Source organism: Phenylobacterium sp. (genome assembly GCF_041691455.1).
GTDB lineage: Bacteria > Pseudomonadota > Alphaproteobacteria > Caulobacterales > Caulobacteraceae > Phenylobacterium.
The window spans coordinates 1-49749 of record NZ_JBEPUO010000025.1 but is presented as its reverse complement, the minus strand read 5'-3'; the positions used below and the strand labels follow the sequence as shown (position 1 = coordinate 49749).

The window sequence follows — 49749 nt, the reverse complement described above, 5'->3', positions numbered from 1 at the left end:
GTCGGGATCATGTGCGACGTGGCGCTCGACCCCTTCACCGACCACGGCCACGACGGCCTGATCGAGAACGGCAAGATCCTCAACGACGCCACCGTCGAGCGCCTGGTGGCCCAGGGGATCATGCAGGCCCAGGCCGGCTGCGACATCCTCGCGCCGTCGGACATGATGGACGGGCGCTGCGGCGCGCTGCGGACCGCGCTCGAGGCCGAGGGCCTGCAGGACGTGATGATCATGTCCTACGCCGCCAAGTACGCCTCGGCCTTCTACGGCCCCTACCGCGAAGCCATCGGCTCGGGAAAGCTCGGCACGGGCTCCGTCGAGAACCCCGGCGACAAGAAGACCTACCAGATGGATAGCGCCAATTCCGACGAGGCGCTGCGCGAGGTCGCCATGGACATCGCCGAGGGCGCCGACATGGTGATGGTCAAGCCGGGCATGCCCTACCTCGACATCGTCCGCCGGGTGGTCGAGGCCTTCGCCATGCCGACCTTCGCGTTCCAGGTGTCCGGCGAATACGCCATGCTGATGGCCGCCGCCCAGAACGGCTGGCTGGAGGAAGAGCGCGCGATCATGGAAAGCCTCGGGGCCTTCAAGCGCGCCGGCGCCGCGGGCGTCATCAGCTATTTCGCGCCCCGCGCCGCGCGGCTGCTCGGCGCATGATCGTCGAGGTCGTCGGCGCGATCCTGTTCGACCGCGCCGGGCGGCTTCTCACCGTGCGCAAGCGCGGCACGGATCGCTTCATGCTGCCGGGCGGCAAGCGCGAGCCCGGCGAAGACGACGTTCTGGCCCTTGCGCGGGAGCTGGCCGAGGAACTGGGCGTGGCGTTGGTTTCCGCTAGGCCGTTCGGGCGCTTCGAGGCGCCGGCGGCCAACGAACCCGGCGCCCTCGTGCGCTCCGAGGCCTACCTCGTGTCGGTCGAGGGCGAGGTCGTCCCCCGCGCGGAGATCGAGGAGATGCTGTGGATCGACCCCGCCGCACCGCCGAGCGCGGCCATCGCCCCGCTGCTGACCGGCCAGATCCTGCCCGCGCTCACCGCGCGGCGGAAAGCCACTCGGCCAGGATAGCGTTCACCGCCTCCGGCGCTTCCTGCTGCACCCAGTGGGAGACCTTTGGCAGGCGCCGGATCGTGAGGTCGCGGACGTAGGCGTCCGTCCCGTCGAGCAGCTCCAGGCCGAGGGCTGCGTCCTCCTCGCCCCAGATCACCAGGGTCGGCGTCTCGATCATCGGCCAGGGGCCGGCGAGCTTGCCGGGGCTTTGGGCCGCGGCGCGGTACCAGTTGACCATGCCGGTCATGGCGCCCGGTCGTTGGGCGTCGGCGGCGTAGCGGTCCAGCACCGCGTCGGGGAAGCGGCTCTTGTCGACCGCCATGTCGTGGAAGGCCCGGCGGATCAGCTTGGCCCCGTCGCGGGTGTTCAGCCACTCCGGCAGGCCGGGGATCTGGAAGAACAACATGTACCAGGACCGCGCCATCTGCCGGAACGAGCGGCGGAGGTGTTCGGCGAAGACGCCCGGATGCGGTACGTTCATGATCACCAGGCGCTTCAGCGGCCGGACACGGTTGGCCGCGAACGTCCAGGCGAGGCCCGCGCCCCAGTCGTGGCCGATCAGAGTGACCTCCCGCGCGCCGCTGGCGTCGATCAGGGCCGCGACGTCCTCCATCAGCCGCTCGATCCGGTAGCTCGCCACATCCTTGGGCTTGGGTTCGGTCTCGCCGTAGCCGCGCAAGTCGGGCGCCCAGGCGCGATAACCCATCTCGGCCAACAGCGGCAGCTGGAAGCGCCAGGAAAACCGGCTTTCCGGAAAGCCGTGCAGGCAGAGCGCCAGCCGGTCGCCCTCGCCGGCTTCGTCGACGGCGAAGTCGAAGCCGTTGGCGGAGATCCTGCGGGTCGCGATGGGCATTGCGGCGTCCTCAGGCGGTTTCGAAGTAGCTGCTCTCGCTGTCGGAGCCGGGCAGCACCCGCAGCCCCAGGAACTTCAGGCCGATCTTCTCCAGCACCGCGATGGAGCCGAGATTGGCGGGCTTGGTGATCGCCGAGATCACCGGCAGGTCCAGCATACGATGGCCGTGCGCCAGCACCGCCGCCGCCGCCTCGGTGGCGAAGCCCTGGCCCCAGAACCGCTGCAGGAGCGCGTAGCCGACGTCCGGCAGGTCCAGGCCGTCGCGCTTCACGAGCCCGCAGATGCCCACCGGCTCGCCGGTCGCCTTCAGGGTCGCGCGCCAAAGGCCGAAGCCGTGCTTGGCGTAGCTCAGCGCCACGCCCTCGATGTAGCCCCGCGCGCCGTCGAGATCGCGCACCCCGCGGTCGCCGATATTGTCCCGGAAGGCCGGGCTGTCGACGAGTTCCAGGATGAACGGCGCGTCGGCCGGGACCAGTTCGTCGAGCGCCAGGCGCCCGGTCTCAAGAATACGCACTCAGGGTTTCTCCAACCGGGCGACGAGGCTTGAGGTGTCCCAGCGCCGGCCGCCCATGGCCTGCACCTCGGCGTAGAAGCCGTCGACCATCGCCGTCATGTCGAGCGCGGCGCCGTTGCGGCCGGCCTCGTCGAGCACCAGGCCCAGGTCCTTGCGCATCCAGTCGACCGCGAAGCCAAAGTCGAACTTGCCCTCGCTCATGGTCTTCCAGCGGTTGTCCATCTGCCAGGACTGCGCCGCACCCTTGGAGATCGCCTCATAGACCGCCTGCGGGTCGAGCCCGGCGCGCGTGGCGAAATGCAGGCCCTCGGCGAGCCCCTGGACGACGCCGGCGATGCAGATCTGGTTGACCATCTTGGTGAGCTGGCCCGAGCCCGGGCCGCCCATCAGCCGCGTCGCCTTGGCATAGGCGCCGATCACCGGCTCGATCCTGGCGAACGCCGCGGCCTCGCCGCCGCACATGATGGTGAGCTGGCCGTTCTCGGCCCCGGCCTGGCCGCCCGACACCGGCGCATCGACGAAGGCGCGTCCGTCCTTGGCCGCGAGCGCCGCCATCTCGCGCGCCACTACCGCCGAGGTCGTCGTGTGGTCGACCACGACCCCGCCCGGCGCCATGGCCGGCAGGGCTTCGGCCACCACCCGCCGCACGTCGTCGTCATTGCCGACACAGAGCACGAAGACCTCGGCCCCCGCCGCGGCCTCCGCCGCCGTCGTCCCGGTCCGTCCGCCATGGGCCGCGACCCAGCGGGCGGCTTTTTCGGGCGAGCGGTTGAACACCGCCATCTCATGGCCCGCCGCGGCCAGGTGCCCGGCCATCGGGAAACCCATCACGCCGAGGCCGGCAAACGCCACCTTCATTTTTCAAAAACTCCTTAACCCTGCGCAACGGCATTTTAACGCCGGCCTGCGCACTTGGAATGCTCGTAACAGGCTTGAGCGGGGCGAACCAATGTCGATGAGCGGCGAGCGGCCGATCATCATCAAGCGTATCAAGAAGAGCGCCGGCGGTGGTCACCACGGCGGCGCCTGGAAGGTCGCCTATGCGGACTTCGTGACCGCGATGATGGCCTTCTTCCTTCTGATGTGGCTGATCAACACCACCTCGCCCGAGCAGAAGCGCGGCATCGCCGACTATTTCGCGCCGGCCAGCGTCTCCCCGACCACCTCGGGCGCCGGCGGCATCCTGGCCGGCACCGCGCTCGGCAACGAGGGCGCCAAGCAGAACGGCTCGCAGTCGATCGTCCAGGACGCCAGCCCCGATTCGCGCCACCCCAATGACGGCAAGTCCAAGGACGGCGCCAAATCCTCGTCCAGCGACCAGACCGCCTCCGACACCATGAAGGCGCAGCAGCAGAAGAGCGAGGCCGCGGCCTTCGCCTCGGCCGCCCAGTCGCTGCGCCAGGCGCTGCAGGACATGCCGGAGCTCGCCGAGCTCTCCAAGAACATCATCATCGACCAGACGCCCGAAGGCCTGCGCATCCAGCTCGTGGACCAGGAAGGCCGCTCGATGTTCAACCAGGGCACCGCGACGCCCAACGACCGGGCCAAGCTGCTGCTGCGGGCCGTCGCCAAGATCATCAACCAGCTGCCCAACCGGATCAGCATCTACGGCCACACCAGCGCCAACGCCGGCCAGGGCGGCAAGGCCGAGGGCGACTGGACCTTGTCTGCCGCCCGCGCCGATGCGTCGCGGCGCATCCTGCAGAGCGGCGGCGTCGACGCCGACCGGGTCTATCAGGTCTCCGGCAAAGCCACCTCCGAGCCGCTCTATCCCGACGACCCCACCCTTCCCGGAAACCGCCGCATCGCCATCGTGCTGCTGCGTGAGGCGCCCGTGCTGCCGCCCGACCAGGGCCTCTGAAGCAGAGGCTTGCGCCGGAACGCGGCATGACGCCTAATCGTCCGCGAGGCCCCGGTATGAAGGCGACCGCAAGTCCGTGACGCAGCATTTCCCGACCCGACAGCTCAGGTTCTTCCTGACCGCCCCGTCGCCCTGCCCCTACCTGCCCGAACGCTATGAGCGCAAGGTGTTCGCCCACCTGCCGCTGTCCGACGGCGCGACCGTCAACGACAGCCTGACCCAGGTCGGCTTCCGCCGGTCGCAGAACATCGCCTATCGCCCGGCCTGCGAGGCCTGCACGGCGTGCGTCTCCGCGCGCCTGCCGGCCGCGGACTACGTCTTCGCCCGCTCCGAGCGCAAGGCCATCGCCCGCAACGAGGATCTCGAGCGCCACCTCGTGGAGGCCGAGGCCACCATGGAGCAGTTCGACCTTCTCCGACGCTACCTCACCACCCGCCACGCCGACGGCGGCATGGCGGAGATGACCTGGCCGGACTACGTGGCCATGGTCGAGGACACCGCCGTCCGCACCCACATCATCGAGTACCGCACCCGCTCGAAGGACGGCGGCCCCGGCGATCTCGTGGCCTGCGCGCTGGTCGATGTGATGAGCGACGGCCTCTCGCTGGTCTACAGCTTCTACGACCCGACCCAGAGCCGCCGCAGCCTGGGGTCCTTCGTAATCCTCGACCACGTCGTCCAGGCCTGCCTGACCAGCCTGCCGTACGTCTATCTGGGCTACTGGGTCCGCGGTTCCGAGAAGATGGACTACAAGGTCCGCTTCTCGCCGATCGAGCTCCTGAAGCCCGAAGGCTGGACCCGGGTGGTCGGCGCCGCGGCCAAGGCCGCGACGGACACGCTCTAGGACCTAAGGCTCTACGAAAGGGGCGCATGGCTAGGCAGCTGCGGCTGAGCCTTCGCAGGCCCGCCGCCCACACCCGCGACGCCTTCATCCAGGGCGCGTCGAACGCGGAGGCCGTGGCCGCGCTCGACGCCTGGCCGCGCTGGCCCGGCGGGACCCTGGCGCTGGTCGGGGCCGAGGGCGTCGGCAAGACCCATCTGGCGCGCGCCTGGGCCGCGGAAACTAAGGCGGTGATGCTCGACCGCGAGAGCCCCGACATCGCCGCGGCCGCAGGGCGTCCGGCCCTGCTGGAAGACGTCGACCGGGGCATCGATCCCGAAGCCCTGTTCCATCTGATCAACCTGGCGGCCCAGGACGGCGCGAGCCTGTTGCTCACCGCCCGCGTCCAGCCGACGACCTGGCCGGCCGAGCTGCCGGACCTGCGATCGCGGCTCAACTCCCTGATGGTCGCCGAGATCGCCGCACCCGATGACGATGTCCTCCGGGGCGTCTTGAAGAATTTCTTCCGTGAACGGAACATCCGTCCGCACGACGATGTCTATCCTTACCTGCTGCGGCGCATGGAAAGGTCGATTCCGGGTGCGCGCGAGATCGTGCGGCGCCTCGACGAAACCGAAGACGGCATGGTGCGGCCGGTTTCACGTGTCCTGGCCCGCGAAATCCTTGAGGCCGATATCGAAAATCTTGACCTTTTCGAGGGATGACTTGAAGCCGTCACACGCGAGGCTCAAGATTTAGGGCCCGCAACCGTCCTGGAGCCCTGAATGAGCTATGCCGCGCCCATCGCCGCGAACGCCGCGAGCGACACCGCGCGCGCCCCGCTCGCCTGGGACGAGGAGCTGGCCGCCTCGCCGACGCGGTTCTTCAACCGAGAACTCTCGTGGCTAGCGTTCAACCGCCGGGTGTTGGCCGAAAGCATGAACCCGCGGCACCCGCTGCTCGAGCGGCTGCGGTTCCTGGCGATCAGCGCCAACAACCTCGACGAATTCTACATGGTCCGGGTCGCGGGCCTCCGCGCGCAGATCCGTGAAGGCGTGCGGGTCACCAGCCAGGACGGCCTGACGCCGGCCGAGCAGTTGGAACGCGTCAACGCCGAAGCCGCTGACCTGATGGGCGACCAGCAGACCCGCTGGCGCGAACTCTGCGACGAGCTGACCTCTGAAGGCCTGCACGTCGTCTCGTCGTCCGACGTCACCAACGCAGAGCTGGATGCGCTGGAGGAGCCCTTCGTCTCCCAGCTGTTCCCGGTGCTGACCCCGCTGGCGATCGACCCGGCGCACCCCTTCCCGTTCATTCCGAATCTGGCGTTTTCCCTAGTCCTGAAGCTGCGGCGCCTGGCCGACGGCCGGATGCTCTACGCCCTGGTGCCGATCCCAGCCCAGGTCGCGCGGTTCTGGGAACTCCCGGCCCAGCGCACCGGCCGCCGCAAGGCCGAGCGCCGCTTCGTCTCTCTGGAAGCCCTGGTCAGCCTGTTCCTCGACCACCTGTTCCCCGGCTGCGAGATCCAGGCGCAGGGTGTTTTCCGGCTGATCCGCGACAGCGACGTGGAAATCGAGGAAGAGGCCGAAGACCTGGTCCGTGAGTTCGAGCTGGCGCTGAAACAGCGCCGCCTGGGCTCCGTGGTCCGCGTCGAGATCGACGCCTCCATGCCCGAGGAGCTGCAAAGCTTCATCTGCTCGAGCCTGCATGCCGAGCCGCAGGACATCATCCAGATCGACGGCTTACTGGGCCTCGACGAGCTGAACCAGCTGATCCCGTCGGACCGGCCGGACCTGAAGTTCAAGCCCTTCGAGCCGCGCTTCCCGGAGCGCATCCGCGACCACGGCGGCGACTGTTTCGCCGCGATCCGCGAGAAGGACATCCTGGTCCACCACCCCTTCGAGAGCTTCGACGTGGTGGTCCAGTTCCTGCGGCAGGCCGCCCGCGACCCGAACGTGCTGGCGATCAAGCAGACGCTCTACCGCACCTCCCACGACAGCCCGATCGTGGCCGCCCTCATCGAGGCGGCCGAGGCCGGCAAGAACGTCACCGCGGTGGTGGAGATCAAGGCCCGCTTCGACGAGGCGGCGAACCTGAAGTGGGCGCGCGACCTGGAACGCGCCGGGGTCCACATCGTCTTCGGCTTCGTCGAGTACAAGACCCACGCCAAGCTCTCGACGGTGGTGCGCAAGGAGGGCGACACGCTGCGCTCCTACTGCCATTTCGGGACCGGCAACTACCATCCGATCACCGCGCGCTTCTATACCGACCTGTCGCTGTTCACGACCGATCCGGCGCTCGGCCGCGACTCCGCGCGGCTGTTCAACTTCGTGACCGGCTACGCCCAGCCGGAGGGCCTGGAGAAGCTGTCCTTTTCGCCCGTGACCATGAAGCGGGACCTGCTGACCCTGATCAGCCGCGAGGCGATCAATGCGCTGGAAGGCAAGCCCGCGGGCATCTGGGCCAAGATGAACTCGCTGGTCGATCCGGAGATCATCGACGCCCTTTACGCCGCCAGCCAGGCCGGCGTGGAGATCGACCTGGTGATCCGCGGCATCTGTTGCCTGCGGCCGGGCCTTCCCGGCCTCTCGCAGAACATCCGGGTGAAAAGCATCATCGGCCGCTTCCTGGAGCACGGACGCATCGTGGCCTTCGCCAACGGCGCGGCCCTGCCCTCCTCGGAGGCGCGGGTGTTCATCTCGTCGGCCGACTGGATGCCGCGCAACCTCGACCGCCGCGTCGAGTGCCTGACCCCGATCGAGAACCCCACTGTCCACCAGCAGGTTCTGCAACAGATCATGCTGGCCAACCTGAAGGACGAAGCCCAGAGCTGGACCCTGGACGAAAGCGGCCACTTCGACCGCGATCCCTCCTGGGACCATCCGAGCGCCTTCTCCGCGCACGAGTATTTCATGACCAACCCCAGCCTTTCGGGTAGAGGGCAGAAGGTGAAGGACATGCCGCGCGCGATCGATCATGTGGCCTCGCGGGGATAGCGGGCCGTCGACCCGGCAGGCCGCCGTAATCGACGTCGGGTCGAACTCCGTCCGCTTGGTCATCTACCGGCTGGACGGGCGCGCCATATGGACCGTCTACAACGAAAAGGCCCTGGCCGGGCTCGGGCGGGACCTGCCCACCACCGGGCGGCTGTCGCCGGAAGGCGTCGAGGTCGCGCTGACCGCCATCCGCCGCTTCCGCGCCCTGCTTGACGGCTGGCGCGCCGAGGACGTCACCGCCGCCGCCACGGCCGCGGTGCGTGAAGCCGCCGACGGCCCGGCCTTCCTGAAGCGCGTGCGCGAGGAGACCGGCCTCGTCGTGCGCGTGCTCACCGGCGAGGAAGAGGCCCGCTACGCCGCCCTCGGCGTGATAGCCGGCCAGCCGGACGCGCAAGGCGTGGTCGGCGACCTGGGCGGCTCCAGCCTGGAGCTGGTCCTGCTGAACGGCTCGGGCCCGGAAGAAGGCGCGACCCTGCCGCTCGGCCCCTTCGCCCTGGGCGCGCCGCGACCGCTCGACCTCGACCGCACCCGCCGGGTGATCGAGAGCGCGCTCGCGCCCCACGCCGACCGCTTCGCCACCCGCCATTTCCACGCCGTCGGCGGCGCCTGGCGCAACCTGGCGCTCTTCCATATGGAACTCGCCGACTACCCGCTGCACGTCGCCCACCAGTACGAGATGAGCCGCGCCGACGCCCTCAACGTCTCGCGCCTGGTCGCGCGCCAGTCGCGCGCCTCGCTGGAGCGCATGCAGGGCCTGTCGAAGAAGCGGATCGAGACCTTGCCCTATTCCGCGGTGGTCCTGGAGGCGCTGATCGAGCGCCTGGGGGTTGAGCGGGTCACCATCTCGGCCTTTGGCGTGCGCGAGGGCCTGCTGCTGGAAGCCATGGACCCCGAGGTCCGCAACCGCGACCCGCTGATCGAGGGCTGCGAGGCGCTGACCGCCACGCGCGGCATCTCCTCGGAACTGGGCGGGGCGCTGGAGGCCTGGCTGACGCCGGCGTTCGAGAAGCTGACGCCGGTGTTCGGCGCCCGCGATCCGGTGTTGCTGGCCGCCGCCTGCCGGTTGGCCGACCTCGGCGCGCGCCTGCACCCGGACCATCGCGCCGACCTCGCCTTCGAGCAGGTGCTGCGCGCGCCGATCGCCGGGATGAACCACCCCGAACGCGCCTTCCTGGCGAGCGTCGCCTTCGCCCGCCACACCTCCGCCCCCAATCCGCCGGAAGCCGCCGCGGTCGCACGCGTGATAAACGCCGAGCGCCGCCAGCGGGCCCGCGCCCTGGGCGCCGCCGTGCGGCTCGGCTGCGACCTCTCCGGCCGCAATCCGCGGCTCCTGGAATCCTCCAGCCTCACCCTGCAGGGCGAACGCCTGAAACTGACCGCCGCGGAGGGCTGGGAGGACATGCTATTGGGCGAACAGACGACCAAGCGCGCGCAGATGCTGGCGTCGGCCCTGAAACTGAAACTCGAGCTGGGTTGAAGCCATGCAGATCCTGATGACCAAGGCCGCCTCCGATCGCGTCCGCGGCCGGTTGGCGACCTTCGCGCCGGACGCCGAGATCGTCACCGCCGTCTCCGCCGACGCCTACGAGCGGGACGGCCAGCCGATCGCCGTCGAGGAGATCAATCCCGAAGTCGTCTGGCTCAGCCTCGACAGCTACGCCTCGGGCACGCTCGGCCAGCTGTTCGGCCGGCTGATGAAGACCGAGGCGCCGCGCTGGACCCAGATCATGGCGGCCGGCATCGACAACCCGATGTTCCGCTCGATCATGGAGAAGGGCGTGCGCATCTCGAAATCCAGCGCCCAGGCCACGCCGATCGCCGAATATGTGGTCGCCCACGCGCTCAGCCTGCAGGTCCCGATCCAGGCCCAGGCGGCGCTCCAGGCCAAGCACGAGTGGAAGAACACGCCCTATCGCGAGCTGGGCAAGACCCGCTGGGTCCTGGTGGGCTTCGGCAACATCGGCCACGAGATCGCCAAGCGCATCAAGCCGTTCGGGGTGGAGCTCACCGTCGTGCGGCGCAATCCCGCGCCCGACCCGCTGGCGGACCGGGTCATCGGCCAGGCGCAGCTCGCCGCCGCCCTGCCGGACGCCGACGTCATCGTGCTGGCGTGCGCGCTCAACGACGAGACCCGCGGCATGTGCGACGCGGCCTTCTTCAAGGCGCTGAAGCCCGGCGCGATCCTGATCAACATCGGCCGCGGCGGCCTCGTCGACGAAGAGGCGCTGAAAGCCGGGCTGGACCGCGACCAGCCGGCCTACGCGGTGCTCGATGTCTTCGCCACCGAGCCCCTGCCCGCCGACAGCTGGTTCTGGGACCATCCAAAGGTGCGGGTCAGCGCCCACACCTCAAATTCGGGCGACGGCAACCTCGGCCGCGGCGACGAGCTGTTCCTGGAGGACCTGCGCCGTTATTTGGCCAAGGAGCCGCTGCTCAATGAGGCCGACCCCAGCGAGGTTGGCCTGCGCCAGCCCGAGCCGGTCTAGCGGAAGAGCCGTCCCATGATGCTGCCCATCGTCCTGACGCTGGTGATCGTCGCCGCGATGATCGCCGGCGCGTCCTGGTCGCGAAAGCGCAAGTCCGACGACTAGGCGCGCATAGCAAGAGGGCGGCGCCTCGGTTTCCCGAAACACCGCCCTCTGAACCAGATCCGTTGGGGGATCTGAGCTTTCAAGGTCGAGGGGAACTTGGGCTCCGCTGAGTCACCCCAGCTCGACTTCAGATCTTCCTCGGTGTCCCCGGGATCGAAAGGTTCGGGTCGCCCTGAGCCGTCCTACCCCCGGGAGCCTCCTGTCCGCTTGCGATCCGGTCGCCCGGTCCGCCGCGCCGCAGTCCCTCTCGGCAAGTTCAGATTTGCGCCGATCCCGGCGGCGCGCAAGCGGCCCCCGGCGCGTCCCTGTGCGCGAACCCGGGCGCGGCAGGTGGACAGCCTGTGGAGAACCCCGGGACGCCCACGGAAACCCACGCGAAATCAATCGCCGGCGCTTATCCTCAGGAACCGGCAGGTCTCTCGGCTATGGGGCCCGATCAGCCTGCGGTGACGACCTTGGGGGCGCGGCGAACCTCGACCACGCGCACCCGGGCGCCGTCCAGCACCAGGGCCAACTCGCCGCGTTTCAGCTTCAGGGCGTCCTCGCCGAACGCCTCGCGCCGCCAACCCTTGAGGGCGGCGTTGTCCGTTTCGTCGTCGTTGGCGATCTGCTCGAGGTCCGAGACCGTCGCGATCAGCTTCGACGCGACGCCCGCCTCCTCGGCCCGCGCCTTCAGCAGCACCTTGAGAAGCTCGACCACCGCGCCGGCGGCTGGCGATGGCGGCGTCCGCGAGCGCTCGACGACCGGCGCATAGGCCTCCGGGTCCTTCAACGCCTCGCGGATCGCGATCAGCAAGTCCGGCCCGAAGCGCGAGCCGGAGAAGCCCTTGGGCACCGAACGCAGGCGGTCGAGCTGGTCGGCGTCGGTCGGCGCCTGGGTCGCGACTTCGTCGATCGCCTCGTCCTTGAGGATCCGGCCGCGCGGCTGGTCGCGCAGCTGCGCGGTGCGTTCGCGCCAGGCGGCGACGGACTTGTAGACCGCCATGTACTTCGCCGTGTGCTTGCGGGGCCGCAGGCGTTTCCAGGCGTTCTCCGGCTCCACGTCATAGACCGCCGGATCGGTGAGGTTGGCCATCTCGTCGGTGACCCAGCCCAACCGGCCTTCCTTCTCCAGCCGCTCGCGCAGCATGGGATAGAGGGCGGCCAGATGGGTCACGTCGGCCAGGGCATAGGTGAGCTGGTTATCGGACAGCGGACGGCGCGCCCAGTCGGTGAAGCGTGACGACTTGTCGAGTTCGATCCGCAGCATCTGGCGGACCAGGGCGTCATAGGCGATCTGCTCGCCGAACCCCGCCGCCATGCCGGCGACCTGGGTGTCGAACAGCGGCACGGGCATGGCCTGCAGGTTGTTGAAGATCTCCACGTCCTGCCGCGCGGCGTGGAACACCTTCAAGATGCTCGTGTCACGCATGATCGCCAGGAATGGCTCGAGGTCGATGCCCTCCGCCAGGGGATCGATGCAGGCCTCGGCGCTCCCGGCCGCGGCTTGGATCAGGCACAGCTTTGGCCAGTAGGTCGTCTCGCGCATGAACTCGGTGTCCACGGCGACGAACGGTTGGCCCTTGAGCTTGTCGCAAAACACCGCCAGTTCCGCGGTGGTCGTAATCGGCGTCATCGATTAGCTATAGCCCGGCGAGGCGCCGAGTCTGCAAGCCCGCGTTTCCCGACCCGTATTTTTCTCGAAAGCGTCTCTCCGATGTCCGACCGGCCGAACGGCCTCACCTACGCCCAGGCCGGCGTCGACATCGACGCCGGGAACGCGCTGGTCGAGCGGATCAAGCCCCTGGCCAAATCCACGCGCCGGCCGGGCGCGGAGGCGTCGCTGGGCGGCTTTGGCGCGCTCTTCGACCTGAAGGCGGCCGGCTATGACGACCCGCTGCTGGTCACGACCACCGACGGCGTCGGCACCAAGCTGAAGGTCGCCATTGAGACCGGCATCCACGACACCGTGGGGATCGACCTCGTCGCCATGTGCGTCAACGACCTGTTAGCTCAAGGCGCTGAACCACTGATGTTCCTGGATTATTTCGCGACCGGCAAGCTCGACGTGGAGGCCGCGGCCACCGTCGTCGCCGGCATCGCCGAGGGCTGCCGCCAGGCCGGATGCGCCCTGGTCGGCGGCGAGACGGCCGAGATGCCCGGAATGTACGCCGAGGGCGACTACGATATGGCGGGCTTCTGCGTCGGCGCTGTCGACCGCGACAAGGTCCTGCCGCGCATGGGCGACCAGAAGCCGGGCGATATCCTGGTGGGCCTGGGCTCCACGGGCCCGCACTCCAACGGCTATTCCCTGGTCCGCCGCATCGTGGAGCGGTCCGGCCTCGCCTGGGACGAGGCCGCCCCCTTCGAGGACGGCAAGACGCTGGCGCAGGCCCTGCTCGCGCCCACCCGGATCTATGTGAAGACGGTCCTGCCGCACCTGAAGGCCGGCCGCATCAAGGGCCTGGCGCACATCACCGGCGGCGGCCTGATCGAAAACCCGCCCCGCGCCATCGCCGAGGGCCTGGTCGCCCGGTTCGACTGGAACGCCTGGGAGCTGCCGCCGGTCTTCGCCTGGATGCAGCAGGTGGGCGGCGTCTCAGACCTGGAGCTGCGCCGAACCTTCAACTGCGGGGTCGGCCTGATGCTGATCGTCGACCCGCGCGATCTGGCCGAGGTGCTGGAAGGCCTGGTCCGCGCCGACGAGGACGCCTTCGTGATCGGAGAACTGGCGAAGGCCTAGCGCAGGCTGGCGTTGATCCTGTCCAGCGCCGCCGCGCCCGGGATGAGAGCTGCATCGCCGAGCTCGTTCAACGGGGTGTCCACGGTCTCCAGCGCGTCGTGCAGGTCGCCGGCGTCCGGATCGATATAGAGCAGGCCCGTGACCACCTGGCCCCTCGCCTGCCGCGCCTGCAGATAGCCCAGCGCCTGGGCGCGGTTGTTGGGATTGTAGAGTTCGGCGAGCTTGTGCAGCGACAGCACCGAGCCGTCGTGCTGCGCCACCTTCACCGTCGTGCCGGGCGCGTAGTCCACCTTGATCGACGCGCGCGCGGGGATCATGTCGAGCCGGTTCACCGCCTCGTTGTGCTCACGTACATAGTCGAAGCTCTTGGTGGAGCCCGCGTGGTTGTTGAACTGCACGCAAGGGCTGATGCAGTCGATGAAGGCCGCGCCCTTGTGCGCCAGGCCGGCCTTGATCAGCGGCACCAGCTGATCCTTGTCGCCGGAGAACGAGCGCCCGACGAAGGTCGCGCCGAGCTGCAGAGCCATGCCCACGAGGTCGATGCCGGCGTCGTGGTTGACCACCCCGCGCTTGGACTTCGAGCCCTTGTCGGAGGTCGCCGAGAACTGGCCCTTCGTGAGCCCGTAAACGCCATTGTTTTCGACGATGTAGAGCATGTTCACGCCGCGCCGCACGGCGTGGGCGAACTGGCCGAGCCCGATCGAGGCGCTATCGCCGTCGCCCGAGACCCCGAGGTAGATCAAGTCCTTGTTGGCGAGGTTGGCGCCGGTCAGCACCGAGGGCATGCGCCCGTGCACGGTGTTGAAACCGTGGCTCGCGCCCATGAAATAGTCCGGGGTCTTCGACGAACAGCCGATGCCGGAAAGCTTGGCGATCCGGTGCGGCGGCAGGTCGAGCTCGAAAGCCGCCTGGATGATCGCCGAGGAGATCGAGTCGTGGCCGCAGCCGGCGCAGAGCGTCGAGACCGAGCCCTCGTAGTCGCGGCGGGTGAAGCCAAGGGCGTTTTCCGCCAGCTTCGGGTGATGCAGCTGGGGCTTCAGGATGTAGGTCATTCGGCGGCCTCGATCTGGCCCATGGCGAGGATCTGGCCGATCTGGCCGGCGATGAAGCGCGCGGTGATCGGCGTGCCATCATAGTGCAGCACCGGGACCAGCTTGCCGGGGTCGATCTCGCCCTCGTTGACCAGCAGGGTCCGCAGTTGCGCGTCGCGATTCTGCTCGACCACGAACACCCGCTTGTGGGCGGCCACGAAGTCATAGACCTCGTCGCAGAACGGGAAGCCCCGCACGCGCAGCGCGTCGAGGTGGCGCCCTTGCTCTTCCAGGGCGTCGAGCGCCTCGTGCATCGAGGGGGTCGAGGAGCCGAAATAGATCACGCCGTCGGTCGTCTTGCGTTTGGCGTTGCGCCGGACCGGGGCCGGGATCAGCGCCTTGGCGGTCTCGAACTTGCGCAGCAGCCGCTGCATGTTGTCGACATAGACCGCGCCCTCTTCCGAATAGCGGGCATAGGGGTTCCGCGAGGTGCCGCGGGTGAAGTAGCTGCCCTTCGACGGATGGACGCCCGGATAGGTGCGATAGGGGATGCCGTCCCCGTCGACGTCCTTGTAGCGGCCGAAGTCGGCGCCGGCCTCCAGCTCGTCGTGGGTCATCACCTTGCCGCGGTCGAGATTGCGGCCGTCGTCCCAGGCGAAGGGCTCGGTCAGCCACTCATTCATGCCGATGTCGAGGTCGAGCATGACGAAGATCGTGGTCTGCAGCCGATCGGCGAGGTCGAAGGCGAGCGCGCCCATCTCGAAGGATTCCCCGGGATCGGCCGGCAGCAGCATCGGGTGCTTGGTGTCACCGTGGCTGGCGTAGGCCGCCCCGATCAGGTCGGCCTGCTGGGTGCGGGTCGGCATGCCGGTGGAGGGCCCGCCGCGCTGGACGTCAAAGATCACCGCGGGGATCTCGGCGAAATAGGACAGGCCGATGAACTCGGTCATCAGCGAGACGCCGGGGCCGGAGGTGCAGGTGAAGGCCCGCGCGCCGTTCCAGCCCGCGCCCACCACGATGCCGATCGAGGCGATCTCGTCCTCGGCCTGGACGATGGCGTAACGCGCCTTGCCGTCCGGGTCGGTCCGCAGGTCCTCGCAATAGCCGGTGAAGGCCTCGGCCAGCGAGGTCGAGGGGGTGATCGGATACCAGGCGCAGACCGTGGCCCCGCCATAGACCGCGCCCAACGCCGCAGCCGAATTGCCTTCGACGTAGATCCGGTCGCCGACCTTGTCTGCCTGCTGGACCCGCAGGCGCAGCGGCTCGAGGTTCGCCTTCACGTAGTCGACGCCCATGTGCAGGGCCTCGACATTGGCGGAGATCAGCTTCTGCCGGCCCTCGAACTGCTCGGCCAGCAGTTGTTCGGTCACCGCCGGGTCGATGCCCAGCAGCGCGGCCAGCGCGCCCACATAGACGATGTTCTTGAAGAGCTGGCGCTCGCGCGGCAGGGCGTATTTCTCGTTGCACATCGCCGTCAGCGGCACGCCGACGATCGTCACGTCATCGCGGAACTTGGTCGGCGGCAGGGGCTTGGTGGAATCGTAGAAGAGGTAGCCGCCGGCCTCGATCTCGGCGATGTCGCGGTCCCAGGTCTGCGGGTTCATGGCGACCATCAGGTCGACCCCGCCGCGGCGCCCCAGGTGCCCCGCCTCTGTCACCCGCACCTCGAACCAGGTCGGCAGGCCCTGGATGTTGGAGGGGAAGATGTTGCGGGCCGCCACCGGCACGCCCATCCGCAGGATCGACTTGGCGAACATGCCGTTGGCGCTGGCCGAGCCGGACCCGTTCACATTGGCGAACTTGACCACGAAGTCGTTGACCATCACCGCCGCGGTCTTCACCGCGTCCGGCTTCACCGAGACTGACATGCCGCCCCCGCGTGCGTCATTTCCAGGGTGAAGCGCTGCATGTCCCAGGCGCCGGTCGGGCAGCGTTCGGCGCAGAGCCCGCAGTGCAGGCAGACGTCCTCATCCTTCACCATCACCCGCCCGGTCGGCAGCGAGCCGGAGACATAGAGTTCCTGATCGAGGTTGGTGGACGGCGCCTTCAGGCGGGTGCGCAGGTCAGCCTCGTCGCTTTCGGGCGTGAAGGTGATGCAGTCGACCGGACAGATGTCCTCACAGGCGTCGCACTCGATGCAGAGGTTGTCGGCGAACACCGTCTGGACGTCGCAGTTCAGGCACCGTTCGGCCTCGCGGTAGCCGGTCTCGCGGTCGAACCCGAGCTCGACCTCCATCTTCACGTCCTTCAGCGCCACGGCCTTCTCGCGCAGCGGCACGCGATAGCGGCGGTCGTTGGCGATGTCGTTGTCGTAGCTCCACTCGTGGATGCCCATCTTCTGGCTGACGAGGGAGAAGTCCGGCGGCGGGCGCTCGGCGACATCCTGGCCCTGGCAGAACTTGTCGATCGAGATCGCCGCGTCATGGCCGTGAGCCACCGCCCAGATGATGTTCTTAGGCCCGAAGGCCGCGTCGCCGCCGAAGAAGACGTTCGGGATGGTCGACTGCATGGTGATCGGGTCGACCTTGGGCATGTCCCATTCGTCGAAATCCATGCCGATGCCGCGTTCCATCCAGGGGAAGGCGTTCTCCTGGCCCACCGCCACCAGCACGTCGTCGCAGTCGTAGTGCTCGTCCGGCTCACCGGCGTTCACCAGCCTGCGGCGGCCCTTCTCGTCGACCTCGGCGCGGACCACCTCGAAGAGCACCCCGGTCAGCTTGCCGCTCTCGTGGGTAAAGGCCTTGGGGACCCGGAAGTTGAGGATCGGGATGTCCTCGTGGATCGCGTCTTCCTTCTCCCATGGGCTGGCCTTCATCTCCTCGAAGCCTGAGCGGACGATGACCTTCACGTCCTCGCCGCCGAGGCGCCGCGAGGTGCGGCAGCAGTCCATGGCGGTGTTGCCGCCGCCCAGCACGATCACCCGGCGGCCGATCTTGTCGATGTGGCCGAAGGAGACCGACGAGAGCCAGTCGATGCCGATGTGGATATTGGCGAAGGCCTCCTCGCGGCCCGGCAGGTCGAGGTCGCGGCCGCGCGGCGCGCCGGAGCCCACGAAGATCGCGTCATAGCCTTGCGCCAGGAGCGCCTTCAGGCTGTCGATCCGCTCGCTCAGCTTCAGGGTCATGCCGAGGCCGGTGATGTAGCCCACCTCCTCGTCGATGACGGTCTCGGGCAGGCGGAAACGGGGGATCTGGCTGCGAATCATGCCGCCGGCCTTGGCGTCGCCATCGTAGATGGTGATCTCGTAGCCCAGGGGAGCCAGGTCGCGCGCCACGGTCAGGGAGGCGGGGCCCGCTCCCACCATGGCGATCCGCTTGCCGTTGGTCTTGGCGGCGGGCGCGGGCAGGCGCGCGGTGATGTCGTCCTTGTTGTCGGCCGCGACCCTCTTCAGCCGGCATATGGCGACCGGCTCCTCCTCGACGCGTCCTCGCCGGCAGGCGGGCTCACAGGGACGGTCGCAGGTCCGCCCGAGGATCCCCGGGAAGACGTTCGACGTCCAGTTGACCATGTAGGCGTCGGAATAGCGGCCGTCCGCGATCAGGCGGATGTACTCCGGGACCGGGGTGTGGGCGGGACAGGCCCACTGACAATCCACGACCTTGTGAAAGTAGTCGGGAGTCCACGTACTCGTACGTTGCAAAACCCTGATCCCTTCGCGCGACGCTCTCCTCCCGCGGCGGCAAAGTCGCACTCGGCTGGCGAACTGATGCTGGCTGAGTGGGCCTTTAAGCCGTCACGACGCGGCGTTCTTCATCAGGGTAGGCCTCGTTCAGTGGTCAAGCCAAGCCGATTCCTGATCTGTGATCGCCGATTAGAAACGGCCGACGGCCTCAATCCGGCGAAATCCTGCCTTGGCGCGCTGAAGCTTGCCCTCAAGCGAACGTGAGGGCGGCGACAGCTTTTCTGGCGGGCGTCGCGGCTCCCTAATGATACCTTAACGACGGGAGCCCTCCGACCGAGGGCCTGGGAGAGTAGCGATGAGCACGCCGAGTGAAATCGTCCCCGTCCCTGAGGCCCTCAGCCTGTCGCCGAGCCCGCTCGACGAGGACCTGGGCCCGCTGAGCCTGTTCCAGGAAATCAACGAGCGCCGCGCCCGCGTCGAGAACGCCGAGCTGCTGCAGCACCTGCGGGGACTGTAAGTCCGCTCATCCCCGCGAAGGCGGGGACCGACGCGACGGCCGACATGCAAAAACGCCCCGGACCAGGGTCCGGGGCGCTTGCTGCGGTTTGGATCCCCGCCTTCGCGGGGACGAGCGGAATAAAGAGCGGCTACTCCCCGTAGCCCGCCGGCAGGTCGTCGTCCTTCATCAGGTCGTCCTTGGAGACCTTCTGGTCCTTCACCTTGGCCTTGCCGACGATCAGGTCGACGACCTTGTCCTCGAAGATAGGCGCGCGGAGCTGGGCCTGGGCGTTGGGGTTCTGGCGGAAGAGGTCGAACACCTGCTGGGCCTGCGGGCCGTACTTCATGGCCTCGGTGCGCATGGCCTCGCCCAGTTCCTGCTCGGTGACCTGGACGTTGTTGGCCCGGCCGATCTCGGCCAGCACCAGGCCCAGGCGCACGCGGCGCTCGGCGATCTTGCGGTATTCTTCCTTGAGCTTCTTGTCGGACTTCTTGAGGTCCTCGGGCGGCAGGTCGCCGGCTTCCTTGTCCTGCTCGACCTGCTGCCAGATCGCGGCGAACTCGGCCTCGACCATCTTCGGCGGCAGGGGGAAGTCGTGCTTGGTGTCGAGTTGGTCGAGCAGCGCGCGCTTCAGCTTGAAGCGGCTCGCGCCGGCGTATTCCTTTTCGAGGTTGCCCTTCAGGAACTCGCGGAGCTTCTCGAGGGTCTCGATCCCCAGGCGCTCGGCGAAGGCGTCGTCGGCGGGCGAGTCGACCGGGCCCTTCACCTCCGTCACCTTGACCTCGAAGACGGCCTCTTTGCCCTTCAGGTTTTCCGCCTGGTAGTTCTCCGGGAAACTCACCGTCACAAGTACGTCGTCGCCCGGTTTGGCGCCGACCAGCTGCTCCTCGAAGCCCGGGATGAACTGGCCCGAGCCCAGGACCAGTTCCGCGCCCTCGGCCGCGCCGCCGTCAAAGGCCACGCCATCGAGCTTGCCCAGGAAGTCGATGACGACCATGTCGCCGTCCTTGGCCTTCACCGTCTTGCCGGTCTTGGTCTCGTAGGTGCGGTTCTGTTTGGCGAGGTCGGCCACCGCCTCATCGACTTCCTTGTCGGTGGGCTCATAGACCGGGCGCTTCAGCGAAAGCGTCGCAGGGTCGACGGGCTCGAAGTCCGGCATCACGTCGAGAGAGATCTCGTAGGAAAGGTCGGCCTTGCCGTCCATCACCGCGTTCATGTCGCCTTCCGGCTTCAGGTCCGGGTCGCCGGCCGGGCGCAGCTTGTTGTCCTCGAGCACCTTCTGGGTGGATTCGGTGAGGGTCTTTTCGACCACCTCGCTCATCAGCGCCTTGCCGTAGAGGCGGCGCACGTGGGCGGTCGGCACCTTGCCGGGGCGGAAGCCCTTGATGCTCAGGGTCGGGGTGATCTCCGCGATCCGCGCTTCCAGCGCCAGGGTGAGATCCGCGGCGGGGACGGTGACGCCGAACACGCGGCTCAGGCCTTCACCAGACTTTTCAACGATCTGCATCGACATTCTCGAACTTCCGGTTGCCGCGCTGTAGGAGCGCCGGTCAGCCGCCTTTGGGATGAAAACGAACGCCGCCGACGGGCCGGCGGAGGGCGGGGGTTATGTCACGCGGGGCCCGCGCCTCCAAGTGCAAAGGCGAGGGCCGGATTGGTGCGGATGAGAGGACTCGAACCTCCACGCCTTGCGGCGCTGGAACCTAAATCCAGTGCGTCTACCAGTTCCGCCACATCCGCCTAGCCTCGCCCTTAGCCGGGAAGGCCCGGTCCGCCAAGCCGCCACGCGCGGTTGGACAGGTGACAGGCCTCGCCGCAGGGGGCAAGTTCCACCCTGGGTTGGGAGGACCCCCAAGATGGCCGACCCCTTCAGGGCCGCGGTGCAGGCCGAGATCGACGCGGCCGCGACCGCCCCGACGCTCGACGACAAGGCCGCCGTCGCCCTCTCCGGCTCGTTCTACAAGGACTACGCCACCGGCCAGATCGTGGTGACCTTCGGCCCCGGCTGGGACGAGCTGCTGCATGTCGACGCCGAGGGCGGCTACGACGGCATCGCCCTCTTCCATGCGGCCAGCGGCTCCATGGTGGTGGTCAATCGCGGCACCGAGGGCCTGCACTCCTTTTCCGACTGGATGGAGAACATCGGGGCTGGGCTGTTCGCCGCGCCGGGGCCGCAGATGGACAGCGCCCTGCAACTGCTGCTGGACGGTTTCGGCAAGGCGGATCCCACGGCCGTGAAGCAGATCCTGATCACCGGCCATTCGCTGGGCGGGGCGCTGGCCGACGCGCAAGGCGCGCTCATCCAGTCGCTGTTCGCCGCCAATTCGCTCACCTGCCCGCCGGTCCGCGTGGTCGGCGTCGCCTCGGCAGGCTTCGCCCATGCGGCCCAGGCGCTGGCCGCCGCGCGCCACCTCACCGCCTCCCCCGACGCCCAGCACTTCATCACCCACTATGTGCGCGCCGAGGACTATGTGCCGCATCATCCCGGGCGCTCGGTGTTCGGCCGCGACCAGACGGTGGCCTCGATCTACGAGGCGCGGCGCGAGCCGCAGCCAGGGCCGCACTCCCAGGGCATGTACGAGTGGGACTGTATCGCCGACGGCCTGCGCCAGCACGACTGCGAGCTCTATTACGCGTTCTGGGACCAGCCGGGCAGCAGCCACATCTGGTACAGCACCCAGGCTGACAGCTACACGCCGGCGCTGGGTGCGCGGCCGAGCTGGAGCCGCGGCTTGCTGGCGCCGGACAACTACTAGGCTCCGCCTCCGCGGCAGGTGACAGCCGCGCCGCACGCGGGCAGAAGACGGCCATGGCTGCGGGTGTCCTCTTCGTCCACAACAACTTCCCGGCCCAGTTCCGGAACCTCGCGGAAACCCTGGTGGCCCGCGGCGTTCCGTGCGCCGCGATCGGGGGCGCCCAGGCGCCTGGGGTGCAAGGCGTCAGGATCGGGCGCTACGGTCTCGACCGCGGCACAGCCCCGGGCATCTTCCCCCTCGCCGTCCGCGCCGAGGCCGATCTGATCCGCGGGGCGGGCGCGTTGCGCATGGCCGAGGCGCTCAAGGCAGAGGGCTTCGATCCGGCGGTCATCGTCGGCCACCCGGGCTGGGGCGAGACCGTGTTTCTGGAGGAGGTCTGGCCCGCCGCGCGGCGCGTCCTCTATCCGGAGTTCTTCTACCACGGGCGGGGACTGGACATCGATTTCGACGATGAGTTCTTCCCGATCACCGAGGACGCGATCCTGAAGGGCAAGGCCAAGAACGCGGTGATGACCCTGGCGCTGAGCGACGCCGAGGTGATCGTCATGCCCACCGAATTTCAGGCGAGCACCCTGCCCTCCGTCTTCCGGCCGCGCATACGGGTGATCCACGAGGGCGTCGACGTGGATCTGATCCGCCCCGGCCCGGCCGAGCCGTTCCTCCTGCTTGGCGGCGGCGTCATCGAGCCCGGCGCGCCGGTCATCACCCACATCAACAACAACCTTGAGCCGGTGCGCGGCCTGCACATCTTCGCCCGCGCCCTGCCCGCCCTGATGGCCGAGGTTCCGGACGCCCAGGTCCTGGTCATCGGCCATGACGCGGGACGGCCCTACGGTGGGGCGGCCCCCGACGGCCGGAGTTGGCGCGACGTGTGTTTCGACGGCCTCGACCTCGATCCGGCCCGGCTGCATTTCGTAGGCAAGGCGCAGCACGCGCGCATGCTGCATGCGCTGCGGCTCTCCACTGTGCATGTCTATTACAGCTATCCGTTCGTGCTCTCCTGGTCGCTGATCGAGGCCATGGCCAGCGGCTGCTACATCGTGGCCTCGAACACAGCCCCGCTGCGCGATGCGATCGAGGACGGTGTCAACGGCCGCCTGCTGCCGTTCTTCGATGTGGAAGCGCTATCGGAGGCGCTGATCGCGGCCTGCCGCGACCCACAGGCCTCGGCGCCCTTGCGCGCCGCCGCTCGCGCCACGGCGGTGGCGAAATTCGCCAGCCGCGACGGCCGCGCCGCCTGGCTGGCGTTGCTTCAGGAGCTGGGAGTGGAGATTCCGCCGGCCTAGCCGCAGCGGACCTGCTTGATGATCCCGGTCTCGGCGTCGAAGAAGAAATTCAGCCGGTCCGCCCGGTAGTCGAGGGTCACCGGGCAGGTCGTGCAGGCGACCCGCTGCCTGTCCGGATCGATGGGGATCGGGATCTCTGTGCGAGGCCGGCCGATCAGGCCCTGATGCGTGGCGGCGTCGCACTGGTCCCGCACTGAGACCTGCGGCGGCCGGATCGGGGAGCGCCGAGGCGGCGGTTGCGGCGCCGTGGGCGCGCTTTCCGCCGGCGGCGGCGTCACCGGATAGCTGGGCGCGGCGCAGCCCGCCAGCAGCAGCGCCAGTACGAGGCCGCCGCGCGGCCTCACGCCTGCTTCTCCCAGCCGCGCGCCTGCTGCTTCCAGTAGGAGACCGAGACGCCGGTCGCCTTGACCGCGCTCCACTGCGCCCGCGCCACCGCCAGCTGCGCCTCGTCGGCCCCGTCGAACAGCACCACGCAGCGGGCGTAGCCCGAGAGCTCGCCAGGCTCGGCGCCATCGACCAGGAAGAGGGCGTCGGCGCCGTTGGCGTTCTCGAAGCCGGTGGTCAGCAGGATCGGCTGGCGCGCGGCCCCCGGTTCGTCGTCCGGGGCGTGCGGCAGGAAGCTCTCGTCGCGATAGGTCCAGAGCCAGCCGTCCAGGTGCTGCAGCCGGTCGGGCGCGCGGACCCGCACCACCGCCTTCCAGCCGCGCTGCAGGGTCTTCTCCAGAAGCTCCGGCAAGGCCTGCTCCAGCCCCGTGCGCTCCAGGTGGTAGAACCAGACCTCGGTGGCCGCCGCCTCAGCCATTGGCCGCCCCGGTCAGGCGCGCGGCCAGCGAGTCCAGGGCGGCCGCCACGGGTTCGGGGTTGGTCAGCATCGCCAGATGATGCAGCGGAAGGCGCACCAGAGGCCAGCCGTATCGTCCGGCGACCTTGCCCTCGTCGTCATAGGCCCCGCTGAGCTGCAGGTAGGCGGCCGGCGCCGCGAGCGGCGCGGCGGGCGCGGGCTCCTCGAAATAGGCGAGCGGCAGCGGCTCCAGCTCGGCGACCAGGGCCGCGCGCAGATCGGGATCCGACACGAGCCGCTCCAGCGCGCCCGGCGGCCACCATTCGTCCCAGGCCGGCAGCTCACCCATCAGGGCGCCGGCCCGCAGGCGCTCGCGCATCTCCGCCGGCGCGGTGTCGAACCAGCTCCGGCCCGGGTGGGGCAGGATAGCGTCGGCGAAGATCACCCCGGCCACGCTCGCGCCCAGGCGGTCGGCAAGCGCCGGCAGGAGGGCGCCGGCCCCGCTGTGGCCCACCAGCACCAGTCCGCCGCCGGTGGCCGCCAGGGTGCTCGCCATTCCATCCGCGAGGTCCTGGTAGAAGCCTTCGGCGATGCTGGAGAGCGGCGCCCAGGCCGGCGCCTCGGCGGCATTGCCCCGGCGCACAAGGTCCGCAGCGACGGCCTGCCAGGTCATCGGCCCCAGCAGCGGGCTGTGCAGCAGGACGAAGCGGGGCGGCGCCACGGTCAGCGGTCAGCCCTCGTACTTCTCCGCCACCATGCGGTTCAGCAGCCGTACGCCGTAGCCGGTGGCGCCCTCCGGACTGGTCGGGACCGATGAGGGCTTCCGCCAGGCGGTGGCGGCGATATCGAGGTGCGCCCAGGGCACGCCGTTGGTGAACCGCTGGATGAACATGGCCGCGGTGATCGAGCCGCCCGGCCGGCCGCCGGTGTTCTTCATGTCGGCGATCATCGAGTCGATGTTCTTGTCGTAGGCCGCCGGCAACGGCATCCGCCACAGGGGCTCGCCCTCGGTGTTGGAGGCCGCGATCAGGTTGCCCGCCAGTTCCTCGTTGTTCGAGTAGCAGCCGGCCAGGTCGTGCCCGAGCGCGATGATGATCGCGCCGGTCAGCGTCGCCAGGTCGACCATGAACTTCGGCTTGAAGCGGTCCTGGCAGTACCAGACCGCATCGGCCAGAACGAGGCGGCCCTCGGCGTCGGTGTTGATGATCTCGATGGTCTGGCCGGACATCGAGGTGACCACGTCGCCCGGACGCTGGGCGTTGCCGTCCGGCATGTTCTCGACGAGGCCCAGGATGCCGATGGCGTTGACCTTGGCTTTGCGGCCGGCGAGCACATGCATCAGACCGGCCACCGCGCCGGCGCCGCCCATGTCCCACTTCATGTCTTCCATGCCGTCGGCGGGTTTCAGCGAAATGCCGCCGGTGTCGAAGCAGACCCCCTTGCCGACGAAGGCGATCGGCTGCGCCTTCTTATCGGTGGCCCCGTTCCACTTCATGATCGCCAGCTGGCTGTCGCGGACGCTGCCCTGGCCGACGCCGAGCAGCGAGCCCATGCCGAGTTTCATCATCTCGGCCTCGCCGAGGATCTCGACCTCCAGGCCCAGGGCCTCCAGCTTCTTCACCCGCGCGGCGAACTCGGCGGGATAGAGGACGTTCGGCGGCTCGGAGACCAGGTCGCGGGTGAAGCTGATCGCATCGGCCAGGGCGGCCAGCGGCCCGAAGGCGTCGAGCGAGGCCTTGGCGTCGCCGGCCACGATCTCGGCCTTGGCGATGGAGGGCTTCTTCTCCGGCGGCTCCTTGGTGCGGTATTTGTCGAAGCGGTAGCTCGCCAGGCGGACACCTAGGGCGGCGCGGGCGGCGAGTTCCGGTCCGGTATTGGGAAGCTCGATTCGCAGGGTCGTCAGACCCGAGGTCTTCACCGCGCCATAGGCGGTGGCGGCGGCGTGCTCGACGCCCAGCGCGTCGTAGCCGTCCTGCTTGCCGACCCCCACCAGCACCAGCCGCGCCGCGTCCGTCCCGGCCGGCGCCAGCACGTCGAGCGTCTGGCCCTTGGCCCCCGTGAACCGGCTGGCCGCGGCCGCCTGGCCCAGCGGTCCGTCGAGGGCCGCACCCTCGAACACGATGCGGGCGAGCGCGGTCTTGGAGGACAGGGCCGCGTTGGCGGCGACGAACTCGATTTCCATGCGAACTCTCTAGAAAGGCCAAAAAGGGAGGGCGGCGTCCGACAGCCCTTTCCGGGGCGGCCCCGGCGGTTGTCTGACACGGCGACGCATGGTTTAGATCAGCTCCGCGGCGGGGGCGCGGCAAAAACTCCTAGCGAGCCCTATTTCTTACCGATGCGCCTGATCGACCGATACCTGCTCCGCCAGCTGCTAGGCCCCACCCTTCTCGCCACCCTGGCGCTGACGGCGGTCGCCCTGCTGAGCCAGAGTCTCTCGGGCCTCGACCTGATCGTCAACCAGCGGCAGAGCGCGCTGGTCTTCCTGAAGATCACGCTCCTCTACATGCCGCAGCTGATCAACATGGTGCTGCCGATCGCCATCTTCGTGGCGGCCCTGGTGGCGCTGAACCGGCTGCATACGGAGCAGGAGATCGTGGTCTGCTTCGCCGGCGGGATGAGCCGCTGGCGGGTGATCTCGCCGGCCATCCGGCTGGCCTCCACGGTCGCCTTGCTGGCGCTGGCGATGAACCTCTGGGTCCAGCCGCTCTCCTACCGCGCCCTGCGCGAGGAGCTCTTCAAGGTGCGCACCGACCTAGCCGCGACCCTGGTGCGCGAGGGCGAGTTCACCGAGCCGGTTCCGGGCCTCACCGTCTATGCCCAGAGCGTCGACGGCAACGGCGACATGCACAACCTCTTCATCCACCAGATGAAGGACGACGGCACGGCCACGACCTACATGGCCAACTCCGGGCGCATGGCCAACCGGCGCGGCGAGTCGGTGCTGATCCTGCGCGATGGCTCGACCCAGGAATTCTCGCCGGGTGGCGTGTTGAACTACCTGACGTTCAACGAGTATCCGTTCGCGCTCGGCACGCTGAACAATCCCGACGAAATGGTCCACTACAAGCCCTCGGACCGCTACCTCCACGAGCTGTTCTTCCCCGATCTGCAGCAGGGCTGGGAGCAGAAGAATCGCCGCGCCCTGCTGGCCGAGGGCCATTCCCGGGTGGCGACCCCGCTCTACAACATCGCCTTCATGGCCATGGCGCTGTCGGCGATCATCGGCGGCGGCTTTTCGCGCATGGGCTACGCGCGACGGATCGCCATCTTCTGCGGGATCGCCGCGGCGGTGCGCATCCTGGGCTTCGTCGCCCAGTCGGCCAGCGAGGCGAACGTCTGGCTGAACGTCCTGCAGTACGCGATCCCGCTGGCCACCGCCGGCCTCGCCCTGCGCGATGTGTTCCGCCAGCGGGTCAGCCGCTTCATCGACATCCGCCGCCGCCCGGCGCGCATCGCCCCGGTGCCCGCATGAGCGCCGCCCGCCTGGAGCGATACGTCCTCCTGCGGACCCTGGCCGGCGTCGGCGCCGCGCTCGCCGTGATCTCCTCGGTGATCCTGCTCGGCCAGTTCGTCGACCTCTCCCGCTCCATCGGCGTACGCGCCGACGTGAGCGCCGGCGACATCTTCGGGCTGACGCTGTTGAAGTCGCCCTCGGTCATCCAGCTCCTGCTGCCGATCGTCTTCCTGTTCGGGGTGATCGGCGCGTTCTCGGGCCTGAACCGTCGCAGCGAGCTCGTCGCCATGCGCGCCGCAGGCGTCTCGGCCTGGCGCTTCATCGCCCCGGCGGCCACCGCCTCCTTCATTGCGGGCGTCATCGCGGTCGCCGCCATCAATCCGGTCTCGGCCGCGCTCAGCGCCCGCTTCGAGGCCGACCGCGCCAAGATCATGTCCAACTACCTGGGCGACATTCCCAAGGACATCTGGCTGCGCCAGGGCGACGAACACACCCAGATGGTCATCCACGCCAAGTCCCGGGACACGGTCCAGGGGGAGATCCGGCTGCGCGGCGTCTCGCTGTTCATCTACCAGAAGAACAAGGCCGGCCAGCCGGAGTTCAAGCGCCGGCTGGAGGCGGGCGAGGCCGTGCTGCGGCCGGGCTTCTGGCAGTTGAAGGACGTTCGCGAAGCCTCCGCCGGCGAGAGCTCGGTGCGCTCCGACAGCCTGTCGCTACGCTCGACCCTCGATTCGGAAGCCGCGGTGGAGCGGTTCGCCTCCCCCGACGCCATCGCCTTCTGGCGTCTGCCCGCCGCCATCCGGCTGACCGAGCAGGCCGGCTTCTCGGCCTCCGGCTATCGCCTGAAGTTCCAGCAGATGCTGGCGACCCCGGTGCTGTTCACCGCCATGGCGATCCTGGCCGCGGCCTTTTCGCTGAGGCTGGCGCGACTCGGCGGCCTGGCGGGCCTCGCCGGGGCCGGGGTCGCCCTGGGATTCGTGGTGTTTTTCTTCGACAAGTTCGCCGGCGCCCTGGGCCGCGCCGACATCATTCCGCTGTTCGCGGCCGCCTGGGCGCCGGCGGTTGTGGCGCTGCTGTCTGGCCTGACCCTGCTCTGCTACACCGAAGACGGTTGAATCCTCCGCATGCCCGGCTATGCAGGCTGCGCGGCGTGTCGCGAAAAGGATCGGAAGCGGAAAATGAGCTCGCGTCGGCGCACGCCGCCCGCACCCGTCCGAAGCTCTGCGGCCAAGCGTGCGCTCCTCGCAGGGGCGGCGATCGCGAGCCTGTGGCCGGCCCTGGCGCTCGCCCAGCCGGCCGGCGAAGGCACGCCGGGAATCAGTCCGCTCAGCCGCGACCAGCGCGGGCAGGTCCTCAATCAGAGCCAGACGCCGGCTGAGAAGGCCAAGGCCACGGCCCCGGTCAACACCGACGGGTTGAAGCCGGGTGAACTCTACATGGAGGCCGACCAGCTCATCCGCGACGGCAAGAACGGGATCACCACCGCCGAGGGGTCCGTCGAGATCCGCTACGAGGACCGCACTCTGCGCGCCGACCGCCTCATCTATAAGGAGGCCCCGCCACCGCCGCCCGGCCAGCCGCGCGTGGCCCAGGACAGGGACGCGCCGGCCCAGGGCGTGATCCGCGCCTATGGCCACGTCCAGGTGATCCACGACGACGGCACGGTGGAATACGCCGACCAGATGGTGCTCGACGACAAGATGCAGGCCGGCGTGGCGATCGCCTTCGCGGCGCGCATGCACGACCAGCGCCTCAACCAGAACATCGAGATCGCCGGGGCCAGCGCCGTGCGCCGCTCCGACGACATCCAGGAACTGAACAAGGCGATCTACACGCCCTGCCCGATCTGCGTCGGCGACACGCCCAAGACCCCGACCTGGTCGATCACCGCCGACCGCGTGGTCCAGGACAAGGTCCGGCGGGTGATCTACTACCGCCACGCCAAGATCCACATCCTGGGCATCCCGGTCCTCTACCTGCCGGTGTTCTGGCACGCCGATCCGTCGGCCGACCGCCAGTCCGGCCTGCTTTCGCCGAGGATCGGGGTCTCGAGCCGTCGCGGCTTCTCCTACGAGCAGCCCTATCTGCTGGTGTTCAATCCGTCCGCCGACCTGATCATCAGTCCGCAGATCAACACCAAGGCCAATCCGTTCCTCAATCTCCACTACCGGGAGGCTTTCAACTCCGGCGTCATCGATGTGCGCGCCGGCTACACCCACGAGGCCGACCTCGATTCCAAGGGCAACCGGTTCGGCGACAACACCAACCGCAGCTACGTCCTGGCCCGCGGCTCGTTCAAGATCGACGACGACTGGATCGCGGGCTTCACGGCCGAGCGGGTCTCCGACCCCCTGCTGTTCGACAAGTACGACATCGGCCGGGTCTACGAAGCGCGCGGACCCTATGTGGCAGACGACCACCGGCTGATCAGCCAAGCCTATGCGATCCGCCAGGACGACCAGTCCTACGCCTCGGTCGCGGCCTTCAGCATCCAGGGCCTGCGCCCCGGCGACAACAACCGGACCTTCCCGATCGTCGCCCCGCTGGTCGACACCCATTACGAGCTGCCGAGCGACATCTTCGGCGGGCGCCTGCGCCTGAGCGGCAGCGCCGTGGCGCTGACGCGCGACCAGTCGCCCGACAGCCAGCAACTGAACCTGCCGGGGATCGACAGCCGCCGGGTGACCGCCCAGGCGGACTGGAACCGCACCTTCACCTCGACGGGCGGCCTCAGGGTCGAGCCCTTCGTGAACCTGCGGGTCGACGGCTACAGCCTGAGCGACGTGCCGGTCGGCACAGCGACCTCGAGCAACTCCCCGACCACTTCCAGGTCGCTGTCCCGCGCGCTCGGCGTCATCGGCGCGGACGTCTCCTATCCGGTCTACCGCCGCTGGGGCGACGCCACCGTGGTGCTGGAGCCGCTGGTCCAGGTGGCCGCCTCTCCCAAGGCGGCGCAGGTGACGATCGGGACCGATCCGACCACCGGCAAGCCGATCTACCTCGACGAGGACAGCATCGCCTTCGAGTTCGACGAGACCACCCTGTTCCGCGCCAACAAGTTCCCGGGCTACGACCTCTATGAGGACGGCTTGCGCCTCAACGTCGCAGGCCGCGGCTCGATCCTGTGGGACGATGGCCGCCGTGCGAGCCTGCTGATCGGGCGCAGCTTCCGCGACAGCCCCAACACCGTCTTCTCGCCCGGGTCCGGCCTGACCGAGCGCGCGTCCGACTGGATCGTGGCCGGCGACGCCCAGCCCTGGAAGGGCCTGTCGTTCTTCGCCCGCACGCGGCTGGACGCTGACACCCTGGAGATCCACCGCCTGGAGGCGGGCGCCAACGTCAATATCAAGTGGGGTTCCGGCTACATCCGCTACCTGTCGGACGACCAAGGCATCAACGGCACGCCGATCAAGAACATCGACCTGGGCGGCGATATCAACCTGACCCAGCACTGGGGTCTGACCGCCTACGGCAACCGCGATCTGCAGCAGAACGCCTGGGTGATCCGCGACCTGGGCGTCTTCTACAAGGACGAGTGCATCCGCGTGGACGTGTTCTATCGGCACGAAGACATTATCGTCGGCCGGCTGGGCTCCAGCGACCAACTGTCCGTGCGCCTAACGCTCGCCACATTGGGCGGACCAATCTATGGACGATAGGAATTGCGGCCGGACGCGGCCGAACGAGGGAATGATCTCATCCATGATGCGCGCGCGTAACGTCACGGGCCGAGGGGCGCGCGGCGCTGTAGCCGTGACGGCCCTGATGGCTGTCGCCCTGCCCTTTGCCGTGCGGGCCCAGGTCGCTCCGGGCGCCGCGCGCCCGCCGGCGGTGACACAGGCGTCGCTCCCGGCGCCGCAGTTCACGCCCGCGCGGCCGATGACCGAGGCGGTGGCGGCGATCGTCAACGACGAGATCATCTCGACCTACGACCTGGCGCAGCGGATGCGCCTGCTGATCGCCACCTCCGGCGTCCAGCCGACCCAAGACACCCTGCCGGAATTCCAGCAGGAGGCCCTGCGCTCCCTGGTCGACGAGCGGCTGCAGATCCAGGAGCTGCGGCGCGTCCAGAAGGACCAGAAGATCACCATCATCGCCACCGACGACGAGATCCAGGAGGAGCTCACCGGCATGGCGCAACAGAACAACCTGAAGCCTGAGGGCTTCCTGTCCGCGCTGAAGTCCCAGGGCATCGGGTCGGAGACCCTCTACGAGCAGATCCGCGCCCAGATGAGCTGGCAGCGCTGGATCCGCGGCCGTTACGGCACGCGCCTGCGGATCGGCGAAGACCAGATCAAGGCGACCCAGGCGCGCCTGACCGCCGCGGCCTCCAAGCCGCAGTACGAGGTCAGCGAGGTGTTCCTCGACGCCGGCCGCGCCGGCGGGATGGAGGCGGCCAACAAGGGCGCCACCCAGCTCGTCGCCCAGATCCAGCAGGGCGCGCCCTTCGCAGCGGTCGCCCGTCAGTTTTCCGCGGCCTCGACCGCGGCGTCCGGCGGCGAAGCGGGATGGATCAGCCAAGGCGAGATGCCCGCCGAGGTGGACGCGGTGCTCGACCAGCTGCGGCCCGGCCAGCTCTCGCAGCCGATCCCGGTGAAGGACGGCGTCTACATCATCTATCTGCGCGACAAGCGCTCCGGCGCGGGCCAGACCCTGGTCAGCCTCAAGCAGGCGGCGATCGCTCTGCCGGCCACGGCCACCCCGGCCGACATCGAGGCCGCCCGGGTGAAGCTGGAAGCCGTGAAGGCGACCATCAAGGACTGCGCGACGATGGAAGCCACCGCCAGCAAGACGCCCGGCGTCGTCGCCGGCGACCTGGGCGAGGCCGAGATCGGCGATCTTTCGCCCGAGTTCAAGGACGCCGCCCAGACCCTGAAGGTCGGCCAGCTGTCCTCGCCGATCCGCACCAAGGTGGGCCTGCACGTGCTGGCCGTCTGCGGCAAACGCTCCGCCGGCGCGGCGCTCGCCGACCACGACCAGATCGAAAGCCGCCTCACCGGCCAGCAACTCAGCATGATCTCGCGGCGCTACATGCGCGACCTGCGCAATTCCGCGACCATAGAGACCAGGTGAAGGGCGGGCCGCTCGCGCTCACCCTTGGCGATCCGGCGGGTGTCGGCCCGGAGATCATCGTCAAGGCCTGGAGCGAGTTGCGCCATGGCGGCCCGCCGTTCCTGGTGGTCGGAGACTTCCAGGCCCTGGCCTCGGCCTCGGCCGGCGGCGCCTCGATCCTGAAGAAGGTGATCGCCCCGTCCCAGGCGGCGGCCGTCTTCGAAAACGCCCTGCCGGTCCTCGATCTGCCGCTGCGGGCCCGGGTGGTGGCGGGCCAGCCATCTTCGGCGGCGGCCCCCGCGATCATCAAGTGGATCGAGACCGCTGTCGGCCTGGCGCTCTCCGGCGCCGTCGCCGGCGTGGTCACCGCCCCGATCTCAAAGGCGCCGCTCTATGAGGCCGGCTTCAAGTTCCCCGGCCATACGGAATTCCTCGGCGAACTCACGGCGGCGGAGACCTTCGAAGGCGCCCGCGGCCCGGTGATGATGCTGATCGCCGGCGACCTGCGCGTGGCCCTGGTCACGGTGCACGAGCCCCTGGCCAAGGTCTCGGGCCTGCTCAGCATCGAGGCGATCGTCAACGCCGGCCTGGTCACCGCCCAGGCGCTGCGCCGCGACTTCGGCGTCGCCAAGCCGCGGCTGGCGGTCGCTGGTTTCAACCCGCACGGCGGCGAAGGCGGCGCCCTTGGCCGCGAGGAGATCGATATCGTGGCGCCGGCCGTCCGCGCGCTGGAGGACCTCGGCGTCGACGTGACCGGCCCGCATCCGGCCGACACCCTGTTCCACGAGGCGGTGCGCTCGCGCTACGACGCCGTGCTCTGCCTCTACCACGACCAGGCGCTTATCCCGGTGAAGATGCTCGATTTCTGGGGCGGGGTGAACGTGACGCTGGGCCTGCCGATCGTCAGGACTTCTCCGGACCACGGCACGGCCTTCGACATCGCCGGCCGCGGCCTCGCCCGCCCCGACAGCCTGATCGCCGCCATCCGCCTGGCCGACCAGCTGGCCCAAGCCCGGGCCAAGGCGGCCCGCGCCCGGTGACCCTGAGCGATCTGCCGCCGCTCCGCGAAGCGCTGGCCGAGCACGGCCTGATGGCCAAGAAGGCCTTCGGCCAGCACTTCCTCCTCGACCTCAACATCACGCGCAAGATCGCCCGCCTGGCCGAGATCGGCCCCGGCGACGGGGTGATCGAGGTAGGGCCCGGGCCCGGCGGGCTGACCCGCGCCCTGCTGGAAACCGGCGCCCAGGTGACCGCCATCGAGAAGGACCAGCGGTTCCGCCCGCTGCTCGAGGACCTGGCCCGCGCCGCCGAGCCCGGCGCACTGAGACTGGAGTTCGCCGATGCGCTCGCCGCCGACGAGGCCGCGCTCACCGCCGGCGCGGCCGGTCATGTGGTCTCCAACCTGCCCTACAACGTCGGCACCCCCCTGCTCCTCAAGTGGCTGACCGGGCCCTGGCGGCCGGCATCCCTGACCCTGATGTTCCAGAAGGAGGTCGCCCAGCGGATCGTCGCGCCTGTCGACAGCCAGGCCTATGGCCGGCTCGCGGTCATCGCCGGAGCGACCAGCGAGGCGCGCATCGTCATGGAGGTTCCGGCCCGCGCCTTCACCCCGCCGCCCAAGGTGGAGTCGGCCGTCGTGCGTCTGACGCCGCGCCTGGATCGCCCGTCCGAGGCGCGCCTGGACGCCTTGCAGAAACTCACCGCCGCGGCCTTCGGCCAGCGTCGCAAGATGCTGCGGGCGAGCCTGAAGGCGCTGGGCGGCGAGCCGCTGATCGAAGCCGCCGACCTCGACCCACAGGCGCGCGCCGAGACCGTCGATGTGGCGGGCTTCCTGCGGCTTGCCGACGCCTGGCTCGCTCAGCGCTCCCGGTAGCCGTCGATCGACCGCGGCTCGTCACGCCTTGGCGCGACAAAGGCGGGCGGATCGCTGGCGGGGAAGGACTCCTCGCCGGCCTCTTGCACGGGATCGCGTTCTTCGGTTTTCGGGTCCAGCGGTTCGCTCATGGCAGATCCTCTGTGAGGCCGATAAACCTAGCCCGTTGCCTCGGCAGGCTCCAGACGATCCTATGGCCACGCCGTTCGCGAAGGAGACCGGATGCTGATCCTGCTGGGCGTGGCCGTCATCGTCGTCGGCTTCGCCATCCGCCTCAATCCGCTGCTGGTGGTGGTGCTGGCCGCGCTCACCAGCGGATGGTTCGCCGGGCTTTCGCCGCTGCAGGTGATCGCGGCCTTCGGCAAGGCCTTCAACGACAACCGCTTCGTCAGCACGGCCTACCTGGTCCTGCCGCTGGTGGGCGTGCTGGAGCGGGCCGGCCTGCGCGAGCGGGCCGCCAGGATCATCGCCGGCCTGCGGGGCGTGTCGGTCGGGCGCCTGCTGATCAGCTACATGGTCTTCCGCCAGGCGACCACGGCCGTGGGCCTGATGCCGATCGCCGGCCAGGCCCAGACCATCCGGCCTCTCGTCGCGCCGATGGCCGAGGCCGCCGCCGAGGTCCGTGACGGCCCGCCGGCGCCCGAGACCCGCTACGCGATCCGGGCCATGGCCGCGGCCACCGACAACGTCGCCGTCTTCTTCAGCGAGGACATCTTCGTGGCCATGGGTTCGGTGCTGCTGATGGTGGGCTTCCTGACCAGCAGCAAGATCGTGCTCGATCCGATCCACCTGTCGGTGTGGGCGATCCCGACGGCGCTGGCGGCCTTCGCCATCCATGCGACCAGGCTGGTGCTCTTCGACCGCCGCCTCGCGCGCCAGGCCGCGCCGTGATCAAGCTCGCCGTCGTCTATCTCCTGGCCGGGCTGATGTTCGCGGGCTTCGCGGTCCTGAGCGCGATCGACCGCGATAATCCGAAGTGGCCCGGCAACACCGCCTTCTGGTCGCTGGTGGCCCTGAGCTTCCTGGCCGGAGACCGGCTGGGCGATCTGGGGAACGGCGTCCTGGTGCTGGGCCTGGCGCTGCTCGCCGGCCTCGGACTCCTGGGCCGCAGCCAACCCAGGACAACCTCGCCCGAAGAGCGGACCGCGCTTTCCGAGCGGTTCGGCAACAGGCTCTTCGTCCCGGCGTTGATGCTGCCCCTGGTGGTGGCGATCGGGGTGCTGGTCCTGAAGCCCGTCCAGATCGGCGGCGTGCCGCTGATGGACCCCAAGCAGGCGACCCTGATTTCGCTGGCGCTGGCGGTGATCGTCGGCCTGGCGCTCGCGCTCAGCCTGCTCCGCCAGCCCGTGCTGAGCCCGCTGCAGGAAGGCCGGCGGCTGGTCGACACCGTCGGCTGGGCGGCGCTCTTGCCACAGTTCCTGGCGGCCTTGGGCGCGGTCTTCGCGCTGGCCGGCGTCGGCGCCCAGATCGGCCATCTCGTCACGACCTACCTGCCGGTCGACACCCGGCTGGCGGCGGTCGCGGTCTACTGCCTCGGGATGGCGGCCTTCACCATGCTGATGGGCAACGCGTTCGCCGCCTTCCCGGTGCTGACCGGCGGCGTCGGCATCCCGATCCTGGTGGTCCACTTCGGCGGCAATCCGGCGGTGATCGCCTCGATCGGCATGCTGTCGGGATTCTGCGGCACGCTGATGACCCCGCTCGCCGCCAACTTCAACCTCGTCCCGCCCGCGCTGCTGGAGATCCCCGACCGCTATGCGGTGATCAAGGCCCAGATCCCGACAGCGCTGCTCATGCTCCTGGTCAACACGGTGCTGATGTATGTCCTCGCCTTCCGCTAGCCGGCTCACGGCCGAGATCGCTTCCAAGTTCGCCGGCATCGCCCTGGGCCATGTGACGCGCGAATATCCCAACAAGCTCGACCACGTACTGAGCGGGCCGGCCGACGCGCGAGGGCCCCGCGACCTGCACCCGATTTTCTACGGCAGCTTCGACTGGCACTCCTGTGTGCACGGCTACTGGCTGCTGGCGAGCCTGCTGCGCCGCGAGCCCGGCATTCCAGAGGCGGGCGCCATCCGCGCGCTCTTCGACCAGGCCTTCACCGCGCAGAACGTCGGCGGCGAAGTCGCCTACCTCGCCCGTCCCTCGTCGCGGGGCTTCGAGCGGCCCTACGGCTGGGGCTGGCTGCTCAAGCTGCAGGCAGAGCTGATGGCCCACGAGGCCCCTTGGGCTGCGACCCATCAGCCGCTGGCGACCGTTTTCGCCGACCGCTTCCGCGACTTCCTGCCCAAGGCCCACTATCCGATTCGCACCGGCGTCCATTCCTCCACCGCCTTCGCCATCGCGCTGGCGCAGGACTACGCCGCCGCGGCGGGCGACGCGGCGCTCAGCGCCCTCTTCCGTGAAAAGGTCCGCGCCTGGTATCTCGCCGACCGCGACGCCCAGGCCTGGGAGCCCTCGGGCGATGAGTTCCTGTCCGCGACCCTGATGGAAGCCGAGTGCCTTCGCCGGCTGCTGCCGCCGGCCGAGTTCGCGCCTTGGCTCAAGGCCTTCCTGCCCCGGGCCGCGGAGCGCCAGCCGGCGAGCCTCTTCACCCCGGCGGAGGTCTCCGACCGCTCGGACGGCAAGATCGCCCACCTGGACGGCCTGAACTTCTCCCGCGCCTGGTGCTGGCGCGAGCTCGCCGCCACCCTGCCCCCAGCCGACCCCCTCGCCGCCGTGGCCGAAGCCACCGCCCAGGCGCACATGGCCGCGAGCCTGCCCCACGTCGCCGGCGACTACATGGGCGAGCACTGGCTTGCGTCCTTCGCGCTCCTGGCGATGACAGCCGGAGAAGATGTTGGATAGATTACGAATTTTTTAGAAACCGCCGCCACGCGGTTTTCAGCCACGAGGCCGCGCAGAACGCCGCGGATACGCGCATTGCCCCTGCGGAAAGCGGCAAAACCGCATGCGCATCGGCTTACACTTTCCTCCAGTGAAGCAAGTTTTCTGTCGAGGGCGGCTATGAAGCTCTGCGGTCAAATCTCCGTCGAACTCAACGTTGGCGACTATATCGAAGCCGCTGACCACCAGAAGCGTCTGGAAGACATCCTGAAGCTTGTGCGCGACGCCTATCCGGATGCGACGCTGGCCATGCGCGAGCGGCGCCAGCGCAAGGCCCTGCCCCTGACCCGCGCCGCGCCGCGCTCGGCCGCCACCGGGGCCCTGAACCGCTACGCCGACGACTGACGTCGCGAATGCGTCCGAGAGACTCCCTGCTTGAGGCCATCCTCACGTTGAAGGCGCTCGACCCGCGCATCAGCGTCAATGAGATCGTGGCCTTCCTCTACACCTGCGAGAACGAGGGCCTGTCGGTGCAGGAGCTGGCCTATGTGGCGGGCCTGACCCAGTCCACCGCCTCGCGCAGCCTGCGCTCGCTCGGCCGGCCGGGGTCCGACTGGGCCCAGGCGCCGGCGCTCGGCCTGGTGGACGCCTTCCTCAATCCCACCGACGGGCGCAGCCACGTGGTCCATCTGACCGACCGGGGGCGCGACCTTCGCGACCTCCTGGACGAGCTGATCCGCCGCGCCGTCCCCATTGAATATGGAGAATGAGCAGAGAATTTCTCATCGAATTTCATAGAAAACTCCATGCATAGTCGCAACAAACCCAAGATCGAATACCCATTCGTCACGTTGTTACGTCAGATGAACGCAAGTTAACTGTCGAGAATACGAATCCTGTGGTTGGCTCCCAACGATTGGGGAACGCCGACCGTCATGGCTTACGCACTCGACCGCCTGGACGTTCAGATCCTGGCCGCCTTGCAGGAGAACAACCAGGCCACGGCTCAGGCCCTGGCCGATCGGGTGCCGCTGTCGCCATCGGCCATCCTGCGCCGCATCCGCCAGTATCGCGACGAAGGCGTGATCTCCGCGGATGTCTCGATCATCGAGCCCGGCCAGGTCGGCGAGCGCATCTCGGTCATCATGATGGTGCAGCTCGAGCGCCACTCGCCGGCCGCGGTCGCGGAATTCCGCGCGCACCTCTGCCGCTCGCCGCACGTCCAGGTCTGTATGGAGATCTCCGGCGCCTACGACATCTCCTGCATCGCCATCTTCCGCGGCATGGAGGAGTTCAACGCCTTCACCGACACGAACATCGCCGGCCACGCGGCCGTGAGGCGGTACGAGGCCAGCTTCGTCAAGAAACGGGTCAAGTTCACCACGGCGATACCTCTATAGCCCCCAAAGATGAATTCAAGTCCGATTACAATATAAGAAACTTCGCATACTCAAGACTTTGTGACCACAACGCGACATCTCGGCATTATAAGCCGATTATATTCACCCTTAGGTTGACCCTCCCCGATCAGACTTAGCAACGTCCAGGCAATCGGACCCCCCGGCTGGGGGAGTCGGGACCCTGAAGCTTGTGATGCGCGGCCCGCCCTCTCGGGGTTGGCCGCCGGAGGATTCAATCTTGAAAACCCAAACCATCCGAGGGCGCCTGCTGGCTTCCTCGACGATCTGCGGCGCTGCGTTCCTGGCGCTTTCGACAACCCACGCCGTCGCCGCGGACGCGGCCGCGGGCGAAGTGTCCGAAGTCGTGGTCACCGGCTCGCGCATCCCGCAGCCGAACCTGACCAGCGTCAGCCCGATCCAGGTCGTGACCGACCAGGAGATCAAGCTGCAGGGCAAGACCGACGTCATCGACCTGATCAACAACCTGCCGCAGAACTTCCAGAACGCCGCGGTCGACTTCTCCGGCACCTCCAACCCGCTCTCCAGTCCCGGCGGCGTCTCGACCGCCGACCTGCGCGGGCTCGGACCGCAACGCACGCTCGTGCTGGTGGACGGCCGGCGGCTGGGTATCGGCGACGCCAACACCGGCAACCCGAACCCCGCGCCGGACCTCAACCAGATCCCCGCCGCGCTCGTCGACCGCGTCGAGGTGCTGACCGGCGGCGCGTCCGCGACCTACGGCTCCGACGCCGTGGCCGGGGTCGTCAACTTCGTCATGAAGCACAACTTCCAGGGCGTGCAGATCGACGGCCAGGTGGGCATGGCCCAGCACAGCCAGAACAACGAGCAGGGCATCCAGGGCCTCGAACGGGCCGGCGGGATCACCGTCCCGAAGGGCGATGTCTGGGACGGCCGCTCCCGCGACCTGTCGATCCTGGTCGGCACCAACGGCGCCGACGACCGGATGAACATCACGGCCTACCTCGCCTATCACAAGCAGGACCCGGTCTCGCAGTCGACGCGCGACTATTCGGCCTGCCAGATCCGGGTGCGGAGCGGCACGACGCCCTTCTGCAACGGCTCGCCCAACTCAAACCAGTTCTTCCAGGCGACCGGCAGCGGGCCGGGCATCGACAACGTCACCGGCTTCGCCGTCGTCGGCCGCCAGTTCATCGACTATGCGGTCGCACCGACCACGGTGAGCCCGCCGCTGCTCTTCAACTCCAACCCGTTCCAGTACCTGCAGCACGACGACGAGCGCTACTCGGCCGGCTTCTTCTCGCATTACGAGCTGTCCAAGAACCTCGACCTTTACGGCGAGTTTTCCTACATGAACGACCGCTCGACGACGGCCGTCGCACCGTCGGGGCTGTTCCAGGGCAGCGGGCCGTCACCGAACGGCGGCTTCCTGGTCAACTGCAACAACCCGCTCCTTAGCGCCCAGCAAGCCAATACCCTCTGCTCGGCGGCGGAAATCGCCAGCGGCGCCAACGTCGACCTGATCTATGGCCGGCGGAATATTGAGGGCGGTCCCCGCGCCAGCACCTACGAGCACGAGAACTATCGCGCGGTGGTCGGGGCCAGGGGCGACGTGCCTGACTTCGACGGGTGGAAGTACGACGCCTACGCCCAGTACTACTACACGACCCTCTTCCAATCGAATGAGAACTACCTCTCCAACCGGCGCATCCAGAACGCCCTGCAGGTGGTCAACGTCGGCGGCACGCCGACCTGCGTCGCCAAGGTCAACGGGTCGGACCCCGGGTGCATCCCGTACAACATCTTCACCGAGGGCGGCGTCACCGCCGATCAGGTGGCCTACCTGAATTCGACGGGCACTTCCTACGGCAAGATCAGCGAGACGATCGTCGAGGCCACCCTGACCGGCGAACTCGGCCGCTACGGCATCAAGTCGCCGTGGGCCGACGATGGCGTGGGCGTGTCGGTCGGCATCCAGGACCGGCGCCAGACCTATAACTACCAGCCCGACGCGAACGAGCTGTCGAACGACCTGTCCGGCTTCGGCGGGGCGGGCACGATCGTCAACGCGAGCCTGGGCGTCACCGAAGGCTACGGCGAGTTCCGCGCCCCGATCGTCCAGCACCAGCCGTTCTTCGACGAACTCACCCTCGACGGCGGCTACCGCTATTCGCACTACTCGAACGACGTGACCGCCGACACTTACAAGATCGGCCTGCAGTGGGCGCCGGTTCAGGACATCAAGTTCCGCGCCTCCTTCAACCGGGCGATCCGCGCGCCGAACATCCTGGAACTGTTCAACCCGCAGTCGGTGACCAACCAGAGCGAGGTCTCCGTCGACCCCTGCGCGCCGACCCCCACGGGTCCGGCGACGGCCACGCTCGCACAGTGCATGAACACCGGCGTCACGGCCGCCCAGTACGGCAACGGCGGCTCGACCAACCACATCATCCAGTGCCCGTCGGGCCAGTGCGCGGTGCTGAACGGGGGCAACACCAAGCTCACGCCCGAGCGGGCCAACACCTATTCGGTGGGCTTCACGGTGCGCCCGAGCTTCCTGGAAGGGTTCATCGGCAGCGTCGACTACTTCTCGATCAAGCTGGACAACACGATCAGCAAGATCCCGCTGGCCTTCACCCTGAACCAGTGCCTGACGACCGGGAACCCGGTCTTCTGCTCCGGCGTGGTGCGTAATCCGAGCGGTCTGCTGTTCGGCACCTCAGTGGTCGGCGGCGGCTACATCAACGGCACCGCGGTGAACATCGGGGCCGGCGAGTTCGACGGCGTCGACCTGCAGGCGACCTACAACATGCCGCTCAGCAAGATCGGCCTGGACGAGACGCTGGGCAGCCTGCAGTTCAACTTCATCGGCTCGGCCCTGATGAAGGCGACAACGACGCCGACGCCGGGCGCCCACACCTATGACTGCGCGGGGCTTTACGGGGCGACCTGCCAGACGGTGAACCCGAAGTGGCGTCATACGCTGCGGGCGTCCTGGCAAGCGCCGTGGGACCTGCTGCTGTCCGCCCAATGGCGTTACATCGGCAAGACGACCCTGGACTCCAACAGCAGCGACCCGACGCTGACCAACGGCGCCCATGACACCTTCGACGGCACGTTGCGGGCGGTGAGCTACCTCGACCTGGCCGGGATCTGGAAGGTCAATAAGGCGCTCTCCATCCGGGCCGGCGTCAACAACGTCTTCGACAAGGATCCGCAGATCCTGAACTCGGCGATCGTCGGAACGGGCCTGCCCAACGCCTACCCAACCTACGACTTCCTAGGCCGGGCGATGTTCGTCGGTTTCACGGCCAACTTCTGACCTGGAACGGCAGTGGGGCGGCGGAGCGATCCGTCGCCCTACCCTGCCGTCGCATCGAAGATCGGGAAATAGCAAAAGATGAAGTCACAAATGACTGCAATATAGCTATATGCGATTACTTTGATCTTTGTGTCCAATTCGAGACATGTTCCCGACATTACCTTCCATCCCGTGACATGCGCGTTGACCGCCTCCTGCAGTACTCAGTAACTCCAGCGTAACCGGGGCCTCCAACAGGAGTCCCGGGACTGATTTTGTGGGGGAGGCCAGCTCCGACCGGGGCCAGGCCGCTGGAGGAGTTGACCTTGAAAATTCAAAACACCCGGGAGCGCCTGTTGGCCTCCTCGATGATCTGCGGCGTGGCCCTCCTCGGCCTCTCCGCGACTAGCGCCTCCGCAGCCGCGGCCGCCGCCGCGGCGGCCGGCGAAGTCTCCGAAATCGTCGTCACCGGGACGCGCATCCCGACGCCGAACCTGACCAGCGTCGCGCCGGTCACCTCCGTCAGCTCCGCCGACATCAAGGCCCAGGGCGTGACCCGGGTCGAAGACCTGATCAACTCGCTGCCACAATCGTTCGCGGCTCAGGGCTCCAACATCTCCAACAACTCCAACGGCATCGCCACCGTCAACCTGCGGGGCCTGGGCGCCACCCGCACCCTGGTGCTGATCGACGGCCGCCGGCTGATGTCCGGCAACCCGACATCGAACGCCACGACGCCCGTCGCCGCCGACCTGAACTTCATCCCCGCCTCCCTGGTGGAGCGGGTGGACGTGCTGACCGGCGGCGCCTCGGCCGTCTACGGCGCCGACGCCGTGGCCGGCGTCGTCAACTTCATGCTGAAGAAGAATTTCGAGGGCGTCAGCCTCGATGCGCAGTACTCGATCTACCAGCACAGCCAGCACGACGGCGAAATCCAGTCGGTGGTCCGCGACGCCCGCGCCCGCGCCGCGGTGCCCGACAACTTCATCGTTCCCGGCGATTTCAAGGGCGGCGAAGGCAGCCAAGTCTCCCTCACGCTGGGCGTCAACGCCCCGGACGGCAAGGGCAACATCACCGCCTATGCCACCCACGTGCAGATCAACCCGGTGCTGGCCTCGAGCTATGACTACACGGCCTGTACGCTGAACTCCGGCGCGACCTTCCTGCAAGCCGGTTGCGGCGGCTCGGGCACGGCTTTCCCGACCCGCTTCGGCAGCTTCATCGTCGACCCTTCGGGCCCCGGCAACACCTTCCGGGCGCGTAATTCGGCGAGCGACGTCTACAACTTCTCGCCGACCAACTACCTGCAGCGTCCCGACCAGCGCTACGGCATGGGGGCCTTCGCCCACTACGAGATCAATCCGCACTTCCAGGCCTATGCCGACCTGATGTTCATGGAGGACAACTCCACGGCGGCGATCGCGCCCGGCGGCATCTTCGCCCAGAGCGGTCCGGGACCCGGCGGCGCCTTCGCCATCAACTGCGACAACCCGCTGATGACAGCCGTGCAGCAAGGCCAGCTCTGCGGCGCGGCGGCCGGCACGGCCACCAACGTCAACGTCATCGTGGCCCGCCGGAACGTCGAAGGCGGCGGCCGCCTGACGATCTTCGATCACCAGGAGCAGCGCTACGTCGTCGGCCTGAAGGGCGAGCTTGCCGGTGACTGGACCTACGACGCGTACATGCAGTACGGCAAGACGTCGCTGAGCCAGGAGCAGGACAACAACTTCCTGACCTCGCGGATCAACCGGGCGCTGATCGCGCGGCGCAACGCCGCCGGCCAGATCGTCTGCCAGTCGGTGATCGACGGGACGGACCCGGCCTGTATCCCCTACAACTCCTTCCAGCTCGGCGGGGTCACGCCTGCGGCGTTGAACTATCTGCAGGCCCCGACCTTCTCGAGCGGCAACATCATCGAGCAGGTCGCCAGCGCCAACGTGGTTGGCTCGCTGCCGGACTCCATCAAGAGCCCGTGGTCGATGGACAAGATCGGCGTCAGCCTCGGCGCCGAATATCGCCGCGAACACCTCGACTCCAAGTCGGACGTGCCGCAGGCGACCGGTGATGTGAACGGCAACGGCGCGGCCAAGCCTCCGGTGAACGGCGGCTTCGACGTCTACGAACTCTACGGCGAAGCCCGCGTGCCCTTGGTGCAGGACGTGCCGTTCGCCAAGGACATCACCGCCGAGCTGGCCTACCGGTTCTCGGACTATTCGAACGCCGGGACGACCAACACCTACAAGGTGTCCGGCGACTGGACGATCATCGACGGCGTCCGCCTCCGCGCCGGCTACAACCGCGCCGTTCGCGCCCCGAACGTGGTCGAGCTCTTCGCCCCGGCCAATGTGGTGCTCGACGGCACGGTCGACCCCTGCGCCGGCCTGACCGCCGGCAACGCGCTCGTCGCCCGCTGCGCCACCCTGTTCGGCCTGACCCAGGCCCAGGTCCTGGCCATCGAGCCCGATCCGGCCAGCCAGTACAACGGCCAGGTCGGCGGCAACCCGAACCTGCGTCCGGAAAAGGCCGACACCTACACCGTGGGCTTTGTCTGGTCGCCGAGCTTCCTGCCGGGCGCGAACCTGACCGTCGACTGGTTCGACATCAAGGTTGAGGATTACATCGCCAACATCGGCGCCAACGTGATCATCAACGCCTGTGTGCTGCAGAACAGCGCGTCGGCCTGCGCCCTCGTGCACCGCGACGCCGTCGGGACAATCCACTCCACCAACGGCTTCGTCACCGATACCGAAGTCAACCAAGGCGCCCTACACACCTCGGGCGTCGACGTGAACGCGAGCTACCACACCGGGCTCGACAAGTTCGGCCTCGACAACATGGGCTCGATCTCGGCGAGCTTCGTCGGCACCTGGCTCGACAAGCTCGAGACGACCGTGATCAACGGCCAGACCGCGATCGACTGCGCGGGCCTCTACGGCTCGACCTGCACCACGCTGGGCGGGTCCGCCAACCCGAACCCCAAGTGGCGCCACAAGCTGCGCGTCACCTGGAACACGCCGTTCGAGTACGGGTTCTTCGGCAACCTCGGCCTGTCGGCCCAATGGCGCTACTTCTCCAGCGTCGATGTGGACGGCACGTCCAGCCAACCGGCGCTGCACACCCTGAACGTCGCGCCGACCGACAAGACCCTGTCCTCGCGCAGCTATCTGGACCTGCTGGCGACCTTCAAGGTGAAGGACAACTATTCCTTCCGGGTCGGCATCAACAACATCCTGGACCGGGATCCGCCGCTCGCGGGTTCGGGCGGCACGACCAACCCGGCGACGGGTCAGCTGTTCCCGTCCAACTGCCCGGCCGGCGCCTGTAACCAGAACGTCTACGCCCAGATGTACGACACCCTGGGCCGCTACATCTTCGTGGGCCTGACCGCCGACTTCTAACGCGAGCAGACCACCTCCAGAGATCGGGCGGCGGAGCAATCCGCCGCCCTTTTTCTATCGCTCGTCGAAGAGCCGGCGCAGGACTGCGGGCGCGAGCCCCGGCAGGTCCTCGGAGATCAGACCCGGCCCGTGCAGCTCGGCAGCCTCGGCGTGGATCCAGGCTCCCGCGCAGGCCGCTTCGAAGCTTTCCATCCCCTGCGCCACCAAGCCGCCGACGAAGCCGGCCAGCACGTCGCCCGAACCGGCGGTTGCGAGCCAGGGCGAGCCGTTGCCGTTGACCGCACAGCGCCCGTCCGGCGCGGCGATCACCGTGTCGGACCCCTTCAGCAGCACGACGGCGCCGGCCCGTTCGGCGGCGGTCCGCGCGGCGCTGATCCGCTCGGGCGAGGCGGCCAGCAGGCCCGGGAACAGCCGCTCGAACTCGCCCGGGTGCGGGGTCAGCACGTCGTCGCGGTCCAGCAGCGAGAACAGCTCCTCCGGGTCGTCGCGGAAGACGGTGATGGCGTCGGCGTCCAGCACCAGGGCCGCCCCGGTCTTGGCCAGCGCCAGCACGTTCAGGAGCGTGGGCTCACCGACGCCGGCCGCCGGCCCGATCACCGCGGCGTCGACGTCCTTGGCGGCCTGCTCCAGTTCGAGGTCGGTCTCGAAGGCCCGCAGCATCACCGCCTCCAGATGGGCCGCGTTCACCGCCAGCGCCTCCGGCGGCGAGAGCACCGTCACCAGCCCCGCGCCGATCCGCAGGCCCGCCCGCGCCGCCAGCCGCGCCGCCCCGGTGCTCGCAGCCTCCCCACTCACCACCACCAGCCGGCCGCGGGCATGTTTGTGCGACGCCGCCGACGGCCACGGGAAGCGCGGCAGCCAGAGTTCCGGCCCATTCTCGACCGTCTTCCCGTGCGCCGCGGCCAGGCCGATGTCGGCCACGATCACCTCGCCGCAACGGCTGCGTCCCGGCTCCAGGACATGCGCCGGCTTCTTGGCGTGGAAGGTCACCGTCAGGATCGCGCGGGCGGCGGGTCCGACGGGCTTGCCGGTGTCGCCCGGGACACCGCTCGGCGTATCGAGGGCGACCACCTGTTCCGGCGCCTCGGCCATGCGCAGCGCCGCCGCCGCCGCGGGGCCGCCGAGGGGCCGCTTGAGTCCCGCGCCGAACAGGGCGTCGATCCAGACCCCGGGCTCGAGCGCGCCGTTCAGCGGCGCGGTGGCGCCATCCCAGCGGGCGCTGGCGGCCTGGGCGGCCTGGGTCGCCGGCTCGCCGAAGGATCGCACCTCCACCGGCCAGCCGCGGTCCCTGAGGAGGCGCGCGACCACATAGCCGTCGCCACCGTTGTTGCCCGGCCCGCAGAGCACCAGCGCCGGCTGGCGGGCGAACCGGGCGCAGACCGCGTCGGCCACGGCCGTCCCGGCGCGCTCCATCAGCGTCAGGCCGGGCGTTCCAGCCGCGATCGCCGCCGCATCGGCCCGGGCCATCTCCGAGACGGTAAGAATTTGCCGTATCAAACGCTTAACGCCCCATCCTAAAGTACGCCCGTGGTCGCTTCGCGGCCCATCTCTACCAAACTCAGCGTGGCGCCATCGGTTTCCAGCACGGTGATCGACGCATGGTCCGGCCGAAAGGCCAGCACCTTCGGATCGCCCAGTAGCTGGGAGACCACGGCATTGGTCGCCACATAGTGCGAGAAGACCGCGGTGTGGCCGCGCGCCGCCAGCGAGGCGGTGATCTCGGCGCGCCAGGCATCGTAGTCGAGGTCGCCTTCGATCTCGGCCCAGGTCCCGGCGAAGGACGTGCGCAGCCACGGACCGCGCTCGTCCGCGGCGAGCGCCGCCGGCGTCGGGATCTCCCCGACCCGCGCGTCGATCTCCACCGCCACGCCCAGCGCGGCCGCCGTCGGGTCGGCAGTCTCGCGGCAGCGGCGCAGCGGCGAGCTCACCACCTTGGTCGGCCGGTCGGCCGCCGGCAGGGCCATGAGCCAATCCCGCGCCGCCCGCGCCTGCGCCTGCCCCGTCTCGTCCAGCCCCGGATCGTCGTCGTCCCCGCCCCAGACGGCGGCCGGCTTGCCGTGGCGGATCAGATAGAGGCGGGCCATGGGCGTCAGTCCGGGGTGAAGAGGTTGGTCTGGCCGCCAGGACCCGCATCCGGACCCGGGCCGACGCGCCCAGAGCGTCCGACCTGCTCGCCCTGCTCCAGGCCGGCCAGGGTCTCCGGATCGCCCGGCGTGTGGGCCACAAACCGGCGATCGGCCTCGTCGCGCCCGATGACGATCCCCATGAACGGCCCTTCGCGGCGGTGGACGACGGTGTAGGTCTCGATCCTGGCCGGACCTTGCGGCGTTTCGGTGACGGCCGGGTGCGGCAGGGCGTCGATCTGGCGCTGCAGGACGCCGGGGTCCTGGCGCTCGAACGGCGCCTTGGGCCGCGTCGTCGAATAGACACCGGTCGACTGCTTGGTGAGGTACCAGCCGTTCGCCGTGACCAGCCCGTGGGCCCCCGGCTTGGCCCGCAGCTTCTGCGCCATCACGGCGATGGAGTGCATGGCGTAGTTGTTCCCCGGACCGCCGGCGTAGGGCAGTCCGCCGGTCACGGTCAGGCCGCGCGGATCGTCGAGCGCCAGCCCCAGTTCCTCGGCCCCGATCTCCACCGCGACCGGGAAGCAGGAATAGAGATCGATGAAGTCGATATCGCTCAAGGCGACGCCCGCCATCTCCAGCGCCCGCTGGCCGGTCAGCCGCATGGCCGGGCTCGAATGGAAGTTCTGCCGGTCGAGCGGGAACCACAGGTCGGCGGCGTCTGCGCAGCCGTGCAGATAGACCCACCGGTCCTCCGGCACGCCGAGCTCTCGGGCCTTGCGCTCGCTGGCGATGATCGCGCCGGCCGACTGATCGACCTCCATGATGGCGTTGAGCAGCTTCGGATAGGGGAAGCCGACCATGCGGTTGCGGTCGGAAACCGCGACCAGGTCCTCGGCCGTGCGCTCGACAGGGAACCAGGCCTCGGGATTATCCGCCGCCACCTTGGTGAAGGGCGCGAAGAGCCGGCCGAGCCGCGCCTGGTGGTCGGCGAGCGAGCGATGGTCGCGGGCCCGGAGCGCGTTCTCGAACAGCGGATAGGTGTTGATCGGCCGGTTCAGCCCGTGCCGCGCCTCGTAGGGGGTGACTCCGGGGCGAGGATCGCCGATCCGCTGCGGCTCCGGCAGGTCCTGGTCCTCATGCCAGTCGTCGAATCCCAGGCCCTTGGTCAGCCGCTTCACCGCCGAGCCGAGGAACTCCGCGCCCACCGCCAGCGCCAGCTCGGTCTCGCCGCGGGCGATCCGCTCGGCGATGACATTGACGAGCTGCTGAGGCGTGTTGCCGCCCATGTGCGAATAGACGGCCCAGCGAGGCGCGGCGCTGAGTTCCTTGGCGAGGCTGGCGGGCGGGTTCGACGAATGCGGGATGGTGCTCCGCGTCGAGCCCGGCGCGTCGATGGTGAAGCCCGCCACCGCCAGGCCATCGATCGCCGCCAGACCCGCTGGGCCGATCCCCGCGTCCGCCGCCGCCCGTTCCGCCGCAATCTTCAGCAGGGCGACCGGAGAGGGCGAGGCGGCCGGATCGCCGCGATAGGTGAATTGGCCCACTCCGATGAGAACTGGGGTCGTCCCGTCCATGCCGCCTGCGCCTCCGAGCGTTGAAGGCCGCGATCCTAGGGGCCGAAACCGCGCTCTTGAAGGCAATTCGGCGCTGTCCGGTTTTTGATCTTGCGGCGCCTCAATTCTAGGCGCCGGCCGCTTTGCGGCGCAGGGTGCGCACCAGCACCCGCGAGCGCGCTTGTGAGGCCGCGCTGAGCTGTGCTCCGTCGCCCACGACCGCCCCCGGTTGCTTTTGGGGGAGCGGCCGCGTCCGAGGGTGCATGAAAAAGATCGAAGCCATCATCAAGCCGTTCAAGCTGGACGAGGTGAAGGAGGCCCTGCAGGAGCTGGGCGTCCAGGGCATGACGGTCATCGAGGCCAAGGGCTACGGGCGCCAGAAGGGCCAGACCGAGCTCTACCGCGGCGCGGAGTACGTCGTGGACTTCCTGCCCAAGATCAAGATCGAGGTCGTGGTGGCCGACGACCAGGCGGGACGCGCCATCGAGGCCATCGCCAACGCGGCGCGCACCGGCCGCATCGGCGACGGCAAGATCTTCATTTCCGACGTCCTCGACGTCATGCGCATCCGGACGGGAGAAACCGGGGCCGACGCCATCTAACCTTCCATCAAATCGAGATTTCTAAAGGGGATAACCACCATGGCCACCGCCAAAGACATCCTGGCCCAGATCAAGGAAAAGGACGTCAAATACGTCGACGTGCGCTTCACCGACATCCGCGGCCAGATGCAGCACGTGACCTTCGACATCGACCTGGTCGACGACGACTTCCTGACCGACGGCACCATGTTCGACGGCTCGTCGATCGCCGGCTGGAAGGCGATCAACGAAAGCGACATGAAGCTGCGGCCCGACCTCGCCTCGGCGCACATCGACCCCTTCTATCAGCAGACGACGATGGTGCTGTTCTGCGACGTGGTGAACCCCGACACCAACACCCCCTACAATCGCGACCCGCGCTCGATCGCCAAGGGCGCGCTGAACTATGTGAAGTCGGCCGGGATCGGCGACACGGTCTACTTCGGGCCGGAAGCCGAGTTCTTCATCTTCGACGACGTGCGCTGGGGCACCGCGCCCGACCACACCTTCTACGCCTACGACTCCATGGAGCTGCCGGTCAGTGCGGCCAAGTCCTATCCCGAAGGCAACATGGGCCACCGCCCGGGGCCCAAGGGCGGCTACTTCCCGGTCAATCCGACCGACAGCGCCCAGGACCTGCGCGGCGAGATGCTGGCGGTGATGGGCGAGCTCGGCATGATGCCGGAAAAGCACCACCACGAGGTGGCGCCCGCCCAGCACGAACTCGGCCTGAAGTTCTCCGACCTGCTGACCATGGCCGACCGGCTGCAGCTCTATAAGTACGTGATCAAGAACGTCGCCCACGCCTACGGCAAAACGGCGACCTTCATGGCCAAGCCGATGTTCGCCGACAACGGCTCGGGCATGCACGTCCACCAGTCGATCTGG

44 protein-coding genes and 1 tRNA gene are annotated in these 49749 nt (G+C 68.6%); 28 read left to right on the top strand and 17 right to left on the bottom strand.

Annotated features, from left to right (window positions below; translation table 11 throughout):
• Together hemB and ACESMY_RS19500 are read left to right on the top strand one after the other, a co-directional pair.
• Positions 1 to 660 (top strand): porphobilinogen synthase (gene hemB / locus ACESMY_RS19505; RefSeq protein WP_372786287.1); only part of this gene is annotated, 660 nt, incomplete at its 5' end.
• Positions 657 to 1064, top strand: coding sequence for an NUDIX domain-containing protein (locus tag ACESMY_RS19500; RefSeq protein WP_372786286.1), 408 nt, complete (start codon positions 657 to 659; stop codon positions 1062 to 1064). The genes hemB and ACESMY_RS19500, both read left to right, overlap by 4 nt.
• Here the strand turns inward: ACESMY_RS19500 and ACESMY_RS19495 are convergent.
• From ACESMY_RS19495 to ACESMY_RS19485, 3 genes are read right to left on the bottom strand one after another with little or no spacing between them, the layout of a single operon-like run.
• Positions 1030 to 1899 (bottom strand): alpha/beta fold hydrolase, encoded by an 870-nt coding sequence (locus tag ACESMY_RS19495; protein WP_372786285.1) that lies wholly within the window; start codon positions 1897 to 1899, stop codon positions 1030 to 1032. The genes ACESMY_RS19500 and ACESMY_RS19495 overlap by 35 nt on opposite strands.
• Before the next feature lie 10 nt (positions 1900 to 1909).
• Positions 1910 to 2413, bottom strand: coding sequence for a GNAT family N-acetyltransferase (locus tag ACESMY_RS19490; protein ID WP_372786284.1), 504 nt, complete (start codon positions 2411 to 2413; stop codon positions 1910 to 1912).
• Positions 2414 to 3271: an NAD(P)-dependent oxidoreductase gene (locus ACESMY_RS19485; RefSeq protein ID WP_372786283.1), complete on the bottom strand. Its 858-nt coding sequence runs from the start codon at positions 3269 to 3271 to the stop codon at positions 2414 to 2416.
• Positions 3272 to 3362: 91 nt separating this feature from the next.
• On the opposite strand from ACESMY_RS19485, the gene ACESMY_RS19480 reads away from it, so the two are divergent.
• The 6 genes from ACESMY_RS19480 to ACESMY_RS19455 all read left to right on the top strand — a co-directional run bounded on the left by ACESMY_RS19480 (position 3363) and on the right by ACESMY_RS19455 (position 10576).
• On the top strand, positions 3363 to 4274 hold the full coding sequence (locus tag ACESMY_RS19480; RefSeq protein ID WP_372786282.1) for a flagellar motor protein MotB: 912 nt from the start codon (positions 3363 to 3365) through the stop codon (positions 4272 to 4274).
• 76 nt (positions 4275 to 4350) lie between these two features.
• Entirely contained in the window at positions 4351 to 5118 is a 768-nt protein-coding gene (locus ACESMY_RS19475) for an arginyltransferase (RefSeq protein ID WP_372786281.1), read from the top strand.
• A gap of 26 nt (positions 5119 to 5144) precedes the next feature.
• Positions 5145 to 5819: a chromosomal replication initiator DnaA gene (locus ACESMY_RS19470; protein WP_372786280.1), complete on the top strand. Its 675-nt coding sequence runs from the start codon at positions 5145 to 5147 to the stop codon at positions 5817 to 5819.
• Positions 5820 to 5879: 60 nt separating this feature from the next.
• The gene (locus ACESMY_RS19465) at positions 5880 to 8090 is read left to right on the top strand and encodes an RNA degradosome polyphosphate kinase (protein ID WP_372786279.1); all 2211 of its coding nucleotides are present in this window, start codon (positions 5880 to 5882) and stop codon (positions 8088 to 8090) included.
• Positions 8071 to 9567, top strand: coding sequence for a Ppx/GppA family phosphatase (locus tag ACESMY_RS19460; protein WP_372786278.1), 1497 nt, complete (start codon positions 8071 to 8073; stop codon positions 9565 to 9567). The genes ACESMY_RS19465 and ACESMY_RS19460 overlap by 20 nt, the downstream gene beginning before the upstream one ends.
• A 4-nt stretch (positions 9568 to 9571) precedes the next feature.
• Positions 9572 to 10576, top strand: coding sequence for a D-2-hydroxyacid dehydrogenase (locus ACESMY_RS19455; RefSeq protein ID WP_372786277.1), 1005 nt, complete (start codon positions 9572 to 9574; stop codon positions 10574 to 10576).
• Positions 10577 to 11117: 541 nt separating this feature from the next.
• Here the strand turns inward: ACESMY_RS19455 and rnd are convergent.
• Positions 11118 to 12296 (bottom strand): ribonuclease D, encoded by a 1179-nt coding sequence (gene rnd / locus ACESMY_RS19450; RefSeq protein ID WP_372786276.1) that lies wholly within the window; start codon positions 12294 to 12296, stop codon positions 11118 to 11120.
• Positions 12297 to 12377: 81 nt separating this feature from the next.
• Here rnd and purM point away from each other — a divergent pair, with 81 nt between their 5' ends.
• Entirely contained in the window at positions 12378 to 13403 is a 1026-nt protein-coding gene (gene purM, locus ACESMY_RS19445; RefSeq protein WP_372786275.1) for a phosphoribosylformylglycinamidine cyclo-ligase, read from the top strand.
• Here purM and ACESMY_RS19440 read toward each other — a convergent pair.
• The 3 genes from ACESMY_RS19440 to ACESMY_RS19430 are packed head-to-tail and all read right to left on the bottom strand — an operon-like array spanning position 13400 to position 18029.
• Positions 13400 to 14455, bottom strand: a complete 1056-nt coding sequence (locus ACESMY_RS19440; protein WP_372786274.1) for a 2-oxoacid:ferredoxin oxidoreductase subunit beta — start codon at positions 14453 to 14455, stop codon at positions 13400 to 13402. The two genes, purM and ACESMY_RS19440, sit on opposite strands and share 4 nt — an antisense overlap.
• Positions 14452 to 16302 carry a 2-oxoacid:acceptor oxidoreductase subunit alpha gene (locus ACESMY_RS19435; protein ID WP_372786273.1) on the bottom strand — a complete coding sequence of 617 codons (1851 nt, stop codon included), beginning with the start codon at positions 16300 to 16302 and terminating at the stop codon, positions 14452 to 14454. Before ACESMY_RS19435 ends, ACESMY_RS19440 begins: the two co-directional genes overlap by 4 nt.
• Complete coding sequence (locus tag ACESMY_RS19430) at positions 16287 to 18029, bottom strand: FAD-dependent oxidoreductase (protein ID WP_372786272.1); 1743 nt, start codon at positions 18027 to 18029, stop codon at positions 16287 to 16289. Before ACESMY_RS19430 ends, ACESMY_RS19435 begins: the two co-directional genes overlap by 16 nt.
• Positions 18030 to 18411: 382 nt before the next feature.
• Here ACESMY_RS19430 and ACESMY_RS19425 point away from each other — a divergent pair, with 382 nt between their 5' ends.
• Positions 18412 to 18573 (top strand): hypothetical protein, encoded by a 162-nt coding sequence (locus tag ACESMY_RS19425; protein ID WP_372786271.1) that lies wholly within the window; start codon positions 18412 to 18414, stop codon positions 18571 to 18573.
• A gap of 130 nt (positions 18574 to 18703) precedes the next feature.
• Here ACESMY_RS19425 and tig read toward each other — a convergent pair whose 3' ends face one another.
• Together tig and ACESMY_RS19415 are read right to left on the bottom strand one after the other, a co-directional pair.
• A complete protein-coding gene (tig, locus tag ACESMY_RS19420) occupies positions 18704 to 20062 on the bottom strand; it encodes a trigger factor (RefSeq protein ID WP_372786270.1) in 1359 nt (452 codons plus the stop codon).
• Between the two features lie 148 nt (positions 20063 to 20210).
• Positions 20211 to 20295 (bottom strand) — tRNA-Leu (locus ACESMY_RS19415).
• Positions 20296 to 20411: 116 nt separating this feature from the next.
• Between ACESMY_RS19415 and ACESMY_RS19410 the strand changes: the two genes are divergently transcribed.
• A complete protein-coding gene (locus ACESMY_RS19410) occupies positions 20412 to 21311 on the top strand; it encodes a hypothetical protein (RefSeq protein WP_372786269.1) in 900 nt (299 codons plus the stop codon).
• Positions 21312 to 21364: 53 nt separating this feature from the next.
• Positions 21365 to 22597 (top strand): glycosyltransferase, encoded by a 1233-nt coding sequence (locus ACESMY_RS19405; protein WP_372786268.1) that lies wholly within the window; start codon positions 21365 to 21367, stop codon positions 22595 to 22597.
• Here the strand turns inward: ACESMY_RS19405 and ACESMY_RS19400 are convergent.
• The 4 genes from ACESMY_RS19400 to ACESMY_RS19385 are packed head-to-tail and all read right to left on the bottom strand — an operon-like array spanning position 22594 to position 25560.
• The gene (locus tag ACESMY_RS19400; protein WP_372786267.1) at positions 22594 to 22941 is read right to left on the bottom strand and encodes a peptidase inhibitor I78; all 348 of its coding nucleotides are present in this window, start codon (positions 22939 to 22941) and stop codon (positions 22594 to 22596) included. The genes ACESMY_RS19405 and ACESMY_RS19400 overlap by 4 nt on opposite strands.
• Positions 22938 to 23399: a DNA polymerase III subunit chi gene (locus ACESMY_RS19395; protein WP_372786266.1), complete on the bottom strand. Its 462-nt coding sequence runs from the start codon at positions 23397 to 23399 to the stop codon at positions 22938 to 22940. The genes ACESMY_RS19400 and ACESMY_RS19395 overlap by 4 nt, the downstream gene beginning before the upstream one ends.
• Positions 23392 to 24099 (bottom strand): hypothetical protein, encoded by a 708-nt coding sequence (locus ACESMY_RS19390; RefSeq protein ID WP_372786265.1) that lies wholly within the window; start codon positions 24097 to 24099, stop codon positions 23392 to 23394. The genes ACESMY_RS19395 and ACESMY_RS19390 overlap by 8 nt, the downstream gene beginning before the upstream one ends.
• 9 nt (positions 24100 to 24108) lie before the next feature.
• Complete coding sequence (locus tag ACESMY_RS19385) at positions 24109 to 25560, bottom strand: leucyl aminopeptidase (protein ID WP_372786264.1); 1452 nt, start codon at positions 25558 to 25560, stop codon at positions 24109 to 24111.
• A gap of 153 nt (positions 25561 to 25713) precedes the next feature.
• Between ACESMY_RS19385 and lptF the strand changes: the two genes are divergently transcribed.
• From lptF to rsmA, 6 genes are all read left to right on the top strand, one after another.
• The gene (gene lptF, locus ACESMY_RS19380; RefSeq protein ID WP_372786263.1) at positions 25714 to 26850 is read left to right on the top strand and encodes an LPS export ABC transporter permease LptF; all 1137 of its coding nucleotides are present in this window, start codon (positions 25714 to 25716) and stop codon (positions 26848 to 26850) included.
• A complete protein-coding gene (locus tag ACESMY_RS19375) occupies positions 26847 to 27947 on the top strand; it encodes an LptF/LptG family permease (protein WP_372786262.1) in 1101 nt (366 codons plus the stop codon). The genes lptF and ACESMY_RS19375 overlap by 4 nt, the downstream gene beginning before the upstream one ends.
• 63 nt (positions 27948 to 28010) lie before the next feature.
• Complete coding sequence (locus tag ACESMY_RS19370) at positions 28011 to 30491, top strand: LPS-assembly protein LptD (RefSeq protein WP_372786261.1); 2481 nt, start codon at positions 28011 to 28013, stop codon at positions 30489 to 30491.
• 106 nt (positions 30492 to 30597) lie between these two features.
• A complete protein-coding gene (locus tag ACESMY_RS19365) occupies positions 30598 to 31905 on the top strand; it encodes a peptidylprolyl isomerase (protein WP_372786260.1) in 1308 nt (435 codons plus the stop codon).
• On the top strand, positions 31902 to 32924 hold the full coding sequence (pdxA, locus tag ACESMY_RS19360; protein WP_372786259.1) for a 4-hydroxythreonine-4-phosphate dehydrogenase PdxA: 1023 nt from the start codon (positions 31902 to 31904) through the stop codon (positions 32922 to 32924). Before ACESMY_RS19365 ends, pdxA begins: the two co-directional genes overlap by 4 nt.
• Positions 32921 to 33757, top strand: a complete 837-nt coding sequence (rsmA, locus tag ACESMY_RS19355; RefSeq protein WP_372786258.1) for a 16S rRNA (adenine(1518)-N(6)/adenine(1519)-N(6))-dimethyltransferase RsmA — start codon at positions 32921 to 32923, stop codon at positions 33755 to 33757. Before pdxA ends, rsmA begins: the two co-directional genes overlap by 4 nt.
• Here the strand turns inward: rsmA and ACESMY_RS19350 are convergent.
• Complete coding sequence (locus ACESMY_RS19350) at positions 33742 to 33888, bottom strand: hypothetical protein (RefSeq protein ID WP_372786257.1); 147 nt, start codon at positions 33886 to 33888, stop codon at positions 33742 to 33744. The genes rsmA and ACESMY_RS19350 overlap by 16 nt on opposite strands.
• Before the next feature lie 91 nt (positions 33889 to 33979).
• Between ACESMY_RS19350 and ACESMY_RS19345 the strand changes: the two genes are divergently transcribed.
• From ACESMY_RS19345 to ACESMY_RS19310, 8 genes are all read left to right on the top strand, one after another.
• Entirely contained in the window at positions 33980 to 34648 is a 669-nt protein-coding gene (locus tag ACESMY_RS19345; protein ID WP_372786256.1) for a DUF969 domain-containing protein, read from the top strand.
• Positions 34645 to 35598, top strand: a complete 954-nt coding sequence (locus ACESMY_RS19340) for a DUF979 domain-containing protein (RefSeq protein WP_372786255.1) — start codon at positions 34645 to 34647, stop codon at positions 35596 to 35598. Before ACESMY_RS19345 ends, ACESMY_RS19340 begins: the two co-directional genes overlap by 4 nt.
• Positions 35579 to 36604, top strand: coding sequence for a DUF2891 domain-containing protein (locus ACESMY_RS19335; RefSeq protein WP_372786254.1), 1026 nt, complete (start codon positions 35579 to 35581; stop codon positions 36602 to 36604). The genes ACESMY_RS19340 and ACESMY_RS19335 overlap by 20 nt, the downstream gene beginning before the upstream one ends.
• A gap of 159 nt (positions 36605 to 36763) precedes the next feature.
• Positions 36764 to 36988 carry a hypothetical protein gene (locus ACESMY_RS19330; RefSeq protein ID WP_372786253.1) on the top strand — a complete coding sequence of 75 codons (225 nt, stop codon included), beginning with the start codon at positions 36764 to 36766 and terminating at the stop codon, positions 36986 to 36988.
• Positions 36989 to 36996: 8 nt separating this feature from the next.
• On the top strand, positions 36997 to 37353 hold the full coding sequence (locus ACESMY_RS19325) for a MarR family winged helix-turn-helix transcriptional regulator (RefSeq protein WP_372786252.1): 357 nt from the start codon (positions 36997 to 36999) through the stop codon (positions 37351 to 37353).
• A gap of 165 nt (positions 37354 to 37518) precedes the next feature.
• Entirely contained in the window at positions 37519 to 37983 is a 465-nt protein-coding gene (locus tag ACESMY_RS19320; protein WP_372786251.1) for an Lrp/AsnC family transcriptional regulator, read from the top strand.
• Between the two features lie 238 nt (positions 37984 to 38221).
• Positions 38222 to 41284 (top strand): TonB-dependent receptor domain-containing protein, encoded by a 3063-nt coding sequence (locus tag ACESMY_RS19315; protein ID WP_372786250.1) that lies wholly within the window; start codon positions 38222 to 38224, stop codon positions 41282 to 41284.
• A gap of 305 nt (positions 41285 to 41589) precedes the next feature.
• Positions 41590 to 44661, top strand: a complete 3072-nt coding sequence (locus ACESMY_RS19310; RefSeq protein ID WP_372786249.1) for a TonB-dependent receptor domain-containing protein — start codon at positions 41590 to 41592, stop codon at positions 44659 to 44661.
• A 54-nt stretch (positions 44662 to 44715) separates the two neighbouring features.
• Here the strand turns inward: ACESMY_RS19310 and ACESMY_RS19305 are convergent, their stop codons facing one another.
• Genes ACESMY_RS19305 through ACESMY_RS19295 form a run of 3 tightly spaced genes read right to left on the bottom strand, consistent with a single transcriptional unit; the run spans position 44716 to position 48301 of the window.
• Positions 44716 to 46158, bottom strand: coding sequence for an NAD(P)H-hydrate dehydratase (locus ACESMY_RS19305; protein ID WP_372786248.1), 1443 nt, complete (start codon positions 46156 to 46158; stop codon positions 44716 to 44718).
• Positions 46159 to 46175: 17 nt separating this feature from the next.
• The gene (locus ACESMY_RS19300) at positions 46176 to 46745 is read right to left on the bottom strand and encodes a histidine phosphatase family protein (protein WP_372786247.1); all 570 of its coding nucleotides are present in this window, start codon (positions 46743 to 46745) and stop codon (positions 46176 to 46178) included.
• A gap of 5 nt (positions 46746 to 46750) precedes the next feature.
• Positions 46751 to 48301, bottom strand: a complete 1551-nt coding sequence (locus ACESMY_RS19295; RefSeq protein WP_372786246.1) for an acetyl-CoA acetyltransferase — start codon at positions 48299 to 48301, stop codon at positions 46751 to 46753.
• 242 nt (positions 48302 to 48543) lie between these two features.
• On the opposite strand from ACESMY_RS19295, the gene ACESMY_RS19290 reads away from it, so the two are divergent.
• Positions 48544 to 48882, top strand: a complete 339-nt coding sequence (locus ACESMY_RS19290; RefSeq protein ID WP_372786245.1) for a P-II family nitrogen regulator — start codon at positions 48544 to 48546, stop codon at positions 48880 to 48882.
• Between the two features lie 39 nt (positions 48883 to 48921).
• A partial coding sequence (locus ACESMY_RS19285) for a glutamine synthetase beta-grasp domain-containing protein (protein ID WP_372786244.1) occupies positions 48922 to 49749 on the top strand: 828 nt, incomplete at its 3' end.

Coding starts and splice junctions, on each gene's coding strand:
- ACESMY_RS19485 (WP_372786283.1), bottom strand. CDS start 3,271: ATGAAGGTGGCGTTTGCCGGCCTCGGCGTGATGGGTTTCCCGATGGCC.
- ACESMY_RS19470 (WP_372786280.1), top strand. CDS start 5,145: ATGGCTAGGCAGCTGCGGCTGAGCCTTCGCAGGCCCGCCGCCCACACC.
- ACESMY_RS19345 (WP_372786256.1), top strand. CDS start 33,980: ATGCTGATCCTGCTGGGCGTGGCCGTCATCGTCGTCGGCTTCGCCATC.
- purM (WP_372786275.1), top strand. CDS start 12,378: ATGTCCGACCGGCCGAACGGCCTCACCTACGCCCAGGCCGGCGTCGAC.
- ACESMY_RS19335 (WP_372786254.1), top strand. CDS start 35,579: ATGTCCTCGCCTTCCGCTAGCCGGCTCACGGCCGAGATCGCTTCCAAG.
- ACESMY_RS19295 (WP_372786246.1), bottom strand. CDS start 48,301: ATGGACGGGACGACCCCAGTTCTCATCGGAGTGGGCCAATTCACCTAT.
- ACESMY_RS19465 (WP_372786279.1), top strand. CDS start 5,880: ATGAGCTATGCCGCGCCCATCGCCGCGAACGCCGCGAGCGACACCGCG.
- ACESMY_RS19410 (WP_372786269.1), top strand. CDS start 20,412: ATGGCCGACCCCTTCAGGGCCGCGGTGCAGGCCGAGATCGACGCGGCC.
- ACESMY_RS19440 (WP_372786274.1), bottom strand. CDS start 14,455: ATGACCTACATCCTGAAGCCCCAGCTGCATCACCCGAAGCTGGCGGAA.
- ACESMY_RS19320 (WP_372786251.1), top strand. CDS start 37,519: ATGGCTTACGCACTCGACCGCCTGGACGTTCAGATCCTGGCCGCCTTG.
- ACESMY_RS19455 (WP_372786277.1), top strand. CDS start 9,572: ATGCAGATCCTGATGACCAAGGCCGCCTCCGATCGCGTCCGCGGCCGG.
- ACESMY_RS19495 (WP_372786285.1), bottom strand. CDS start 1,899: ATGCCCATCGCGACCCGCAGGATCTCCGCCAACGGCTTCGACTTCGCC.
- ACESMY_RS19350 (WP_372786257.1), bottom strand. CDS start 33,888: ATGAGCGAACCGCTGGACCCGAAAACCGAAGAACGCGATCCCGTGCAA.
- ACESMY_RS19325 (WP_372786252.1), top strand. CDS start 36,997: ATGCGTCCGAGAGACTCCCTGCTTGAGGCCATCCTCACGTTGAAGGCG.
- lptF (WP_372786263.1), top strand. CDS start 25,714: ATGCGCCTGATCGACCGATACCTGCTCCGCCAGCTGCTAGGCCCCACC.
- ACESMY_RS19480 (WP_372786282.1), top strand. CDS start 3,363: ATGTCGATGAGCGGCGAGCGGCCGATCATCATCAAGCGTATCAAGAAG.
- ACESMY_RS19370 (WP_372786261.1), top strand. CDS start 28,011: ATGAGCTCGCGTCGGCGCACGCCGCCCGCACCCGTCCGAAGCTCTGCG.
- ACESMY_RS19300 (WP_372786247.1), bottom strand. CDS start 46,745: ATGGCCCGCCTCTATCTGATCCGCCACGGCAAGCCGGCCGCCGTCTGG.
- ACESMY_RS19500 (WP_372786286.1), top strand. CDS start 657: ATGATCGTCGAGGTCGTCGGCGCGATCCTGTTCGACCGCGCCGGGCGG.
- ACESMY_RS19395 (WP_372786266.1), bottom strand. CDS start 23,399: ATGGCTGAGGCGGCGGCCACCGAGGTCTGGTTCTACCACCTGGAGCGC.
- ACESMY_RS19435 (WP_372786273.1), bottom strand. CDS start 16,302: ATGTCAGTCTCGGTGAAGCCGGACGCGGTGAAGACCGCGGCGGTGATG.
- ACESMY_RS19365 (WP_372786260.1), top strand. CDS start 30,598: ATGGCTGTCGCCCTGCCCTTTGCCGTGCGGGCCCAGGTCGCTCCGGGC.
- ACESMY_RS19375 (WP_372786262.1), top strand. CDS start 26,847: ATGAGCGCCGCCCGCCTGGAGCGATACGTCCTCCTGCGGACCCTGGCC.
- ACESMY_RS19385 (WP_372786264.1), bottom strand. CDS start 25,560: ATGGAAATCGAGTTCGTCGCCGCCAACGCGGCCCTGTCCTCCAAGACC.
- tig (WP_372786270.1), bottom strand. CDS start 20,062: ATGCAGATCGTTGAAAAGTCTGGTGAAGGCCTGAGCCGCGTGTTCGGC.
- ACESMY_RS19405 (WP_372786268.1), top strand. CDS start 21,365: ATGGCTGCGGGTGTCCTCTTCGTCCACAACAACTTCCCGGCCCAGTTC.
- ACESMY_RS19425 (WP_372786271.1), top strand. CDS start 18,412: ATGAGCACGCCGAGTGAAATCGTCCCCGTCCCTGAGGCCCTCAGCCTG.
- rnd (WP_372786276.1), bottom strand. CDS start 12,296: ATGACGCCGATTACGACCACCGCGGAACTGGCGGTGTTTTGCGACAAG.
- ACESMY_RS19460 (WP_372786278.1), top strand. CDS start 8,071: ATGTGGCCTCGCGGGGATAGCGGGCCGTCGACCCGGCAGGCCGCCGTA.
- ACESMY_RS19330 (WP_372786253.1), top strand. CDS start 36,764: ATGAAGCTCTGCGGTCAAATCTCCGTCGAACTCAACGTTGGCGACTAT.
- ACESMY_RS19290 (WP_372786245.1), top strand. CDS start 48,544: ATGAAAAAGATCGAAGCCATCATCAAGCCGTTCAAGCTGGACGAGGTG.